Origin of the sequence: Massilia hydrophila, from assembly GCF_020208145.1 — a bacterium.
GTDB classification, from domain to species: domain Bacteria; phylum Pseudomonadota; class Gammaproteobacteria; order Burkholderiales; family Burkholderiaceae_D; genus Telluria; species Telluria hydrophila.
In genome coordinates this window covers 1-54,366 of sequence record NZ_JAHYBX010000007.1, presented here as the reverse complement: position 1 = coordinate 54,366, position 54,366 = coordinate 1, and the positions used below count along the sequence as shown (strand labels likewise).

The 54,366-nt window shown below is 65.2% G+C and carries 57 protein-coding genes and 2 tRNA genes (1 of these 59 only partly in view); 35 read left to right on the top strand and 24 right to left on the bottom strand.

The window, feature by feature from the left end; translation table 11 throughout:
• The 8 genes from LE190_RS16095 to LE190_RS16060 all read right to left on the bottom strand — a co-directional run.
• Positions 1–966, bottom strand: the 5' portion of a protein-coding gene (locus LE190_RS16095; protein WP_225239654.1) for a tyrosine-type recombinase/integrase. It extends 111 nt beyond the left edge of the window; 966 of the gene's 1,077 nt are visible here — the first part of the coding sequence; it begins with the start codon at positions 964–966; its stop codon lies beyond the left edge, outside the window.
• Positions 963–2,324, bottom strand: a complete 1,362-nt coding sequence (gene dnaB / locus LE190_RS16090; RefSeq protein WP_225239653.1) for a replicative DNA helicase — start codon at positions 2,322–2,324, stop codon at positions 963–965. The genes LE190_RS16095 and dnaB overlap by 4 nt, the downstream gene beginning before the upstream one ends.
• Positions 2,317–3,123: a hypothetical protein gene (locus tag LE190_RS16085; RefSeq protein ID WP_225239652.1), complete on the bottom strand. Its 807-nt coding sequence runs from the start codon at positions 3,121–3,123 to the stop codon at positions 2,317–2,319. Before LE190_RS16085 ends, dnaB begins: the two co-directional genes overlap by 8 nt.
• Positions 3,116–3,403, bottom strand: a complete 288-nt coding sequence (locus tag LE190_RS16080) for a hypothetical protein (protein WP_225239651.1) — start codon at positions 3,401–3,403, stop codon at positions 3,116–3,118. Before LE190_RS16080 ends, LE190_RS16085 begins: the two co-directional genes overlap by 8 nt.
• Positions 3,400–3,840: a hypothetical protein gene (locus LE190_RS16075; RefSeq protein WP_225239650.1), complete on the bottom strand. Its 441-nt coding sequence runs from the start codon at positions 3,838–3,840 to the stop codon at positions 3,400–3,402. Before LE190_RS16075 ends, LE190_RS16080 begins: the two co-directional genes overlap by 4 nt.
• A gap of 208 nt (positions 3,841–4,048) precedes the next feature.
• Positions 4,049–4,270 carry a hypothetical protein gene (locus LE190_RS16070; RefSeq protein WP_225239649.1) on the bottom strand — a complete coding sequence of 74 codons (222 nt, stop codon included), beginning with the start codon at positions 4,268–4,270 and terminating at the stop codon, positions 4,049–4,051.
• A gap of 2 nt (positions 4,271–4,272) precedes the next feature.
• Entirely contained in the window at positions 4,273–4,716 is a 444-nt protein-coding gene (locus tag LE190_RS16065) for a phage regulatory CII family protein (protein WP_225239648.1), read from the bottom strand.
• A gap of 72 nt (positions 4,717–4,788) precedes the next feature.
• Positions 4,789–5,028, bottom strand: a complete 240-nt coding sequence (locus LE190_RS16060; protein WP_225239647.1) for a helix-turn-helix transcriptional regulator — start codon at positions 5,026–5,028, stop codon at positions 4,789–4,791.
• 82 nt (positions 5,029–5,110) lie between these two features.
• On the opposite strand from LE190_RS16060, the gene LE190_RS16055 reads away from it, so the two are divergent.
• From LE190_RS16055 to LE190_RS15990, 16 genes are all read left to right on the top strand, one after another.
• Positions 5,111–5,896, top strand: a complete 786-nt coding sequence (locus tag LE190_RS16055) for a LexA family transcriptional regulator (protein WP_225239646.1) — start codon at positions 5,111–5,113, stop codon at positions 5,894–5,896.
• Entirely contained in the window at positions 5,893–6,159 is a 267-nt protein-coding gene (locus LE190_RS16050; protein WP_225239645.1) for a hypothetical protein, read from the top strand. The genes LE190_RS16055 and LE190_RS16050 overlap by 4 nt, the downstream gene beginning before the upstream one ends.
• A gap of 66 nt (positions 6,160–6,225) precedes the next feature.
• Complete coding sequence (locus LE190_RS16045) at positions 6,226–6,660, top strand: hypothetical protein (RefSeq protein WP_225239644.1); 435 nt, start codon at positions 6,226–6,228, stop codon at positions 6,658–6,660.
• Positions 6,661–6,737: 77 nt separating this feature from the next.
• Positions 6,738–7,013 (top strand): hypothetical protein, encoded by a 276-nt coding sequence (locus LE190_RS16040; RefSeq protein ID WP_225239643.1) that lies wholly within the window; start codon positions 6,738–6,740, stop codon positions 7,011–7,013.
• A 498-nt stretch (positions 7,014–7,511) separates the two neighbouring features.
• Positions 7,512–7,949 carry a hypothetical protein gene (locus LE190_RS16035; protein WP_225239642.1) on the top strand — a complete coding sequence of 146 codons (438 nt, stop codon included), beginning with the start codon at positions 7,512–7,514 and terminating at the stop codon, positions 7,947–7,949.
• A gap of 78 nt (positions 7,950–8,027) precedes the next feature.
• The gene (locus tag LE190_RS22025) at positions 8,028–8,507 is read left to right on the top strand and encodes a surface-adhesin E family protein (protein ID WP_369598433.1); all 480 of its coding nucleotides are present in this window, start codon (positions 8,028–8,030) and stop codon (positions 8,505–8,507) included.
• 469 nt (positions 8,508–8,976) lie between these two features.
• Complete coding sequence (locus tag LE190_RS16030) at positions 8,977–9,303, top strand: hypothetical protein (protein WP_225239641.1); 327 nt, start codon at positions 8,977–8,979, stop codon at positions 9,301–9,303.
• Positions 9,300–9,431 (top strand): hypothetical protein, encoded by a 132-nt coding sequence (locus LE190_RS21830; protein ID WP_267875331.1) that lies wholly within the window; start codon positions 9,300–9,302, stop codon positions 9,429–9,431. Before LE190_RS16030 ends, LE190_RS21830 begins: the two co-directional genes overlap by 4 nt.
• 256 nt (positions 9,432–9,687) lie before the next feature.
• Positions 9,688–10,092: a hypothetical protein gene (locus LE190_RS16025; RefSeq protein WP_225239640.1), complete on the top strand. Its 405-nt coding sequence runs from the start codon at positions 9,688–9,690 to the stop codon at positions 10,090–10,092.
• Complete coding sequence (locus LE190_RS16020) at positions 10,089–10,292, top strand: DUF551 domain-containing protein (RefSeq protein ID WP_225239639.1); 204 nt, start codon at positions 10,089–10,091, stop codon at positions 10,290–10,292. The genes LE190_RS16025 and LE190_RS16020 overlap by 4 nt, the downstream gene beginning before the upstream one ends.
• Positions 10,289–10,486, top strand: a complete 198-nt coding sequence (locus LE190_RS16015) for a hypothetical protein (RefSeq protein WP_225239638.1) — start codon at positions 10,289–10,291, stop codon at positions 10,484–10,486. The genes LE190_RS16020 and LE190_RS16015 overlap by 4 nt, the downstream gene beginning before the upstream one ends.
• Positions 10,483–11,181: an HNH endonuclease family protein gene (locus LE190_RS16010; RefSeq protein WP_225239637.1), complete on the top strand. Its 699-nt coding sequence runs from the start codon at positions 10,483–10,485 to the stop codon at positions 11,179–11,181. Before LE190_RS16015 ends, LE190_RS16010 begins: the two co-directional genes overlap by 4 nt.
• Positions 11,159–11,407, top strand: coding sequence for a hypothetical protein (locus tag LE190_RS16005; protein ID WP_225239636.1), 249 nt, complete (start codon positions 11,159–11,161; stop codon positions 11,405–11,407). The genes LE190_RS16010 and LE190_RS16005 overlap by 23 nt, the downstream gene beginning before the upstream one ends.
• Positions 11,408–11,434: 27 nt before the next feature.
• The gene (locus LE190_RS16000; RefSeq protein ID WP_225239635.1) at positions 11,435–11,875 is read left to right on the top strand and encodes a hypothetical protein; all 441 of its coding nucleotides are present in this window, start codon (positions 11,435–11,437) and stop codon (positions 11,873–11,875) included.
• Complete coding sequence (locus tag LE190_RS15995; protein WP_225239634.1) at positions 11,872–12,114, top strand: DUF4224 domain-containing protein; 243 nt, start codon at positions 11,872–11,874, stop codon at positions 12,112–12,114. Before LE190_RS16000 ends, LE190_RS15995 begins: the two co-directional genes overlap by 4 nt.
• A gap of 26 nt (positions 12,115–12,140) precedes the next feature.
• Positions 12,141–13,211 (top strand): tyrosine-type recombinase/integrase, encoded by a 1,071-nt coding sequence (locus tag LE190_RS15990; protein WP_225239633.1) that lies wholly within the window; start codon positions 12,141–12,143, stop codon positions 13,209–13,211.
• Here the strand turns inward: LE190_RS15990 and LE190_RS15985 are convergent.
• From LE190_RS15985 to LE190_RS15965, 5 genes are all read right to left on the bottom strand, one after another.
• Positions 13,201–13,923, bottom strand: a complete 723-nt coding sequence (locus tag LE190_RS15985; protein WP_225239632.1) for a hypothetical protein — start codon at positions 13,921–13,923, stop codon at positions 13,201–13,203. The genes LE190_RS15990 and LE190_RS15985 overlap by 11 nt on opposite strands.
• Before the next feature lie 172 nt (positions 13,924–14,095).
• A tRNA-His gene (locus LE190_RS15980) sits at positions 14,096–14,171 on the bottom strand.
• Positions 14,172–14,252: 81 nt separating this feature from the next.
• Positions 14,253–15,122, bottom strand: coding sequence for a glutamate racemase (murI, locus tag LE190_RS15975; RefSeq protein ID WP_225239631.1), 870 nt, complete (start codon positions 15,120–15,122; stop codon positions 14,253–14,255).
• A 54-nt stretch (positions 15,123–15,176) separates the two neighbouring features.
• Entirely contained in the window at positions 15,177–16,712 is a 1,536-nt protein-coding gene (locus LE190_RS15970; RefSeq protein ID WP_225239630.1) for a fumarate hydratase, read from the bottom strand.
• A 33-nt stretch (positions 16,713–16,745) separates the two neighbouring features.
• On the bottom strand, positions 16,746–17,351 hold the full coding sequence (locus LE190_RS15965; protein ID WP_225239629.1) for a TIGR00645 family protein: 606 nt from the start codon (positions 17,349–17,351) through the stop codon (positions 16,746–16,748).
• Positions 17,352–17,562: 211 nt separating this feature from the next.
• On the opposite strand from LE190_RS15965, the gene acs reads away from it, so the two are divergent.
• Positions 17,563–19,557 (top strand): acetate--CoA ligase, encoded by a 1,995-nt coding sequence (gene acs / locus LE190_RS15960; RefSeq protein ID WP_225239628.1) that lies wholly within the window; start codon positions 17,563–17,565, stop codon positions 19,555–19,557.
• Between the two features lie 159 nt (positions 19,558–19,716).
• Here the strand turns inward: acs and LE190_RS15955 are convergent, their stop codons facing one another.
• The gene (locus LE190_RS15955) at positions 19,717–22,404 is read right to left on the bottom strand and encodes a polysaccharide deacetylase family protein (protein WP_225239627.1); all 2,688 of its coding nucleotides are present in this window, start codon (positions 22,402–22,404) and stop codon (positions 19,717–19,719) included.
• Between the two features lie 145 nt (positions 22,405–22,549).
• Entirely contained in the window at positions 22,550–22,915 is a 366-nt protein-coding gene (locus tag LE190_RS15950; protein WP_225239626.1) for a VOC family protein, read from the bottom strand.
• On the opposite strand from LE190_RS15950, the gene LE190_RS15945 reads away from it, so the two are divergent.
• The gene (locus LE190_RS15945; RefSeq protein WP_225239625.1) at positions 22,887–23,324 is read left to right on the top strand and encodes a MarR family transcriptional regulator; all 438 of its coding nucleotides are present in this window, start codon (positions 22,887–22,889) and stop codon (positions 23,322–23,324) included. The genes LE190_RS15950 and LE190_RS15945 overlap by 29 nt on opposite strands.
• Before the next feature lie 76 nt (positions 23,325–23,400).
• Positions 23,401–23,491: transfer RNA gene (locus LE190_RS15940), tRNA-Ser, on the top strand.
• A 182-nt stretch (positions 23,492–23,673) separates the two neighbouring features.
• On the opposite strand, the gene LE190_RS15935 is transcribed toward LE190_RS15940, so the two are convergent.
• Positions 23,674–24,285: a TetR/AcrR family transcriptional regulator gene (locus LE190_RS15935; RefSeq protein ID WP_225239783.1), complete on the bottom strand. Its 612-nt coding sequence runs from the start codon at positions 24,283–24,285 to the stop codon at positions 23,674–23,676.
• A gap of 107 nt (positions 24,286–24,392) precedes the next feature.
• Here LE190_RS15935 and LE190_RS15930 point away from each other — a divergent pair, with 107 nt between their 5' ends.
• The 7 genes from LE190_RS15930 (at position 24,393) to rfaD (ending at position 32,690) form a co-directional block, all read left to right on the top strand.
• A complete protein-coding gene (locus LE190_RS15930; protein WP_225239624.1) occupies positions 24,393–25,871 on the top strand; it encodes a 2OG-Fe(II) oxygenase in 1,479 nt (492 codons plus the stop codon).
• An 8-nt stretch (positions 25,872–25,879) separates the two neighbouring features.
• Positions 25,880–26,491, top strand: coding sequence for an N-methyl-D-aspartate receptor NMDAR2C subunit (locus LE190_RS15925; protein ID WP_225239623.1), 612 nt, complete (start codon positions 25,880–25,882; stop codon positions 26,489–26,491).
• Between the two features lie 280 nt (positions 26,492–26,771).
• The gene (locus LE190_RS15920; RefSeq protein WP_225239622.1) at positions 26,772–27,878 is read left to right on the top strand and encodes a hypothetical protein; all 1,107 of its coding nucleotides are present in this window, start codon (positions 26,772–26,774) and stop codon (positions 27,876–27,878) included.
• A 426-nt stretch (positions 27,879–28,304) separates the two neighbouring features.
• On the top strand, positions 28,305–28,910 hold the full coding sequence (locus LE190_RS15915; protein WP_225239621.1) for a PEP-CTERM sorting domain-containing protein: 606 nt from the start codon (positions 28,305–28,307) through the stop codon (positions 28,908–28,910).
• Between the two features lie 309 nt (positions 28,911–29,219).
• Positions 29,220–30,566 carry a chymotrypsin family serine protease gene (locus tag LE190_RS15910; protein WP_225239620.1) on the top strand — a complete coding sequence of 449 codons (1,347 nt, stop codon included), beginning with the start codon at positions 29,220–29,222 and terminating at the stop codon, positions 30,564–30,566.
• Between the two features lie 80 nt (positions 30,567–30,646).
• A complete protein-coding gene (gene waaF / locus LE190_RS15905) occupies positions 30,647–31,669 on the top strand; it encodes a lipopolysaccharide heptosyltransferase II (RefSeq protein ID WP_225239619.1) in 1,023 nt (340 codons plus the stop codon).
• Positions 31,670–31,688: 19 nt separating this feature from the next.
• Positions 31,689–32,690: an ADP-glyceromanno-heptose 6-epimerase gene (gene rfaD, locus LE190_RS15900; protein WP_225239618.1), complete on the top strand. Its 1,002-nt coding sequence runs from the start codon at positions 31,689–31,691 to the stop codon at positions 32,688–32,690.
• Positions 32,691–32,727: 37 nt separating this feature from the next.
• Here rfaD and LE190_RS15895 read toward each other — a convergent pair whose 3' ends face one another.
• The gene (locus LE190_RS15895; RefSeq protein ID WP_225239617.1) at positions 32,728–33,126 is read right to left on the bottom strand and encodes a putative quinol monooxygenase; all 399 of its coding nucleotides are present in this window, start codon (positions 33,124–33,126) and stop codon (positions 32,728–32,730) included.
• Between the two features lie 141 nt (positions 33,127–33,267).
• Here LE190_RS15895 and LE190_RS15890 point away from each other — a divergent pair, with 141 nt between their 5' ends.
• Entirely contained in the window at positions 33,268–34,920 is a 1,653-nt protein-coding gene (locus LE190_RS15890) for a M28 family peptidase (protein ID WP_225239616.1), read from the top strand.
• Between the two features lies 1 nt (position 34,921).
• On the opposite strand, the gene LE190_RS15885 is transcribed toward LE190_RS15890, so the two are convergent.
• Together LE190_RS15885 and LE190_RS15880 are read right to left on the bottom strand one after the other, a co-directional pair.
• On the bottom strand, positions 34,922–37,525 hold the full coding sequence (locus LE190_RS15885) for a hybrid sensor histidine kinase/response regulator (RefSeq protein ID WP_225239615.1): 2,604 nt from the start codon (positions 37,523–37,525) through the stop codon (positions 34,922–34,924).
• Between the two features lie 91 nt (positions 37,526–37,616).
• Positions 37,617–38,144, bottom strand: a complete 528-nt coding sequence (locus LE190_RS15880; protein WP_225239614.1) for a GNAT family N-acetyltransferase — start codon at positions 38,142–38,144, stop codon at positions 37,617–37,619.
• A 275-nt stretch (positions 38,145–38,419) separates the two neighbouring features.
• Between LE190_RS15880 and LE190_RS15875 the strand changes: the two genes are divergently transcribed.
• Together LE190_RS15875 and LE190_RS15870 are read left to right on the top strand one after the other, a co-directional pair.
• Complete coding sequence (locus tag LE190_RS15875) at positions 38,420–38,899, top strand: chemotaxis protein CheW (protein ID WP_225239613.1); 480 nt, start codon at positions 38,420–38,422, stop codon at positions 38,897–38,899.
• Between the two features lie 47 nt (positions 38,900–38,946).
• Positions 38,947–40,572: a methyl-accepting chemotaxis protein gene (locus LE190_RS15870; RefSeq protein WP_225239612.1), complete on the top strand. Its 1,626-nt coding sequence runs from the start codon at positions 38,947–38,949 to the stop codon at positions 40,570–40,572.
• A 10-nt stretch (positions 40,573–40,582) separates the two neighbouring features.
• On the opposite strand, the gene LE190_RS15865 is transcribed toward LE190_RS15870, so the two are convergent.
• Positions 40,583–41,602: a porin gene (locus LE190_RS15865; protein ID WP_225239611.1), complete on the bottom strand. Its 1,020-nt coding sequence runs from the start codon at positions 41,600–41,602 to the stop codon at positions 40,583–40,585.
• A 332-nt stretch (positions 41,603–41,934) separates the two neighbouring features.
• Between LE190_RS15865 and LE190_RS15860 the strand changes: the two genes are divergently transcribed.
• Positions 41,935–42,984, top strand: coding sequence for an aldose epimerase family protein (locus LE190_RS15860; RefSeq protein ID WP_225239610.1), 1,050 nt, complete (start codon positions 41,935–41,937; stop codon positions 42,982–42,984).
• 19 nt (positions 42,985–43,003) lie between these two features.
• Here LE190_RS15860 and LE190_RS15855 read toward each other — a convergent pair whose 3' ends face one another.
• Positions 43,004–44,407, bottom strand: coding sequence for a serine hydrolase domain-containing protein (locus LE190_RS15855; protein ID WP_225239609.1), 1,404 nt, complete (start codon positions 44,405–44,407; stop codon positions 43,004–43,006).
• 253 nt (positions 44,408–44,660) lie between these two features.
• Between LE190_RS15855 and LE190_RS15850 the strand changes: the two genes are divergently transcribed.
• Together LE190_RS15850 and LE190_RS15845 are read left to right on the top strand one after the other, a co-directional pair.
• Positions 44,661–47,336: a hybrid sensor histidine kinase/response regulator gene (locus tag LE190_RS15850; RefSeq protein ID WP_225239608.1), complete on the top strand. Its 2,676-nt coding sequence runs from the start codon at positions 44,661–44,663 to the stop codon at positions 47,334–47,336.
• 21 nt (positions 47,337–47,357) lie between these two features.
• Positions 47,358–48,050: a fumarylacetoacetate hydrolase family protein gene (locus LE190_RS15845; protein ID WP_225239607.1), complete on the top strand. Its 693-nt coding sequence runs from the start codon at positions 47,358–47,360 to the stop codon at positions 48,048–48,050.
• A gap of 7 nt (positions 48,051–48,057) precedes the next feature.
• Here the strand turns inward: LE190_RS15845 and LE190_RS15840 are convergent, their stop codons facing one another.
• Positions 48,058–48,852, bottom strand: a complete 795-nt coding sequence (locus LE190_RS15840) for a hypothetical protein (RefSeq protein WP_225239606.1) — start codon at positions 48,850–48,852, stop codon at positions 48,058–48,060.
• Positions 48,853–48,970: 118 nt separating this feature from the next.
• Between LE190_RS15840 and LE190_RS15835 the strand changes: the two genes are divergently transcribed.
• Complete coding sequence (locus LE190_RS15835; RefSeq protein ID WP_225239605.1) at positions 48,971–49,840, top strand: hypothetical protein; 870 nt, start codon at positions 48,971–48,973, stop codon at positions 49,838–49,840.
• Here LE190_RS15835 and LE190_RS15830 read toward each other — a convergent pair.
• Entirely contained in the window at positions 49,818–50,843 is a 1,026-nt protein-coding gene (locus LE190_RS15830) for an asparaginase (RefSeq protein ID WP_225239604.1), read from the bottom strand. The two genes, LE190_RS15835 and LE190_RS15830, sit on opposite strands and share 23 nt — an antisense overlap.
• 375 nt (positions 50,844–51,218) lie before the next feature.
• Between LE190_RS15830 and LE190_RS15825 the strand changes: the two genes are divergently transcribed.
• Positions 51,219–51,632, top strand: a complete 414-nt coding sequence (locus LE190_RS15825) for a hypothetical protein (protein WP_225239603.1) — start codon at positions 51,219–51,221, stop codon at positions 51,630–51,632.
• Here LE190_RS15825 and LE190_RS15820 read toward each other — a convergent pair.
• Positions 51,618–52,484, bottom strand: coding sequence for a pirin family protein (locus LE190_RS15820; protein WP_225239602.1), 867 nt, complete (start codon positions 52,482–52,484; stop codon positions 51,618–51,620). The two genes, LE190_RS15825 and LE190_RS15820, sit on opposite strands and share 15 nt — an antisense overlap.
• A gap of 110 nt (positions 52,485–52,594) precedes the next feature.
• Between LE190_RS15820 and LE190_RS15815 the strand changes: the two genes are divergently transcribed.
• Positions 52,595–54,163 carry a dipeptidase gene (locus tag LE190_RS15815; protein WP_225239601.1) on the top strand — a complete coding sequence of 523 codons (1,569 nt, stop codon included), beginning with the start codon at positions 52,595–52,597 and terminating at the stop codon, positions 54,161–54,163.
• The last annotated feature ends 203 nt before the right edge of the window (positions 54,164–54,366 follow it).

Here is a 54,366-nt window from a genome sequence, read left to right as displayed (position 1 = left end):
GAGGTTCTTCTCCAGGTAGCCCATCGTCGTGGTGTAGCTCTTGTGGCGCATGACCTTCTGGATGGTCTGGATCGGTACGCCAGCCTCGGACAGCAGGGTTGCGAACGTGCCGCGTAGGCGGTGAGGAGTGATCCCCTTCACTGAGCAGGCCACGTTTGCCTGGCGCATCGCTGAGCGGGCATATCCCGGCTTGAACTGCTGGCCATTCGGGTACCGGGCGATCAGGCCCTCTACAGCGCGCATGGGCGCCAGGTGCTCAGCCAGCCAGTCGGGCATCGGCACAGGCTCGGCCTCGCGGCCCTTGGTGATGCCCGGGGTGTAGGTGCTGCGCGCCCAGTCCACCCATTCCCAGCGCGCTGATGCGGCCTCTCCCTCGCGCAGGCCCAGGCCGAACATCAGCCGCACCGCGGTCCCAACGCCCGGGGCGCGTTTGCTCGCGTCATCGACAGCGGCGAACCAGGTCCTGGCCACGTCCATGGGCAGCACGGCGCGCGGGCGCTTCTGCACCTTGATCATGGCGACCTTCCAGGGCGACGCTGCCAGCACGCCGCGCTTGACCGCCCACATAGTCAGGAGCTTGAGGATCCGCAGCCAATGGTTGGCGGTGGCCGGCCGATGCTCCTTCAGGTGCTCGATGCGCGCCAGCTCGACGTCTTCCGTTGTGATGCTGCCGATCGGCTTGTCGCCAAGGTCGTACATGTGCAGGCGCCGGAACGTCTCGACACTGCGCAGGTGCGCCGCGCTGGCGGTCGGGCGGTGCACCACCAGCCAGGCGCCGGCCAGTTCATCCAGGGTCGGCACGGGCTGACCGCCATTCGCCCGAACGAGTGCCGCGTCGTACTCGCGCTGCGCAAGAGCCTCGGCCTTGGTGCGGTTCCTGAGGCGGGTGCTGCGCTGCACGCGCGCGCCGGCCACCTGGAAGCGGTAGTGCCACACCGCGCCGACCTTGAAGAGGTTCGCGCTCATAGGGCCTCCGCCAGGCCGCGCCGGCGCCGCTCGAGCGGGCGCTCCTGCGTGCGCGGCATCCAGCTGCGGTCCAGGGGGGCGAACCGGGTCTGCTCGCCGATGTAGCTGAGGGCGACGCGACCGGGGGCGCCTTGCCTGCACAGCGGCACGTCCACCTCGCAGATGCCGATTTCGGTGCTGTCCGGGTTGTAGACTTCGTCCCGGTAGAGCAGAACAACCGCGTCGGCATCCTGCTCGATCGAGCCCGAGTCACGCAGGTCCGATGGTTTCGGGCGCTTGTCGGGGCGCTCCTCGAGCTTGCGGTTCAGCTGCGACAGCAGGACCAGGCCCATGTCGAGTTCCTTGGCCAGGCCCTTCAGGCCGCGCGTGATGCCCTCGATCTGCGCGTTCCTGTTGTCGCCGTCGCCCTCCATCAGCTGCAGGTAGTCCACCACCAGCAGATCGAGGCCAGCACGGCGTTTGACCGCCTTGGCCTTCATGCGAACATCGAGCATGCGCAGACTGCCCTGGTCGTCCAGGAACAGGTTCAGCTCGTCAACCTTGATCGTGGCGTGGGTCAGGTTGCCCCAATCCTGGTCGGTCATCTTGGTCGGCTGCAACAGGTGCGGCAACGGAATCCGGCCCAGGTTGGCCAGGTTGCGGTCGTGCAGCTGGCTGCGCGGCATCTCCATCGACAGGTACAGGACGGAATGGTCGCGGGCCACGTTGCAGGCGACATTCATCGCCAGGGCGGTCTTGCCCATCTTCGGGCGAGCGGCCAGCACGATCAGCTCGCCGCGGCGGATGCCGCCGCTGAGGCGCTCGTCCAGCGCAGGGTAGCCGGTCGAGATCGCCTTCGTGCCGCCCTGCAGGCGCGCTTCGATTTCGCCGATATGCACGGCCATATCGGCGCCGGCGCGCACCGGCTCGAGCTTCACCCTGGATTCGGCCAGCTGCTCCAGGCGCGAGGAGGCCTGGTCGATCATCGCTCCCGACTCTTCCGGGCCATTCGCGGCCGAGTCAGCGATGTCGCGCCCGAGGTTGATGAGGCCGCGCTTGACGGACTTGTCGCGGACGATTGCCGCGTACCGGGCGATGTTGGCGGATGACGGCGTCGCCTGCTGCATCGAGTTCAGGTACTTGCCTGCATCCTGCACCTTGTGGCTCAGCGCGACCATCACCGAAATCACATCGCACTGCTTGCCGGCGACGATCTGGCGCATCAGCTCGCCGAAGATGATGCCGTGATCGGCAAGGTAGAAGTGCTCGGCGCGCAGGTCGCCAATGCGGTCGACTGCATCATTGTCGCGCAGCAGCGCGCCGATCACGGCCTGCTCGGCCTCGATGCTGTGCGGAGGAGCCTTGACTCCGTTACTCATATTTTCGCTCCCGTACCTTGGTGAAGTTGCTCGATTTGGTCAGCCACTCGAGGTCGGCCATGAACGGCCTGCCGCCCCCGGCCTGCTTGCCAACGAGGAAATCGCATGTCGCTACGTACTCGAAGAAGCGGCGCCAGTAGCCCAGGTTCTGCCTGGACTCGTCCTCGTTCCACCTTGCTCGTAACTGCGTAGCTCTGGCAGGTGTCCAATCCCGTACTCGCGGACACTGGGGTAAAACTTCGTGGTAGAGGGCGATGATGTCCTGGTGGGGGCAGATCGATTTCTCGACCTGGGCGACCGGGTTGCCAGCCCCGCTGGCGACATCTACCCCGTCAGGGGTAGAGGGTGTTAACTCTTCTCTTATCTCTTCTTCTCTTATCTGGCGTTCGGTTGCGTTCGGTTGCGTTCGCGTGCGTTCGCTTGCGGAAGAAATCGCGGCTTGCGCCTGCTTTTCTGCGGCTTTGCGCTCCCGGAACGATCGCCCGCGATCGGCAGAACCATCTTCTCGCTGTGGCTGACGTTTTTCCCACCCGGTGAGGCGGTCGTCATCGAGCACGCGACCCTGCATTGCCTCGCGAATGGCCGTGACCTGTTCGGTGTCGATGTCGAGCGCGGTTGCGATGTCCTCGTCGTTGAATCCTTCCGTTCGCCCGCGTTCGGTTGCGTTCGCAGCCAGCGTGAGCATGTGCATGTAGACGCCAAGCACGTCGCCTATCTTCTGCTTGGACACGCGGGCGATCGTGCGCCATTTCGGGTCGTTGACCATGTCGGTCCATACCCGGAACCAGGAATTAGCCATGACGCCTCGCTTTCAACAGGTCAAGCTGGCGTGGGTCGCTCTTGTCCAGCACGTAAATGATTGAGCGGCCGCCTGGCAGCTGGCCGTCGCAGTCGGGCTGCTCGTTGCGCACTGCGATCTCGGCGGCGCTCCAGCACACGGCGACCCGCTGGCCGGCGAAGAGGCAGCCTTGACAGTTGGCATACGCCGGCGCAGGGACAGCCTTGAAGCGGATTTCGTAGGGGTCGAGGGGAGCGGCGGTGTCGCCCTCCCAGTCTGGACTGAGGGTGTTCGTCGTCATGCGGCCACCAATGCAACGATGCAGCCAGCGAGGTGCTGCTCGCCCTGATCAACGCCGCATGCCGTACAGCGCGGCGCCCGACGCTTGGCAGGGCCGAACAGGTAGAAGTCGAGCATGTTGCGACCGTCGACGAGGGGGAATTCGGCATATCCCTGCGTCGCGCGCTCGGTGGCGTATAGGGGTTTCTGTGGACTGAGCGGCAGTCCGTCCTTCCCGAGGGCAGGCCCGTAGAACCAGGCATCTGCGAGTCCGTGCGTGTACTTGCGACGGTGGGCGTGGTTCGCCGCCTCGAGCTGCAGGAGGCGCTGGCTGATGGTTGAGCGGGAATGCCCCATGAGCGAAGCCATTTCCCGGCAGCTGGTAATGCCGGACTTCAGCAGGGCGGCGATCTCTTGGTCGAGCTGCTGCTTGGTGAGGCGGCGGGGGCCATGGCTCATAGTCCGGCCCTCCTGAATCGCGCCAAGCGGTCCGCAGCTAGTGCGCGCGCCACGCGCGCCTCCTGCTCGTTCAGGCGCGCGCAGGCGCTCTCGGCGCCGATCTTGGTGGAGGCGCATGCTACGGCGGTGAAAATGCGCGGCGCACCAGGGGTCGGGTATCCGACGAAAAACTGGCCCGACCGGTCTGGGCCGAAGGTGGAGTAGGCCGTCATGGTTCTACTACCTCCGCGACGACGACTTCCGCCTGCTGGCGAGTCAGCTTGTCGTACTTGGCCTGAGCGACCTCATCACGGCGCGCACGCCAGCCGGCCTGCCATTCGTCGATGGCAGGCGATCCAGGGTTCATGCCGTGCTCGTCGTGGCCCAGGCCTTTGTCGAAGGCTGCGGCGCCCTTGGTGCGGATCATGTCGCGGCTGATGATCTGTTCCATGATCAGCCCTTCTCGGCCATGCCGTTGAGGCGGGTCAGCAGGTCCATCATCGGGCGGATCGCGGTGAAGATGGCGGCCTCGATATGCTTGACCTCGCGCTGATCGATGCGACCGTCAGCCAGGGCGGTGTGCACCTGGGTGCCGACGGTGCCGAGCTTGGCCCAGATGTCCGTAACCGATTCCAGCACCGCAACATCGGAAGCAACGGGCTGGTCCAGCTTCGTGCAGATGAAGCCGTGTTCGCGCGCCAGAGCGTGCAGCACCTCGTAGTCGCCAGTGATGTCCATTGCGCGCGACGCGTCATCCATCGTCAGGACGTTAGTGGTCGAGTTCGGATTAGCCTTGTTGCGCAGCAGGCCAGCGGTGTAGCCCATGCGAACAGCCAGCGCCTCGCAGCCGCCAGGGGAGTTGTGCACGGTCTTGTAGAAGGCGTCTTTGTAGTTCATGTGGTAATCCTAAAATCAGATGAAGCGTGGAAACTTTGGCTGGACGACAATGCGAATATGGAAACTTCGAAATCACTTCACTTTGTCGAGTTGACGTCTGCGTGGAAGCGTCGGCAGCGGTCCATAGACGTCGTCGAAGGTGATCGCGTGGCCCAAGCCGTGCGCGTAAGTGATCAACCTTCGAGCTACATCAGGTGGAACCTGCTGCCCGCGCTCATAATTTGAGACGTTGCCTTGAGTGACGCCGATGCCGGCGGCCATCGCTTCTTGGGTGACGCCGAGGCGTGCCCGGAGGTTTTTGATCGTATTCATGACTACATATTAGTCGGACTAATCGAACCAGTCAACAGTCGGACTAATTGTGGAATATTAGTTTTACTTATATTCTCCGCGCATGCCAGCCCAACCCCTCACCACTGAGCAGCTTGAAGATGCTGCGCGCCTAAAGAAGCTATTCCTCAGCTGGCAACAGCAGCAGAGGGACGCCAGCGCGCCTGTATCCCAGGAGGCAGCTGCAGAGCGACTTGGCTTCAATCAGAGCGCACTGAGCCAATATCTGAACGGGAAAATTCCGTTGAACGTAGGAGCCGCCACAAAGTTTTCCGAGCTGCTGGGGCGATCCGTTGCGGAGTTCAGTCCGCGCCTTCATGACCAGTTGAAGGAATACGCCTCGTCCGTGATGCCTGAGGAGTCGGCTGCAAGCGATGCGGCGCCATTGCCGCCTGGCGCGCGGCGTGTGGTTGCCGATGATGCCGACGAGATGGTGGAGATTCGCAAGGTCCGACTTAAGTTGCGGGCCGGTGTTTCGCGGTTTGAGGCCGAGCCGATCGATGGCGATGGCGATCCGCTCAAGGTGTCTCGCGCGGAGCTGGAGCGGCAGGGGCTTAACCCTGACAAGCTTATCGGAATTGAGGTGCGCGGCATGAGTATGGAGCCGCTGATGTTCGAAGGCGATACGGTCGTTATCGACCCGACTGACAAGAAGTTGGTCAGCCGCGAGTTGTACGCACTGAACTTCGATGGTGACTGCTGCGTTAAGCAGATGCTCCACAAGGCCGGCGCTTGGTATCTCCATTCGATCAACAGCGACCATAAGCCGGTACGCGCGGAGAGTGGTCAGTGTGACGTGATAGGCCGCGTGGTCTACCAGCCGGGGCGGCCACTGAAAGGCCGGCTGTGAAGTACGCTGTTGCGACCTGGATCGCGCCGCTGATCATTGTCGAGGTCGACCCGAGCGACTTTGATGGCCCGCACGCCGTCGAGCTTGAAAAGGCGCTAGCTGACCACTTTCGTGGCGCGAGCTTTGCGCTGATTACTCCGGATATCGAACCCGATAGCGGCATTCGTGCGCGCGGCTTATCCGTCCCTCATGATGTGCTAACCGATCAGCGCCTGGTTTGGCATGACCTGGTTTTGCCAGGCGAGCCGGAGCTACCGTTCTAGCAACAATTGGTGAGTCTTTTACCTTAACTCAGCAGGTAGACTCGAGGTGCGAAACGGCACGCTTAGATGCCGGACAAGGGGCGCAATATGAGAATTACCAGGATCGTCGCCGCACTAGGATTTGGGGCTTTAGTGCTGCCTGCATTTGCGGTGGAATCGCCCGAAGAACTTCGTTTCTCTGCAAGGGCGTTTCAATGTCAGTCGTTGGAGTTTGCCGAGATTGATGCAATGCCAGCCATCGAGCTGCAGGGAGCTTTCTGCAGCTATGACCTTGGGGCAAAGCGCTCATCCAAAAGGATGGCAGAGGCAAAGGAAAAGTACCAGGGCAACCACGTTGTGATCAGTGGCCTCTTGTCTGATCATATCCGCACTCTCGGGCAATGCACTGCTGGCATGGAGAAGGTATCCGATACCTTACGACGGAAGCACGCGGCGAAACCCGCTGATTGCGCCAAGATGCACGCAGAGCTGGAAGCGCGGATGGATGCCGCGAAGCGCTGACGTGCCCGCCCGCGCCTCGATCTGCCGTAGGATGACAGTCAATGCGCCACGGTGCGCCAAGATGCAAAGGGGGTGAAATGAAAAAGCTGATTCTGCTGGGTGCGGCCGTGCTGACTGGTTGCGCGAGTAATTCGGGTGTGGTTGCTATGGGGCCGGATACTTACTTCGTCTCGCGCCAGGCCGCAACCGGCTTCTCTGGGCAGGGCACGTTGAAGGCCGAGGCGATGGCTGAGGCGGGTGCGTTCTGCACCAAGAAGGGCAAGACGGCTGAGGTCACTAGTCAGCAGGATGCAAAGCCGCCATTCATTCTGGGGAATTATCCCAAGACTGAGATCACGTTCCGTTGCGTATAAACGGAGGGCCGTACGCCTCGATCCGCCGCAGAATATTAATTACAGGCTATGGACACAATAATTTCATTTTTTATTGAAGTCGGGAAATGGATCTTCGCTTTGTCGATAATTGCAACAGCCTTAGCATGTGCAATCAGCAAGACTGCACGCGGCGTAGTCGTCCTTCTCTTTGTCGTCGCATTTGCAATCAAAGCATTTTTCTTCAGCGCACCCGATAGCCCCTCACCCTCAGGCACCACTGCAAGTGCAGTCTCAAACCCTGCTCGACCTAGCGACTCCGGACGGGGATCTGCAACAGCCACATTGCAGAATTATCGATTTAAAGGCGACTCGGTTTCCATAACGTGCTCAGGGCCTACTGGGCAGGTGACCTGCAAACCAGCTCGGTAGCGGCAAAGGTGGAGCTGATAGTTCGCGCCTCGACTGCCGCAGGATGATGATTAAGCGAAACGGCACGCTCAGATGTCGGTATCAATTTCCAATACCTAGGGGGAATGCATGAAAGCTATAGGGATCGTTATTCTGGTGGCAGGGCTTGCGCTTGGCGCGTTCGCAATAAGTATGGACGTAAGTGTCCACGTTCCACCTCAGGACTTCGGGTATGGAATCCGTACTCCAGCTGCGGACGTCGCGAACGTCGACAAGATGGCCCAGCGTCAAAACTTCCTGATCTTCTCGGGTGTGCTGGCCGTGGTCGGCGCGATCCTGACCGGCTTTGCATCCATGCGCCCCACTGCGCCGGCGTCGGAGCCTGTTCAGCTGCGTGAGGACGAGGGCCTACTCGATTTTCTTAACGAAATCGACGCCTATCCAGGCACCCGAACTGCGAAAGCTCCTGTCGAAACAGCTGCCGTTTCCATCTGCCCGAAGTGCCGAAGCATGGTCAGCGACGACGATGCCGAGTGCAGACGATGTGGGGACGCCCTTCAAGCTTGAAGCTCGCGTCTCGATCTGCCGCGGGATGATGATTGATGGTGCTACGGCATAGTCGCAATATCGAATTGAAAGTATAAAATGAGAAAATTTATCTCTCTGTTAGTATTGATTTCCACTCCAGTATTGGCGGTCGCATCGGATTGGCAGCCCGTGAGTAGCGGGGACGGGAGCCTCACATTCGTAGACTTCGATTCTATCTCCATTTCAGGAGCGTACCGCAAAGCTTGGATAAAGAGTGATTATCTTGAGATGCAAGAAACTGATTCTTATCCAAAAAAGAGCTATCAATCAGGGAAGTTTCTCTATTACTTCGATTGTAAAAAGAGAATGGTTGGGGCGACTCATGAAATCTTATACTCCAGTCTTTCGGGTAGTAGCGTTGCGTCAAGCCAATCGACACGGTTTAGTCCAAATATACTGCATGATGTAGCACCGGATAGCTGGGGAGAGGCGTATCTCAATACAGTTTGTGGCACCGCAAGCTATCGAGCCAAGATCAAAGCGGCCAATAAGGAAATTTACGGAGCGGAGAAGCCATATCCGAGGCGGGAGAGTTGAAAAAGAGTAAGTACTGTCTTGCCTTTATACGAGTTCAAGAGATTTGTAGTGTTGTGATTACAGCGAAACTAAGCTCGGTCGGGCATCGATCTAAAGCAGGGTATTTAGGCCATGTCGTGTTAAACGATGCTGAACAGCATAATGAAAACAATAATTTTTATGTTCGCCATGCTGTTATCTGACTGCGTACTTGAAGATGACAACACAAACCTATCTACGGTGACAGCGAGTTACCAATGATAGTTTCCTACTCGAGAACTAGCAGCCTTGGAAATACCGCGCCCAAGCGCCAGCCACGGCCCAGCCGCTGGCGAAGTAGAGCACTGATCAAGGTCAACGCCCCAGCCCGCCATGCGCGGGCTTTTCTTTAGTGATATTTATCAGTCCGACTGTTGACATTGCTAATTAGTCGGACTAATATAAACCCATCGCAACCGAGCTCATCCCGAGCCGCCGACTGGAGAACGACATGGCCCTCTATGACCCAAAACTGCAACACCAGGCTGAACTCGACAAGCTGACCCGCGAGAAGGCCTTCATGATCCAGGCTGCGATCAAGGCCGGCCACCCGCTCAACACCAAGGACATGCTCGGGCACCTGAGCACGTACCTGGGCGACAGCCAGGCGCTGGCGGAGCTGATGCAGCAGACGCTCAAGGGTCGCAATGCTTTTCGCGAGCTGCTCGACAAGCTTGCCCTGGAAATCGGCGGGCAACAGGCTACTGCTGATCTTGCGCCGCGCAGCCGCCGCGGCGCCCCGCATGCCGGCGCACGTTCCGCTGCAGGTGCCGCATGAAATTTCTCATCACTGTCCGCAACGCCACCGGCGCGCGCACCTACCCGGCCATCGGCAACCGTGACGCCCTGATGGACGCAGCCTACGCCGACGGCGCGCTGTCCGTGACCATCCTGGTGCAGCCATGAGCCGCCGCTGCTGCGACGGCGCGTGCTACCAGGGCAGGACTTGCCCGCTGCGCACCGTGCGCTACCCGACCCGCCGCAACCTGTTGAGCCGCGCCGCTGAAGCTGTGAGTGGCTTGTGCGAAACGTACCCATGGCTTCCGATGGCTGCCGCGCTGGGGGCTGTCGTCATTGCCAACATCTGACGGAATCTGCCCATGAACAATGCAGAAACGACCACGCGGCTCAACATTTTAGCAATCCGAGGGGAGTCCTGATTATGGCGCGCGGACCACTCCATCGCGGGTCGCTACGGCCCAAGGAAGAGCAGCTGGCCGCGCGCGCCGCGGCCGTGGCGAAGATCACCGAGCTGCTGCAGGAAGGCCCGATGACTGCCGGCGAGTTGCTCGCTGTCGTCGGCGGGCTGCGGCCAACCTTCTCCAACTGGATGAGCCACATGCACAAGAAGCTGCGCCTGATCCGGATGACCGGCGAATACCGGAACCGGGGCGAGATTTGGGAGCTGGGCGCCGATCCGGCGCTGTCGGATCCCGATGACGAGCTGGACAACCTGATCGCGCCGAAGCAGGGCATTCACCCGGCGACACAGATCGGCATTCCGCGAGATCCGCTGGTGGCCGCGCTGTTCGGGCCAGCGGCGAATGCGCACCGGGAGGCGGCATGAGCGCGCTGGCCTGGACGGACGTGGCGGCCGCGCTGCCGGACGACGACACCTTGGTGCTGTTGGCGACCGATGACCGCGAGGTGTGGCCAGGCTACCGCGACGGCGACATCTGGCGGTCTACCGATGCGATGCCCGTGTCGGAGCGCGTCACCCACTGGATGCACTTGCCGCCGGCGCCGATTGCAGGAGCAGCGGCATGAAGCTCCAGGTGAAGGATTCCGGCGCCTGGCGCAACGTGCTGCACTTCGACGCCAGCCGCGCCGCTGAAGTCGAGGAGGCCGCGGCTGCGCTGCTACGCGCGGCGGGCGGCCTGCGCACCAGCATGCGAATCGCCGACGGCGACCTGATGATGGCGTACTGCGAGCAGCCGGCCTGCACCTGGAGGGCAGCATGACCAAGTCGCGCGGCATCAATCGTCCCAAGGCGGTGTGGACGGATGACCAGCTCGAGACGCTGCGCCGCCTCTATTCGAACTACAGGACAGAGGACATCGCTTTCCTGATCGGCCATACGCTGGATTCGGTCTACCGGAAGGCTAACAGCCTGGGCCTGAAGAAGACGGCCGAGTTTGTAGCCGCGCAGTCGGCACGCCAGCTGAATCGTCCGGATCATCCGGCGCGCGAGAGCCGCTTCCAGAAAGGGCTGGTGCCCTGGAATAAGGGCGTGAAAGGCGTAGCCGGCGTGCAGGAGGCCTGCCGCGCCACGCACTTCCGACCCGGGCAGCAGCCGCACAACACGCTGCCGATCGGTAGCACGAAGTTCGACAAGAGCGGCGTGCTATTGCAGAAGGTGAGCAACGCCCCGGGCAACGGCAGCAAGCGTTGGCGCGCCGTGCACGAGCTGGTGTGGGTACGCGAGAACGGGCCGGTACCGCCGAGGCACATCGTTGTATTCAAGCCTGGGATGAAGACCAACGTGCTCGAAGAGATCACGATCGACCGGGTGGAGTGCATCAGCCTGGCCGAAAACATGAAACGGAACACGCGGCATAACCTGCCGCCCGAGCTAAACCAGATCGTGCAGTTGAAGGCGGTCCTAACCCGACAGATCAACAAGAGGATGAAACATGGCCAAGAAGAACATCGATGACCTGCGCGAGCTGCTGTTCGAAACCATCGAGGGCGTGAAGAGCGGCAAGCTCGACATCGACCGCGCGAAGATGATCGGGGACTTGTCGCAGGTGATGGTGAACTCGGCGAAGGTCGAGGTCGAGTATGCGCGGGCGACTGGACAGAAGGGTAGCGGCTTTCTAGAGAAGCAGGAAGAGCTGCCGGCTGGGATCACTGGGATCCGTCAGCACCGGCTGATGGGCTGAGATTTGGACAACCGACGAGGACAAGACATGAACCAGACCCCACCCGAACTGCTCGCCCCGCACAAGGCCGCCCTGGTGGCCGCCGCGCGAGACGCAATGCGCACCATCCGCCAGGCCGGCGCCGCCGGCGCGCGCTTCGAAATCCCCGGCGCCGCGCCGCTGTGCCTGATCGTGATCGGCGAGGAAGCCGAGATCGGCAAGCTGCTGCGCGAGCCGGCGAGCGAACCGATGCCGGGCGGTCGCCGTGCTGGCGATGAGCCGGCGCCGGCTCTGACCTTCGACGACATCGAGCCTGGCGCGGACGGCCCGCTGGTGGTTGACTCGAACGACCTGGTGATGATCCGCCGCTGGCTGAAGGCTGCTGCGGAGGCAGGCAAGCCGGTCACGCTGTCGGGCCAAGCCGCGGCGGCGCTGTATTACGCGATGGATACCGGCAAGCCGATGGAGCCGGATCGAAAGGAGGAATGATGATGAGCCGTTACCTGACCGCCGACGAGCTGGCTGACCTGATCGGCTGCGCGCCGACCAGCTTCGCCTGCATGCGCCGCTACCTGACGCGCAACAACTGGCCGTTCGAGCCGAACCTGCGTGGGTTCCCCCAGGTGAGCAGGGAGTACCATGACGCGCGAATGGCGGGCAGTACGCCCGCTGGCGCGAGCACCGACCAGGGCGAAGAGCCCGATTTCAGTATGTTCGAGGCAGCATGATAGGCAGAAGGAAATCCCCGGACGGCATGCCGTTCCGCCTGTACGAGCGCATCGGCGCGCGCACCGTGAGCTACGGCTACAAGCTGCCGGATGGCTCCTGGGCGTTCAGGCTGTCGGCCCCGGTGGGTGACGCCGTGGCGCGCACGCGGATCCGCGCGGAAGCGATCGACCGGGCCAATGTGCTGAACGGCGCGCCGGTCGAGGGCGGCGCCACCGAAGCACTGTTCCGGCGCTACTTCGCCTGGCAGCAGGGCCTACCGGCGTCCAGCGAGGACCGCAAGGCCGACAGCACGCTCAGGGAAAACGAGAAGCACGAAGCGCCGCGGCTGATCAAGGTGTTCGGCAAGATGAAGCCCGCGGTGATCAAACCAGTGCACATCTACAAGTACCTGGACCTCCGGGCCGCCGAGGGCGCGCCGGCGAAGGCGAACAAGGAAATCGCTCTGCTATCAGCGGTGCTGGAGTTCGGGCGCCGCAAGGGCGAGCTCGAGACGAACCCCTGCCGCGACATCAAGTACAACAAGACGCGGCCGGACACGCGCTACGTGACGCCGGCGGAACTCGACCTGGTGATGCGCACAGCGCGCGAGCGCGGCGGCATGTACCTGGTGGGCGCGCTGTGCCTGCGCGCGGCCTACCTGACCGTCAGCCGTCCGGACGAGATGCGCAAGATCACGCGACAGGCAATCACTGAGCTGGGCATGGAAATGCCGGTAGGGAAGCGGAAAAAGGGGCGGGCCGAGCGGTTCAAGCTGATCGAGTGGTCGGACGAGCTGCGTGCGGTGATCAAGGAAGCGCTGTCCCTGCAGCGCACCACCAGCCTCTACGTTTTCGGGAATAGCGACGGCCAGCCCTACACGACCAGCGGCTGGAACACGAACCTGCGCCGGCTGATGGTGCACGCTGAGAAGAAGGCGAACGAGGAGGACGTCCCGTTCCAGCGCTTCACGCTGAAGGACATGCGGCCGGCGGCCGTAACCGACCGGGTAGAGGAGGGAGACGAGAAGATTACAAACGCTACCGGACACAGCAGTGATCGCATGGTGCGTCAGGTGTACGACAGGCGAAAAACGAAGTCGGCCCGGGCTACCGAGTAGCAGCTGGCCGAGCAGTGAGATGCTCCATCAGTTCGTGTGCAGCTTGGGCTAATTCTTCGACAGCAACATGTAGATACATAGCACGCTGGATAAAGCCTGGCTGCTCTGCCTGCTGGATGTTCAATCGACTTTCCACCGCAGCTCTGTGCAATTCCGCCTCGCTGTTTTGCCTTAAAGCGTCGATCTCAGCCGTCAATTTAAGGACCTTTATCCGGGTAGGGCCCCCTTCGATCATCGCAATTCGATAACGCTCTTCGACGGCCTTGGTCTTCTCCTTGAGTTCCGGAAAGTACAGAGTCGCCAGCATAACGAATTCGTTTATCGGACAAATATCGACAGGCGGCTCCCCGCTCAAGGCCTGCTTACTATCATTGCTTGTCCAGTCCGAGATTGCATAGGCGGCGACGATGAGTTGCTCAAGCTTTAAGCGCTTCAACGTGTTTCTTTCCCTCTGAATCCAATCGCCTTGTGCCAGTGACAGCTCAACAGATTTTGTGGCTGCAGTAGCTTCTTTCAACTGCCTGAGGATTTCAGTCGTTTCAGCCTTTGTAGCAGATACCTCGCCACGCTTCGTAAAGCGTGCTTTGAAGAAAGGACTGAGGGTGGCACCGATGAACGAAAAAAACACCAGTACCAAGTAATATGGCCAGCTGCTGATAACGGTTTGCTTAACAATCTCTTGAGCCAGTTGTTGCAATACTACGTCGTTCATCTGCCGCTTTCGTCATCGAAATTATTTAGTCCCCTTGCAGAGGGTGTAGGGCAGGGGGATGCTGTAGCGACTACGTTGAAAAAGATCTTCCAAAATTTGGAATCCATCTTCCAAAAAGACAAAAGGGTTACAAGCCTGAAGCGTGTAACCCTTTGTTTTACTACTGAATTCTTGGGGTGGCTGATGGGACTCGAACCCACGACAACAGGAATCACAATCCTGGACTCTACCAACTGAGCTACAGCCACCATTGTCTTGCTACATCTACTTTGTCTCGCTGTTTCCGAGACAGAACAAGATTATACAAAGGTCTTCAGGAACTGGCAAATTTAAATGTGCGTGCCCAGCGGATTCGACAGGGTGGCCCCGACCGCGACCTCGCGAACCGGTACCTCCTGGCCCAGCAGGCTGGCAAAGGCGGCTGCCAGTGCCGCGCCGCTGGCGCTGGTGAAGCCCTCCAGGCGCGCGGGTTCGTGGCCCGCGCCACGCAGCAGGTTCGCGGCCTCGAGCAGCCGCGCCAGCTGGCGCGCCACGGCCTCGCCAGTATCGATCAGCACCACCTCCCTGGCGGCATGTCGGTGGAGTACCCGTTCGATCGATGCCTGCACCAGCGGATAGTGGGTGCAGCCGAGCACCAGCGTGTCGGCGCCTTCCGCCAGCAGCGGGGCGATATAGCGTTCCAGCATCGCGTCGAGCACAGGCGCGCCGGGGTCGCCGAACTCGATCTGGTCGGCCAGGCCGACGCAGGCTTGCAGCAGGAAGCGCGCGCCGGTGGCTGCGGCCACCTGGTCGCGCAGCAGCAGGAATTTCTCTCCGCGGAGGGTGCGCTCGGTGGCCAGCACGCCAACCGTGCCATTGCGGGTGCTTGCCGCGCCGGGCTTCAGGCCCGGTTCGACACCGACGATCGGCATTGCGGAATAGCGCTCGCGCAGGACGCGCACGGCGGCGACAGTGGCGGTATTGCAGGCCACAACCAGGGCTTTGACGCCGCGGCTTGCCAGGAACGCGGCGATGTCAAGGACGCGCTGGACGACGACGTGTTCCGGCTTGTCGCCGTAGGGGGCAAAGGCGGAGTCGGCGAAATAGAGGAGATGTTCGTTCGGCAGCTGCGCCTGGATGTGACGCAGCACCGACAGGCCGCCGACGCCCGAGTCGAAGATGCCGACCGGGGCGTCGTGGTGATCGTTGGATAAGATCATGTAGCGGCGCGAAGGGAAGTTGAACGCGTGGGCGGGAGACCCGCCCACCCTACGTTAAGCCGTTGCGACCGGAATGCCCTTCAGCGACTCGATCTTGGCCGACCATTCCTTCGGACCGGTGGTGTGCACCGAGGTGCCGGTGGAGTCCACGGCGACGGTGACAGGCATGTCGGTCACGTCGAATTCGTAGATCGCTTCCATGCCCAGGTCCTCGAAACCGACCACCTTGGCCGACTTGATCGCCTTCGAGACCAGGTAGGCCGAGCCGCCGACTGCCATCAGGTAGGCCGACTTGTGCTTCTGGATCGATTCGATCGCCGCCGGACCGCGTTCGGCCTTGCCGATCATCGAGATCAGGCCGGTCTTCTCCAGCATCATGTCGGTGAACTTGTCCATGCGGGTCGCGGTGGTCGGGCCTGCCGGGCCGACGACTTCGTCGCCCACCGGGTCGACCGGGCCCACGTAATAGATCACGCGGTTGGTGAAGTCCACCGGCAGTGTTTCACCTTTGGCGAGCATGTCCTGGATGCGCTTGTGCGCGGCGTCGCGGCCGGTCAGCATCTTGCCATTCAGGAGCAGGGTCTGGCCCGGCTTCCAGGACGCGACTTCTTCCTTGCTCAGGGTGTTCAGGTCGACACGCTTGGACTTTTCGGTGTCAGGCAGCCAGTTCACGTCCGGCCAGGTGGACAGCGCCGGCGGTTCGATGTAGGCCGGGCCCGAGCCGTCCAGCACGAAGTGCGCATGGCGGGTGGCAGCGCAGTTCGGGATCATCGCCACCGGCTTCGAGGCCGCGTGGGTCGGGTACATGTTGATCTTCACGTCCAGCACGGTGGTCAGGCCGCCCAGGCCCTGGGCACCAATGCCCAGCGCGTTGATCTTGTCGCACAGTTCGATGCGCAGCTCTTCCAGCTTGGTTTGCGGGCCGCGCTGCTTGAGCTCGTACATGTCGATGTCTTCCATCAGCGACTCTTTCGCCATCAGCATCGCCTTCTCGGCGGTGCCGCCGATGCCGATGCCCAGCATGCCCGGCGGGCACCAGCCGGCGCCCATCAGCGGCACGGTCTTGATGACCCAGTCGACCAGCGAGTCGGACGGATTCAGCATCACGAACTTGGTCTTGTTCTCCGAGCCGCCGCCCTTGGCCGCCAGCTTCACGTCGACAGTGTCGCCTTCGACCAGCTCCATGTGGACGACGGCCGGGGTGTTGTCCTTGGTGTTCTTGCGCTCGAAGTGAGGGTCGGCCACGATCGAGGCGCGCAGCTTGTTGTCTTCGAACGCGTAGGCGCGGCGCACGCCTTCGTTGACGGCGTCGGTGACGGTGCCAGTGAAACCTTCGAAGCGCACGCCCATGCCGATCTTGAGGAACACGTTGACGATGCCGGTGTCCTGGCAGATCGGGCGCTTGCCTTCCGCGCACATGCGCGAGTTGGTCAGGATCTGGGCGATGGCGTCCTTCGCGGCCGGACTTTGCTCGGTCTCATACGCGCGCGCCAGGTGCTGGATATAGTCGGCCGGATGGTAGTAGCTGATGTACTGCAGGGCTGCCGCGACCGATTCGATGAGGTCGCTCTGGGTGATAACGGTTGCCATGGATTTCTCGATCAGGGGGAATGAATGTGCGATTCAGTGCTTCGAATGGGTGGTCATGACGATGCGGTCGGTATAGGCGATGGCCATGGCCGACAGCAGGAAGGCGCAGTGGATGATGGTCTGCCACATCATCGTGTCTGTATTCGGGTAGTTGGCCGCGTTGATGAAGGTCTTCAGCAGGTGGATCGACGAGATGCCGATGATTGCCATCGCCAGTTTCGTCTTGAGTACCGAGGCGTTCACGTGGGACAGCCATTCGGGCTGGTCCGGGTGGCCTTCGAGGTGCATGCGCGAGACGAAGGTTTCGTAGCCGCCGACGATGACCATGATGAGTAGGTTCGAGATCATGACCACGTCGATCAGCCCCAGCACCACCAGCATGATGGTGGTTTCGGTCAGCTTGCCCGGGCGCGGCGCGCCAGGCACGGTGACGGCATCGAGGATGTGCTGCAGCGACGCGGCGTTGCCCATCGCGGCACCGATCAGGTCCTTCAGCTCGACCCAGAAATGGAAGACATAGACGCATTGCGCCAGAATCAGGCCGAGGTACAGCGGCAGCTGCAGCCAGCGGCTGGCAAAGATCAGGTTGTTCAGAGGACTGAGTTTCTTTGCTTCGGACGGGGGAATCAACTGCGCCATCGGGGGCCGGCTCCTGGATGCGGGTAAATTACAGCCGAGCATTCTACACCTGCCGGCGCGTCCTTGCGGGTTCCTTCTCCGCTTTGCAGCCAGCTTGGTAGAATGCCATGCAAAACAGGGCGCCCTGCCGGGACCCAGTGTAAGGGCTCAGTAAGCGAGCACCCCTAAGGTGTCTGGTAAAACTGACTACACTACGATGGAGGAGACAAGAATGGCCGAGAACGAGAGCAATCAAGAATTCACGCTGCAGGAAAACCGCGTGTTCCCGCCACCTGCCGGCTTCGCCGGCCAGGCCGCGATCTCCGGCATGGAAGCCTACGAAAAGCTGTGCGCCGAGGCGGCCAGCGACTACGAAGGCTTCTGGGCCCGCCTGGCGCGTGAACACATCGACTGGCACAAACCATTCACCAGCACCCTGGACGAATCGAACGTGCCTTTCTACAAGTGGTTCGCCGACGGCCAGCTGAACGCATCCTACAACTGCCTCGACCGCAACCTTGCCAACGGCAATGCCGACAAGACCGCGATCATCTTCGAGGCCGACGATGGCAGCGTCACCCGCGCCACCTACCGCGAGCTGCACGCCCGCGTTTGCCAGTTCGCCAACGGCCTCAAGTCGCGCGGCATCAAGAAGGGCGACCGGGTCATCATCTACATGTCGATGTCGATCGAAGGCGTGGCCGCGATGCAGGCCTGCGCCCGCATCGGCGCCACCCACTCGGTGGTGTTCGGCGGCTTCTCGGCGAAGTCGCTGCAGGAACGCATCATCGACGCCGGCGCCGTGGCCATCATCACGGCCGACGAGCAGCGCCGCGGCGGCAAGTCGCTGCCGCTGAAAGCCATCGTCGACGAGGCGCTGGCGCTGGGCGGCTGCGACAGCATCCGTGATGTCATCGTCTACCGGCGTACCGGCGGCGAGGTCGCCTTCAAGGAAGGGCGCGACACCTGGCTGCACGACCTGGTCGACGGCCAGGGCACGGAATGCGAGCCGGAGTGGGTCGATGCCGAACACCCGCTGTTCATCCTCTACACCTCGGGCTCGACCGGCACGCCGAAAGGTGTCCAGCACTCGACCGGCGGCTACCTGCTGTGGGCCGCGCTGACGATGAAATGGACCTTCGACATCAAGCCGAACGACGTGTTCTGGTGCACCGCCGACATCGGCTGGGTTACCGGCCACACCTACATCGCTTACGGTCCGCTGGCCGTGGGCGCGACCCAGGTGGTGTTCGAGGGCGTACCGACCTTCCCGCACGCGGGCCGCTTCTGGGAAACCATCGGCAAGCACAAGGTCTCGATCTTCTACACCGCGCCGACCGCGATCCGTTCCCTGATCAAGGCCTCGGACGTGGATCCGAAGGTGCACCCGAAGAACTTCGACCTGTCCAGCCTGCGCCTGCTGGGATCGGTCGGCGAGCCGATCAACCCCGAAGCGTGGATGTGGTACTACCGCAACGTCGGCCAGGAACGCTGCCCGATCGTCGACACCTTCTGGCAGACCGAGACCGGCGGCCACATGATCACCCCGCTGCCGGGCGCGACCCCGCTGGTGCCGGGCTCCTGCACGCTGCCGCTGCCGGGCATCATGACCGCGATCGTGGACGAATCCGGCGCCGACGTGCCGAACGGGCAGGGCGGCATCCTGGTCGTAAAGCGTCCGTGGCCCTCGATGATCCGCACCATCTGGAACAACCCGGACCGCTTCCGCAGCAGCTACTTCCCGGACGAACTGGGCGGCAAGTACTACCTGGCCGGCGACGGCGCGGTGCGCAACAAGGACACGGCTTACTTCACGATCACGGGCCGTATCGACGACGTGCTGAACGTGTCGGGCCACCGGATGGGCACGATGGAAATCGAATCGGCCCTGGTAGCCCACCCGATGGTGGCGGAAGCGGCGGTGGTCGGCAAGCCGGACGACACCACCGGCGAGGCGATCTGCGCCTTCGTCGTGCTCAAGCAGGCCCGTCCGAGCGGCGAGGAGGCGAAGAAGCTGGCGGCCGAGCTGCGCAACTGGGTGGCCAAGGAGATCGGTCCGATCGCCAAGCCGAAGGAAATCCGCTTCGGCGACAACCTGCCCAAGACCCGCTCCGGCAAGATCATGCGCCGCCTGCTGCGCGTGCTGGCCAAGGGCGAAGCGATTACCCAGGACGTGTCGACGCTGGAAAACCCGGCGATCCTGGAGCAGCTGAAAGAAACCGCCTGAGCCCGCGCCATCTTGGTAAAAAGCCCGCTTCTCGTACAGAAGCGGGCTTTTTTATTGTAGGGTGGGCGGATTTTCCGCCCACGCGGTGATCGGTGGTGCCGATGCTGCCGTGGTAGTACCGGCGATCGTTGACCGCGTGGGCGGGAAGACCCGCCCACCCTACATTTTTCCTAGTTGCTCCTTTGCGTAGGAAGCGCCCGATCCGGACGGCGCCAGCTCCAGGTAGGTCTTGTACGCCCCCTTCGCCTTGTCCCTGTCCCCGCCGCGCGCATAGGCATCGCCCAGGTTCATGTAGGCGATCGCCCTCGACGGGTCCATCTTCACCGCATTCTCGAACCAGCGCGCCGCTTCCGCATACCGCTCCTGCTTGTAGAACACGAAGCCGAGGTTGTTCGCCGCCAGCGCGAAGTTCGGCCGCAGCCTGAGCGCCTCGGTGAACTGCGCTTCCGCCTGCGCATACTGTTTTTCCTTGTACAGCAGCAGGCCCTGGTCGTTGGCGCGCTGCGCCTTCTGCCGGTTCGATACCGGCACCGCGGCCGGCGCGCTGATGCGCGTTTCGCCGCCTTGTAGATCCTTGACTACCACCGAGGCGGCCGGTGCCGAGGCCTGCGCATCGAGCTTCGTGTTGAGTGCGATCGCATCGTTCGACAGCTGGGCGGTACCAGTATTCAGGAACTCGCTTTCCTCCGGCAGTTCGAACACGAATTCGCCGCCTTCCGAGCCCGGCAGGCTGCCGAAGGCCGGCGTCTGCTGCGACACGCTCGACACCGCCGGCGCCACGTAGGCCGCCAGCTCGGTGCCGGTGATCAGGCTGTCGCCGTTCAGGTCGGCCTTCCCGCTCAAGCCCTGCAGCAGTGTCCAGGTGAACACCGAGTGTCCGTTCGGGCCGCCGTCCGACACCAGCTGGTCGGTGCCGCCGGCGGTGAGCATCTGGCGGCCCAGGCGCTTCGCGTTGTCGCGCAGGAAGGAAGCGTTGGCCGCGCCGCGCGTCAGGCCCAGCCCGCTGTAGCAGGCGTCCATCACGAACAGCGCGTGCTTGGCCGGCAGGCTCTCGGCGATGTTCTGGATCTCGGTCATCGGAATCGCGTCCGTGGCCAGCCGGTCCGGATCGGCATCGACCGGCACGATGTAGCCGAGGTCGCGTCCCGAACTCAATTTGCGGGTGGCGCCGTGGCCGGCGAAGAACACGAAGATGCGGTCGTTCGGCTGCAGGTTGCCATGCGCCAGCCGCTCATGGAAGGCGGCCAGGATGCCGCTGCGGGTCGCCTGCTCGTTCTTCAGCGTGATCACGTGCTCCGGCGCGAACCCGAACTTCTGCACTAAGAGCTGCCCCACGCCCTCGGCATCGCGCACCGCATACTGCAACTGCGGCCATTTCTGGTACTTGTCGATGCCGACCACCAGTGCCCACGAATTGGCATAGCCGGTGGCCGCCGCGCGCGCCACCGGCGCGGGGGGCGCCGCGCCGGACACCTTGAAACGCTCGCCATCCCAGCCGGCGAACTGGTAGCCATCGGCCACCAGGCGGTCGAGGATGGCAGGGAGCGCCTTGACGGTGCGCTCGTGGATGTCGTGGAACAGGATGATGCCGCGGCCCTCCTTGTCGACACTGCGCAGCACGCGGTCGGCGATGGAAGAGGGCACCGGGTCGGCCCAGTCGAGCGAATCGATGTTCCACATCACCGAGGTCAGCTGGGCGCTCTCCAGCGCCTGCATGGCTTCGCGGTTGCGCGCGCCGTAGGGAAAGCGGAACAGGGCCGAGCGCTGCGGATCGACGGCCTTCAGCAGGGTATCGGTATTCAGGATCTCCGCACGCAGGCCTTCGCCCGACTGCTTGGACAGCTGGGCGTGCGAGAAGCTGTGGTTGGCCAGCACATAGCCGGACTGCTTCAGGCGCCGCATCACGTCCGCGCCGCCATTGAGCCTGGCCTTGCCCTGGGCGTCGAGCGAGCCGATGTTGCGGCCCACGCTGAAGAAGACCGCCGGCGCGTTGTACTGCTTGAGGATGGCGGCGATCTCCTCGCTGTAGCGGCGGTGCGGGCCGTCGTCGAAGGTCAGCACCACGGTTTTCTTCGGCAGCGTCTTGCCAAAGATTTCGCCCTTTTCGATTGCGGCTTGCGCCGCGGCAGCCGGCGCCGGGGGCTCCGATGGCTCCGGCCTGGCCGGGTAGGCGAGGATGACGCCGTATTCCTTGAGGATGTCGTCGCGCCGGTACAAGGTGTTCAGGTGGGCGACGTAGCTGTCCCATTTCTCGCGCTTGAGCGCGATCGCGCGCGATTCGAAGCGGCCGAACACGGCGCGGATTTCCTTCTCATAGTTGCGCTCGATTTCGGCGAGCGCGTCCAGGTCTTCCGAGATCCGCTTGTGCAGCTTGATCGCGGGCAGCGAGGAGTCCTTCGCCACCAGCGCCAGCAGCGACTGCATGGTTTCGCGGAAAGCCAGGCGGTCGGCGTCATACAGGCCTTCGCCTGATTCCACATAGTCGAGCAGGCTGCCGACGGCGTCGAAGCGCGTGGGCTTGCCGGAGGCGAGCAGGGTGGCCAGGGCCGCCTCGAGCTTGCCGATGCGTTCCTGGTTCTCGTGGAACAGCTGCTGGCCCACGCGCCTGGCCTGCTCGCGTCCCTCGGCGGACAGGGCGGCTTCGTCCTGGGTCAGGACGATGATCTTGCGGTGCGCGGCCAGTACCGTCCGCAGGTCGGCGCCGATGGCGCTGACATCGGGGGACTGGGCGGGAAGGGGAGCGCTGGCGGGCGCGGACGGGGAGCCCAGGCTGGCGATCCAGCTGCCAGCCGCAGCACCGGCCGCCGCGACGGCGAACACAACGTAGTACAGGACTTTGCGTTTCACGGCTTGGTGGAGTGCGAGAGTTAATTTGGGGCAACAATATCATCCCGCGGCCGTGGCCTGTTGAGGAAACCCTTGCGTCCACAGCCAAACAACGGCAATGCCGCCCTGGCGGCGGCATTTCTATGCAACAGGCGTGGAAGCTGTATCAGGAAGACGACAGCACGAAGGTATTGCCATCCGGGTCGCGGAATGCCGCATAGGCGCCCCAGGGCTGCACGGTGGGCGGCTCGATGAATTCGACGCCGCGCTGGCTCAGCTGGCGATAGGTGGCTTCCACGTTGTCGCAGGCGAAGGAGCCGTTGAAGAAGCTGCCGATACGGTCTTCCTGGCCGTCCGGCGTGAACAGCACCACGCGCGTGGCGGAGTGGGCGATGCGCAGCTCGATCCAGCGCTTGCCCGGACCCATCGGCTGGTCGGTCGCGATGTCGAAGCCGAGCCGTTCGGTGTAGAAGGCGAGGGCGCGGTCCTGGTCGGACACCGGGATGCTGACGAATTTCAGTTGGGTGATCATGGCGGGAAATCTTGTTGTTGTCGTGGCTGGCATTATGGTGGCAGACTCGCCGCCGAGCATATTTTTTACTACTATAGTATTCATGACTACCCGCCAGTATTCGGTCGATGCCTATGTGTTCGATGTGTTGATGCCGGATCTCGTCGGCCACGACCGCCGGCCGGCTGCTTTTGTGGTCTATCTTTATCTGCTCACCAGTGCGCAGGCGCTGGGGCGCGACCTGGTGCCGGCGAGCCTGCAGGCGATCGCGGTCCGGACCGGGCTGTCGAAGTCGGCGGTGCAGGTGGCGCTGCGCCACCTGAAGCGGCGCGGGCTGGTGGAGGATAGCGATGCCGGCACGCAGCTCAATCCGGTGCGCCGGGTGCTGCGGCCGTGGCGGCGGCGCTGGACGGCCGGGGCAAGTGCATGAGGGCTGTCCAACAGTCTTGTGCGGATGAGAATCCTTGCTATAATAGGCGGCTTCGTGGACACACGAGACCCCATCAGGAGAGATGGATGAGTGGTTTAAGTCGCACGCCTGGAAAGCGTGTATAGGTTCATAGCCTATCGGGGGTTCGAATCCCCCTCTCTCCGCCAAGACACCTAAGCCCCTGATTCATGGGGCTTTTTTTGTTGTATCGACTGAGCCACCTGGATCGTTCTGGGCTCGTTGGGTGGCGGTTCAGGGACAACTAGCCTCACCGACTTGTCGAGCTTTTCCATCTTCTCTGCAGACTTTGGTGTTGCACTTCGCGTACAAGACAAGCCTCGCAGTTTTGCTATCCGCTCAAGGCAGACGTCTCAACCCCCAGCATCGCATAGCGCATCGCCGCCTCCGCCGCATACCCCGTCGGCATGACTTCTCCCGCGGCGCAAGAGAGCTGGTAAGCCCCTTCCATCAGTGCCAACACGCCGGCGGCAAGTTTGCGCGCTTCCGCTTCCTGCCGTCCTTGCCCTCGCAGACAATCCGCCAACAGGCTCGTCAACAGATCGAGTTCAACAACGACGGCCCGCTGGAATGCCTCCCTCACCTCGGGCTGCCGCACTGCCTCGGCAGCGATCATGACCCAAGCCGCCACGATCTCCTGCGATGCGCCAGGTCCCAGGCCGAGCCGCGCCTCGATGTAGGCGCGCAGGCGCTCGCCAGGATCCTCCGCCGCGCCGGCCAGTTCCGCAAACCGCTGTTGGCCGTAGTCCGCCAGCGTCGTCACCAGCGAAACCAGAATGTCTTGCTTCTTTTTGAAATGATAGTGCAGCAGGCCTGGCGCCAGGCCTGCCTCGGCCGCAATTGCCTGTATCGTCGCCTTCTCGTACCCTTGCTTTGCCATGACGGTCTGCAGTGCACGCACGATCCCAGCCCTGCGGAACGCTGAATTGGATTTTCTCGCCATCAATCACGCTTTCTTGGTTAATCAACCAAATAATACTTGCTTGTCGGTCCGCTGTCGTCTTAAACTTGTTTCGTGATTTGGTTAGCCAACCAACTTAGGAGCGCACCTTGTCGACGACGCATGTTCTTCCATTGCCCGCTACTGCAGGCCGATGCCTCCTGGTCCCGAACTTCCTGACCCAAGCCGAGTGCCAGGAGCTGATCGCCCTGAGCGAATGCCGCGGCTATGTCACTGCCGAGACCGACTATCCGCCCTCCTATCGCAACAACCACCGGCACGTGAGTGATTCGAGCGACCTGGCGGCTCGCCTGAGCGAACGCCTGCGCGTTCACGTCCCAGCCACACTCATTGCGGATGGTCGGGAATGGTCCTTCGATGGCATCAATGAACGATTCCGCTTCTGCAGGTATCAAGCAGGGCAGCGCTTCAACGTGCACCAGGATGGCGTACACCATCGCGGTCCCGCTTGTCGCTCCCATCTCACCTTCCTCGTCTACCTGACGGATGGCACTGCGTTCGTGGGTGGAGACACCGTCTTTTATACCCAGGGGCCGGCCGGCCACGGCCATGGCGGCGCCCGGTGCGAACTGGGCCGGGTGCGGCCTCAAGCCGGAAGCCTGCTGCTGTTCGATCACGACATCTGGCACGCGGGGGACGAAGTCACCGCGGGCACCAAACATGTGCTGCGTAGCGACGTCCTGTATCGCGCATCGGTGGAAGACAGGCATGCGGTGGAACGACCTGAGCACGAAGGATACGTCTGGTCGCTCGCCGGGCTCGAATGCGGCTGGACAGCCAGTGGCGGGCGCGACGCGACCATCCGCATCTGGGATGCTGACGGCCAGGCAGTGCGCTACCTGCGCGGGCACGAACAGTCCGTGCTGGGCCTGGCGCCGCTGCCCGGCAAACGCCTGGCGTCGGTATCGCGCGACCGCTCGCTGCGCATCTGGGACTGGTCGAGGAACCTGTGCGGGGCCAGTGTGCTGGCACACGACACTGCGGTACTTGACGTGATCGCACTGCCTGACGGCACACTCGCCACCGGCGGTGCCGACGGCAACATCAAGCTATGGCGGCAGGACGGCAGCGCCATCGGTAGCCTGACGGGCAAGCAAGGCTGGATATGGCAACTGGCTGCCTGGGGAAGCAACGGCATCGCCAGCGTGGCCGAGGATGGGTGCGCCCACATCTGGGATGTCGCTTCCATGCGCTGTACCGATACGCTCGAAGGAGACACGCCGCTACGCACGCTACTGGTCGCAGAAGGCGCGATCTGGACCGGTGACATCGAGGGCCGGGTGGCGTGCTGGACGCTTGGTGCCGCCGGATGGAGAAAATCGTCGCAGTTCCAGATGCATCGCGCGGCCGTCCGACGCTTGCGTTATCTCGGCGATGGTTTGCTTGCCAGCTGCGGTGAAGACTGCGCAGTGCGCGTCTGGGACGCCGCCAGCGGCGGGCAGGTGTTCGAAGCGAGGCACAGGAACTTTGTCACCGACACGCTGCGCCGCGGCGATGCTCTCCTCAGCAGTTCGTACGACGGCCAGATCCTCGTTCACGACAGCTGCCTGTCCCCAACCACCTGGTGAGCAGGCCCGTGATCGATTTCAGAAAGCATTGGACCGAAGACTGGGCTCGGCTCAATCTGCCCGGCGCCGAAGTCTGGCTCGGTCGCGTGCTCGCCAGCCATGCGGCGCCTTCGCGCCACTACCATACGCTGCAGCACCTGGATGAATGCCTGGCGCTCTTCGATCAGGTGGCGCACCTGGCAGGGCTTCCCGGCGAAGTGGCCATCGCACTGTGGTTCCACGACGCGGTGTACGTTCCGCTGGCAACCGACAACGAAGCGCGCAGCGCGGCATGGGCAAGCGAGGCGCTACGAACCGCCGGAGCCCCTCCGGCAGTGATCGAACGAATCCAGGCGCTCGTCATGGCGACGGCCCATCATGACGCTGTAGCGGACGCCGACGCGCGTCTGGTCATCGACATCGACCTGGCAATCCTGGGTGCCGAGCCGGCGCGTTTCGCGCAGTACGAACAGCAGGTGCGTGCCGAATACGCCGCCGTGCCGGCACTTCCATACCGGCGCAAGCGCAATGAGATCCTGTCGCGTTTCCTGGCACGGCCCGTGATCTACGGCACGCCGGAAATGCATGGCCGGTTCGAGGCGCAGGCACGAATGAACCTGCGGCATGCCATCGGACAGTGAACTTCTGGTTCGTTTTGACGGCGACTTCCGATCCACATATTCCGCACTACCGGTCGAGCTCGCACTTGATGTAGACAACGAAGCTCGGCGGTTCCACAGGCTCTCGACTCGTACCACAGCCAGGAGTAGTACAAATCGACTACCCATTTGGTATTCCTGTACGGGCCAATCACGGACAAACCTACCTTGTGAGTAAGCTGCCCAAGGCTTAGCGTAAACCAGTCGAGCGAATTTGCCAGCGCAGCTTCGGTAGAGGTCAAAACAAGGGAAATGCCAGGTCTTGCACCGCCGTTCCTTTCAGTCGCCAAACAGTACCGCCGCTGAAGCCAGCAAGCCATTCCTGCTGTACGCCACTCCTATACCTCGTTTAAACAGCTTAGCGGCAGAGCTTCCGTTCTACCGAGTCTGGAAAGGTTTCGTCACGCCGCAGCGGCCAAAGATGGGGCTGACTATCCGGCGCTTTCATTTCCATCTAGGGAGAGTCAACATGCAAACAGCGATTCCAGCAAGCGTTAAAGAAAAGAGTGGCAAGCGCAGCGCAGTGCGCCGGTTTGGCCTGGCCGCAGCGGTCTTGCCTTTACTGTTTGCCATTCAGGCCGGGCCGGCACAGGCCCAGGCGAAGAATGGAACCACACTCGCGGCGTACAAGACAATCGACATCTGCGAAGTCAATCCCACTACCTGGCGTTATTCCGGCTTGATTGCGGTATGGAATAGCGGTGCCGTCGATACCCAGGGCCTGCAAATCATCGACACGATCCAGAGCAAGGTCGGAACCAACTGGATTAGCCAATATAACGTGCCGGTCGGGGTGTATGCCGAGATTCCGGCGGGAACTACCCTGGAAACCGCCACGGTCTTTCCCTACAGTGTCGATCTTGGTGCTTTATCGGGGACGATTCGGAATGTCGCGAACGTCACGATCACGAACCATTCCGGTTCCCTGGGAACAAAAAAGGGTCCTGAAACAAAGGCCACGTTTACCGGCACGGTCGAGCCTTGCAAGGCGGGCTCGGGCTGCGCCTATACGCAGGGCTACTGGAAGAGCAAGCCCAACGTTGTATGGCCTCAGCCATACACGCGTAGCGCTGATTTCTACCTGAGCGCTCAGAGCTGGCAAAAGGTGCTCGAGAACTCGGGAAACACCGCTCCCGGTTATTACCAGCTAGCCCATCAGTTCATCGCAGCAACGCTGAATGTGGCGAATGGCGCATCCGTTCCAAGCGGGATCAAGGATACCCTGGTGCTTGCCGAGAATTGGCTCGGCACGAATACGCCTGCGGCGTGTGCCGCCAAGGGCAGCTGCGGAGAGCAGAAAGACTGGGGCGCCGTACTGGACCAATATAACAACGGCAAGTATGCCGGTGGTCCGCCGCACTGCGAATGATCGTTTTCGTTTGACGGCGCCAGGCATGCATCCTGGCCGGCTGTGATAGCGGTACAAGAACATTCCACCGCCGTCTGCTTGCGCAATGGTTTCTGCATTCGACCGGGCCAGTCCCGGTCTTTTTCTTGCCGCCCTGACGGCATCAATTTTGTGCAGGCCAATAGCGGCATCCCGGCAATAAGCCCCAGGAAATGGAGCGCCACTTCATGCGCATCACCTTATGCCTTTCTCTTTTAGCAAAATACGCTCGGCAGCGGTATCGGAGACCGTTCTTTACCACCGAAGCGCTTCCAAACTGTCGAGTTTCTTTACAGTGGTGCATCACACCAACTCCGTGTTTTATCTCAAGTTATTGTTTGTATTAGGAAATTTTATTTGGGCACAAAAATTGCTTATAATCTAGAAAAATTTATTATAGGGATCGCCATGAAAAAGCTCGTCTTGCTTGCCCTGCTGACCGCCGCCAGCGTTGCCCATGCCACACCCAGTTTCATGCCGGTCGGCCCCCAAGCCAATGTAGCTGTCTCGACAGTCCTGGCGGGAGGCTGGAGCCAATGCTACGTGGGGAGTTTCTCGACGCCGATCGGCGTCAATGGTGAACAGGTATTGAGCGCCTGCCAGGGCGGCAAGCTGATGATGGCCGGCCGTGCCACCGGCAGCGACACGCTGCTGATACTGGCGGCGGCCGATCGTGCCGACACGATCTTCAATACGGGCTTCATGAACACGAGTACCACCCATGTCGCCAACGGGTCCCAGTGGTACTACGCGCCGAATTATTCATGGGGATTCACGGCGCTCGACGATACCGTGTACAAGTTCGAATGCGATATGTCGAGCAGCCCCACCAGCATGTGCCTGCATACGATGGCAAACGTCGGCGGCTACCGGATCAACGATATCCTCACCTTCGGCGATAATTACGAAAAGATCTTTTTCGTTTCAAAGGAGATCCCCGAGCCGGCATCGCTTGCCCTGTTCGGCCTGGCAGGCGCAGGGCTGATGGCGGCACGGCGCCGCCGTCGCGCCTGATCGATACCCCTGCCTGGCAAACCCGGCCAGGCAGCACAGGTTCTGCTTTCCCTACCCGCCATTGCGATTGCGCGGGATGGCGCTCCCGGACGACGTACATCTCCGGCACCGCCATTCCTGCGGCTTTTGCGCGTCCATTCGCATATCCCATGGGGTTTGTCCAGATTTCTGCCCCAATTTGGCAGCAATGCCACGCATGCCGGCCGCATGGCCAAATAATCTGTGACTCCTCCATGAAACGGTGCTAGATTGACATTTTTTCGGGGAAAGCCATTCCCCCAGCGTTACTTTCGGAGGGAGAGAGCGACGATGGACGACATGACGTTCGAGCAGATGAAGCAGGCCAAGGAATACTTCCACGCCACCGCGATGACCATCCCGGGGGTACACGGCACCAGCATCGGCATCAAGCGCGTCAGGGGTGCGCCGACCGGCCGCCTGGCGATCTGCGTGCACCTTGGCCGCAAGCGCGCGCTGGACGTGATCGCGCCCGAACACCAGATACCCCTCGAGATCGACGGCTTCCCGACCGACGTGATCGAGCATGCGCCCATCATCCGCTGCGAAGCCAAGTCCGAACGGCGCGCCATGTACGAGGACAACAGCAAATACCGCCCGCTCGTTGGCGGCACCAAGCTCAGCGCCGGATTCTCCTTCGGCACCCTGGGCTGCATCGTGGCCAAGCCGGACGGCAGCCGCTACGCATTGTCCGCCGCCCACGTGCTGGGCGAGGTCGGCACCACCGTGTACCAGCCGGCCAAGGTGAAATGCGACGAGATCGGCGCCACCGCCGAGTCCCTGGACTGCTCGCAGATGGACGCCGCCATCGCCAGCCTCGATTACTACCAGGACGCCGGCCTGGCCCGCATCCGCGAGATCGGCGCCATCAGCGGCACCGGCGAGGTCGGCAAGGACCAGCTGCCATACCCGGTCGCCAAGCGCGGCGCCTCCACGGGCCTGAGTTTCGGCAGCGTGGTCGCCATCTGTTACAGCGGGCTGGCGGCCAACCTGGAGCAGTTCCAGGACATGCTGTTCATCGACGGCAGGGACGAGGCCTTCATCGACCACGGCGATTCCGGCGCTGCCGTCGTGCATCCGATCGACGAGGACAACAACCTGGTGCTCGGCCTGCTGTGGGGCAAGGCGCCGGACACCAACCGCGTCGGCGTGGCCACGCCCATCGACCGCATCACCGCCGCGCTGGGCGTGCGGGTACTGACCAGGGACGACCCGGTGCGTCCCTCCGGCGAAACCCTGCTGGGCCGCTTCGAAGCCTTCCTCGGCGAGACCGAGCGCGGCAAGGCCTACTGGGACGCTTATGCGCACAACCGCATCTACTTCCGCCACATCTTCCACCAGGTGCCGCGCCTGGCCGCCACCTGGCGCAAGATGCCGGTAGCCGAGATGATCGAGGCCCTGCGCCGGGCCATGCAGGACCCGGACACCGTGATCCCGATGTACATCGGCAGCCGCGAGACCGAGGACGTGATGTGGGACCTGTACGAGGCGCTCGGCAGCTACCTGCAGAAGAACCACCAGGGCATGCTGCAGCAGCAGGCCGCGTCCTTCTGCCGCCTGGTGTGCGGCAACATCGGCAACAGCTGGCGCAATGCGCTGCACGGGATCGCGCTGCAGGACGTGCACCTGAACGACTGACGCCGGCGGCCAGCCCATGGGCGGCGGTTGCTATAATCGCGGATTACCGATCAACGCGATTTGCCGTCCACGAGAGTCCCATGTTGCGCACGCTTGTCATTTCTCCCAACTGGATCGGCGACGCCGTCATGGCGCAGCCGCTGCTGCACCGCCTGCGCGAGCGCCATCCCGAGCGTCCGATCGACGTGCTGGCGCCCGGCTGGGTGGCGCCGGTGTGGCGCGCGATGCGCGAAGTCGACACCGTGATCGAATCGCCCTTCAAGCATGGCGCCCTGCAGTGGAAGGAGCGCAAGGCCTTCGCGAAGATGCTCAGGGCGCGCGGCTATGCCGATTCCTACGTGCTGCCCAATACGCTCAAATTCGCCCTGATTCCCTGGCTGGCTGGCATCAAGCGCCGCGTCGGCTACAAGGGCGAGATGCGCTATGGCCTGGTCAACGTGATGCACCACGACGACAAGGCGGCGCCGCGGCCGATGGTGCCGTTCTATGCCGCGCTGGCCGACGCCCCGGTGCGCCAGCTGCCGCCCGCCGGCAAGGCGCTCGAACCGAGCATGCAGGTGGCGCCGGAACAGGCCGATGCCGCCATCGCCCGCCTCGCTCTGCCGGCCGGCGCCTATGTCGCGTTTGCCCCGGGCGCCGAGTTCGGCCCGGCCAAGCGCTGGCCCGCGGCCTACTTTGCCGAACTCGCGCAGACCATCCGCGCCCGGCGGCCGGATGCGCAGATCCTGCTGATGGGCTCACCCAAGGACCGCGCCGTGTGCGACGAGATCACCGCCGTCGTGCCGCAGGCGCACAACCTGGCCGGCGCCACCTCGCTGGACGAGGCGATCGCGCTGATCTCGCGCGCGGCGGCGCTGGTCACCAACGACTCCGGCCTGATGCACATCGGCGCCGCGCTCGGGCGGCCCGTGGTGGCGATCTACGGCCCGACCGACCCGCGCCACACGCCGCCACATTCGGCGCTGGCCAAGGTATTGTGGCTGCATATCGAATGTTCGCCCTGCCAGCAGCGCGAGTGCCCGCTGGGCCACCAGAACTGCATGAAACAGATCCTGCCCGCCGATGTGTGGCAACCGCTGCAGCCGATGCTGGCCGCGGCCTGAACGAAAGAAGAGGTAGAAAATGATACTGGTTACTGGCGCAGCAGGCTTCATCGGAGCCAACCTGGTGCACGCACTGTCGCGGCGCAAGCCGTTCAGCGTGTTCGCGGTCGACAACATGTCGCGGCCGGAAAAATTCCACAACATCGTCGACGCCGAAGTGGCGGACTTCGCCGACAAGGAAGACTTCCTGGTGCGCCTGAAGGCCGGCGAATTCGACGGCAAGTTCAGCGCCGTGCTGCACCAGGGCGCCTGCTCCAACACCATGGAGACCGACGGGCGCTACATGATGCGCAATAACTACGACTATACCGTCGCCCTGTTCGCGTTCTGCCAGCGCGAGCGCATTCCCTTCATTTACGCGTCCTCGGCCGCGGTGTACGGCGGCGGCAGCGTGTTCAAGGAAGAGCGCCAGTACGAGCGGCCGCTGAACGTCTACGGCTACTCGAAGTTCCTGTTCGACCAGTACCTGCGCCGCCACTGGCAGCAGCACGGCATGCAGCACGGCAGCCAGGTGGTGGGGCTGCGCTACTTCAACGTGTACGGGCCGCTGGAAGGGCACAAGGGCACGATGGCCTCGGTGCCGTTCCACCAGTTCCACCAGTTCCAGAAAGAGGGCAAGGTCAAGCTGTTCGGCGCCAACGAGGGCTACGAGGCCGGGACCCAGATGCGCGACTTCGTCTATGTGGAAGACGTGGTCAAGGTCAACCTGTTCTTCCTGGATCACCCGGAGCAGCGCGGCATTTTCAACCTCGGCACCGGCCGCGCCCAGCCCTTCAACGACCTGGCGGTGGCCACCGTCAACGCGCTCGCCAACGAAGGCAAGGCGCCGCTCTCGCTCGCGCAGGTAGTCGAGCAGGGCCTGCTCGACTACCTGCCTTTCCCCGACAAGCTGAAAGGCAAATACCAGAGCTTCACCCAGGCCGACATCGGCGTCCTGCGTGCGGCCGGCTATACCGAACCCTTCACCGACGTGGCCAGCGGGGTCGCCAGGTACATGGCCTACCTGAAGGCGGCAGGCTGAGCGATCTATCGGATTTGCTTCAACGAGCCTGTAGGGCTCAGGCGCTGCGTCCGGCCATGGTGCCGTGTCCGCCCACCGGCTCGGTCTCGAAGCGTTCGCCGAAGCCGGCGATCAGTGGCCGGCCCTTGGCGATCGCGGCGCGCACCGCGGGCAGCGACAGCGAGGCCTGGTGGCTGGCCTGGTCGATCCAGGTCTCGGTGATCCAGATCGCATCCGCATCCTGCTTGTCCTTGGCGATGCCGTAGCTGACGCAGCCGGGCATGGCGGTCGTGCCTTCCAGCAGGATGGCGATGAGGGCGTCGCGCTGGCCCGGCTGGGCGCGCATTTTTCCGATCAGGCCGTACATGGGCGAGGTTTCCTTGTTGGGTGGGATGGCCTGGGCGGCCAGGGGCAGGGCGGCCAGGGCGGCAAGGGTGGTGCGGCGGGAAATCGTCATGGCCGGTCCTGTCGAAAATGCACCAGTATAGGCGCGCGCGGCGCACGGCTGCAACGGCGGCCTGCACCGATATGCATGGCGCGTGCCGGCTGCGTTAAGATGGTAGTTTGCCAAGCTGGCGACTCCCGAACGGATATCCCGATGCGACCACTTTCCCTGGCCCTGGCGCATGCCGCAGCCCTGACCCTGTCCTCGTCCGCTTTCGCACAGGCGCCGCGCCTGGCCGAGCCGGTGCTGCGCGGCCACCTGGCCTTCCTTGCCGACGACCTGCTGGAAGGCCGCGGCACCGGCCAGCGCGGCGGCGCGCTGGCGGTGCGCTACCTGGAGACCCAGGCCGCGATCGCCGGCCTGCAGCCCGCGTATCCGGGCGCGGCCGATGGCGGCTACCGCCAGAAGGTCGAGATCGAAGGCAGCCGGCTGCTGCCCGGCAGCGCGGTCAGCTTCGAGGTGGGCGGCCAGCGCCTGGCGCCGGAAACCGGCAAGGACATCGTGTTCGGCACCGCCAGCGGGCGCCCCGACCTGGCCTTCGACGCGCCGCTGCTGTTCGTCGGCTACGGCGTCGCCGCGCCGGAAGAACACTGGGACGACTACAAGGGTGTGGACGTGAAGGGCCGGATGCTGGTCATGATGGTCAACGATCCCCAGCCCACCGCGCAGGAGCCGCAGCGCTTCGGCGGCAAGGCCTATACCTGGTACGGGCGCTGGATGTACAAGTTCGAAGAGGCGGCGCGGCGCGGCGCGGCCGGCGTGCTGCTGATCCATACGCTGCCTTCCGCGTCCTACCCGTGGAGCGTGCCGGCCAACGGTTTTTCGCGCGAGCGCTTCCACCTGGCCGGCGGCGGTAACGGGGTCGAGGGCTGGCTGCACGAGGACATGGCGCGCCGGCTGTTCGCGGCGGCCGGCTTCGAGCTCGACGTGCTGCGCGCCCAGGCCGAGCGGCGCGACTTCCGCCCGGTGGACCTGAAGGCCAGGGCCCGGGTGGCGCTGAAATCGGCGATCCGCACCGTGGAGCAGTACAACGTGGTCGGCATCGTGCCCGGCACCGATCCGAAGCTGAAGCGGCAGGCGGTGGTGTATTCGGCGCACTGGGACCACCTTGGCATCGACGAAGCCCCGCCCGCCGGCGGTGCGACCGATGCGCGCAAGGACCGCATCTATAACGGCGCCGTCGACAATGCGTCCGGCGCCGCGGCGCTGCTGGCGATGGCGGCCGAGGCGGCCAAGCGCCCGGCGCTGCGCACCCAGGTGTTCCTGTGGCCGGCGGCCGAGGAGCAGGGCCTGCTGGGCAGTGCCGCCTATGTCAGGAACCCGGTGCTGCCGCTGGCCGATACGGCGGCCGACCTGAACCTCGACAGCCTGAATTTCGTCGGCCTGACGCGCGACATCGGCGTGCCCGGCGCCGAGCGCAGCACCCTCGTCGAGACCGCGGCGGTGGTGGCGCGCAACATGGGCCTCAAGCTGGCGCCACGCATTCCCGACCTGTCCGGCGCCTACTTCCGCGCCGACCACTTCAACTTCGCCAAGGCAGGGGTGCCGGCCTTCAACGTCGGCTCGGCCGTGTTCTCGGGCGACGGCCACTTCGAGTTCGCGCACGACCATGCCGCCTCGAGCGAGAAGATGGTGGGCTTCAAGCGCGACTACCACCAGGTGAGCGACGAGTACCGCGCCAGCTGGGACCTGGCCGGCATGCTGCAGCAGGCCCAGTTCACCTTCAACCTCGGCTACGCGGTGGCCAACGCCGACGCCATGCCGCGCTGGAAGCAGGGCGACCCGTTCGGTAGCGTGAAGCGCTAGCCTATTCGCCGGCCGGGGCCGCGGCTGCGGCTGCTGCGTCGGCCAGGATCCGGTCCAGGTTCGCCATGTCCACCGGCTTGACCAGGTGGTGGTCGAAGCCGGCCTGCGCGCTGTTGCGGCGGTCCTGGTCCTGGCCATAGCCGGTCACCGCCACCAGGACCGCGCCGGCGGTGGCGGGCTCGCCCCGCAGGCGGCGCGCCAGTTCGTAGCCATCCATGCCGGGCAGGCCGATGTCGAGCAGGCAGACGTCGGGTGCGAACGCGGCCGCCTGCGCCAGCGCCTCGCGCGGGCCGTGCTCCACCCGCAGTTCGTGGCCATGCGCGGCCACCGCTAGCGCCAGCATGCGCGCGGCGTCGACGTTGTCGTCCACCACGAGTACTTTCAGGTGCGCGCCGGCGCGCGCCGCGCTTGTGCTGTCCGCGGCGGGCGCGGGAGCGCCATCCGTGTCCGCGCAGCGCGGCAGGCGCAGCGTGAAGCTGGTGCCCAGGCCCTGGCCGGCGCTCGACACCGTCACGCTGCCGCCATGCAGTTCGATCAGGCTGCGCACCAGCGCCAGGCCGATGCCCAGGCCGCCCAGCGCGCGGTCGGGCGTGCGCTCGCCCTGCACGAACATGTCGAAAGCGCGCGCCTGTTCCGCCGGCAGCATGCCGATGCCGTTGTCGCGCACTTCCACCAGTACCTGCTCATCCTTGTCGGCAAGCGCGACCGATACCGACAGGCTGCCGCCACGCGCGGTGAACTTGGCGGCGTTGTGCAGCAGGTTGCCGACCACCTGCACCAGGCGCTTGCGGTCGCCCAGCACCCAGCAGGGCTGGGGCAGGGGCCGCAGCGCCAGCGCGTGGCCTTTCTCGCGCACCAGCGCCTGCACCTGCTCCGCCGCTTCCTGCACCACGGCGTTGATGTCGACCCGTTCGCGCGCCAGCGTCACCAGCCCGCGCGTGACGCGCGACACGTCGAGCAGGTCGTCCACCAGGCCGGCCATGTGACGCGCCTGGCGCGCGATGATGGCGCTGATCTGGCGCGTGCGCGCCGCATCCAGCCCTTCCTGCCCCAGCAGCTGGGCGCCGGAGGCGATCGGCGCCAGCGGGTTGCGCAGTTCGTGCGCCAGCATCGCCAGGAATTCGTTCTTGCGCTGGTCGGCCTGGCGCAGCGCCTCCTCGGCGCGTACGCGCTCGGTGATGTCCTGCATGGTGCCGCGCAGTGCCTGCGCCTGTCCGTCCGGGCCGCGCACGCATTCGGCGCGGAAGTCGAGCCAGATGTGGTGGCCGTCCGCGTGCAGGGCCTCCAGCTGCAGCTTGCCGCTGCCGCCGCCGCGTACCAGTTCGCTGCTCAGGCGCTGGACCTCTTGCCAGGATTCCTCGGTCAGCAGGGTGCCACGCTGCTCCGGGAATGGCGGTACCGGCCGCCCGAAGATGTGCGGCACCGAGGCCGAGACCTCCACCGTGTCGCTGTCCAGCCGGCGTTCCCAGGTGCCGAAGCGGGCCAGCACGTGGGTTTCGCGCAGCGCCGATTCCTTGGCCGCCAGCTCGCGCGAACGCTCGGCCAGCAGCGCTGCGGCGTCGCGGATCGCGGCCGCCACTTCGGCCGCCTCGCGCACATGCACCTCGGCCAGCGGCGGCGGCAGCTCGCCCCGGCCGAGCGCCTCGGCATGGCCGCTCAGGGCCTGCACCGAGCGCGCCAGGCGCCCGCCGATCAGCCAGGCCAGGCACAGGCCGATCACGAACAGGGCCGCCGCCACGCCGGTCATCAGCGCCAGCTGGTCGAGCAGCTCGGCGCGCAGGCTGGCGCGCGGGATACCGATCGCCACGCCCCAGCCGGTGAGGGACGAGCGCGAAAAGGTGGTCAGGAGCGGCTTGCCTTCGCGCGAGCGCGAATCGACGGTGCCTTCCGGCTGGCGCATGAAGGCATTGCGCAGCAGCGGGTTGACCGGATGGCCGACCGTCTGGTTGCGGTTCATGTTGCGGTAGAAGATGGTGCCATGGCGGTCGAACAGCGACGCCACCGCGCCTTCCGGTACCGACTGCGGCGACAGGATGCCGCTGAAATAGTCGGTACCGATCCCGATGCTCAGCACGTAGGGCACCTCGGTGCCGACCCGTACCGGCACGTCCACGCTCACCGCCGGCCGCTGGCGCACGGCACCGACGAAGACGTCCGACACCGACGGCCGGCCGCTGGCGAACACCCGCGCCAGCTGGGCCGAGTATTCGCGCGGCAGCGGCGCGCCGTATTCGCGCGCGGTATTGACCAGCTGCTGGCCGCTGCGGTCGCGCAGCACCATGATCATGTCGGCGCCCGCCGGCGCCAGCGAGAGCGCCTCGCGCGCCTGGGCATGGACGCGCGCGAAGTCGCCGGCGTCGAGCGCGTCGATGGTGGACAGCGTCTGGGCGATGGACTGCGCCTGCAGCAGCTGGTTGTCGGCGCTGCGCACCAGGGCGCGCACCGTCTGCAGGGTGTTGCGCTCGATCTGGGCGCGCGCCTTCTGGTACTGGTGGACGAACAGCAGCGAGGCGCCGACCACGCCCGGCAGCAGGGTGGCCAATACCAGCCACAGCAGGTATGCGCGCAGGGGCCGGCGTGGTGTCGGGGCGGGACTGTCGGTCACGTTGGCAGCAGGGAAAGTATCGAGCCTTCGATTCTACGTGACATTCGGTCCCGGCGGTCGGCGCCGCAACTGGACGGTGCCGCCGCGCTCCCTAGCGGCCGCGCGGGAACAGCGTCTTGTACCAGATCGCGGTCGGGCGCCACTGGCCGTGCGGATCGCAGGCATAGTCGGGCAGTTCGCCCACGCGGATATACCCGGCCTTGCCGTACAGTGCCTCGGCGTTCGAGCCAGCTTCGGTATCGAGGAACAGCAGCCCGCGCCGCAGCGCCAGCGCCTCGTGTTCGGCCGCGGCCAGCAGCGCGCTGCCGATCCCGCGCCGGCGCATGCCGCTCCCGACCAGCATCTTCTGCAGCTCGGCGCGGTTGCTGCCGTTCGGCTTCTGGCACAGGTCGAGCTGGACGGTGCCGGCCAGGACCCCGTCGCACTCGGCCACCAGCAGCACCCGGCTGCCCGCGGCCACGTCCTGTTCGACGGCGTTCCAGTAGCGCTCGGTCTGCGCCGGGTCGAGCGTGGCCAGGAAGCCGAGCGAGTGGCCCTCGGCCACGGCCTCGCACAGCAGGCCCGCCAGTTGCGGTCGTAGTGCGCGGATGGCGCGGGCATCGGGGCGATGGACGATCATTTCAGGGTCTCCATATCAAGCGCAAAGGACGGGATGATGCGTGGAGTGACGCAGGAAGCGTGCCAAGCCGCCAGACGGCACGAACGGTCGTGCACTAAGTTTTCGTAAGAACAAATAACCGGGACAATGGCGTTGCATACACGCCATACGCTGCACCGTTTTGGTGGGTTTACTGCACCGTTTTGTCCATTCGCCATCGAATTTGCACCAGAAATTTCGTAATGTGTCTTGCGATCGGGCAATAGTGTCCGAGTTTGAACACACGAGCGAGACCAATGGATAACAGTACGCCCACGCGCGACAAGGAAGTCTTGTCCTTCCGCCTGGCCCAGGAAGAATACGCGATCAGCATTCTCAAGGTGCAGGAAATCCGCGGCTATGAAAATCCCACGCTGCTGCCCGGCGCGCCGCCCTGCATCAAGGGAATCGTCAACCTGCGCGGCGCGATCGTGCCGATCGTCGACATGCGCATCCTGTTCCGCCTGGGCGAGCCTACCTACGACCAGTTCACGGTCGTGATCGTCCTGAACATCCGGCAGCACGTGATCGGCATGGTGGTCGACAGCGTCTCCGATGTAGTGACCCTGCTGGACGAGCAGATCCGCCCCGCGCCCGAGATGGGCGCCAGCGCAGACGGCGACGCGATCACCGGCCTCGGCACCGTGGGGGAACGCATGCTGATCCTGCTCGACATCGACAAGCTGATGAGCTCCGAACAGCTCGGCCTGATCAAGGCCATGGACCAAGCTGCCTGAACGAACTTACCCACCGCCGGACCGTCCCGGCAATGAAGGAAATTGACATGAACCTTGCAAACCTGAATATCGGCAAGCGCCTCACTCTCGGCTTCGGCATCGTTTGCCTCATGCTCGCCGGTATGATCGTCACCAGTAACATGATGCTGGCGCGGGTCAGTGCCGGCACCGACGAAATCGTGAACAACCGCATGCCGCGCATCGAGGCGACCGGCAGGCTGCTTGGCGAGCTGGACAGCACCGCGATCGCGCTGCGCGACATCCTGATCACCGAGGAACACGGCATGCGCCAGAAGCAGGCCGCGCAAGTGCTCGCCGCACGCCAGGAAACCGCCCGCCTGCTGGACGACCTCGACAAGACACTGAAGCATCCGCGCGCGCGCGTCCTGCTGGCCGAGCTGCACAAGCAGACCGAGCGCTATGCGGCAGGCCAGCAGCACTTGATCAAGCTGAGCAATGACGGCTTGCAGGAAGAAGCGCGCCAGTACCTGGCCGAACAGCTGCGTCCCTTGCTGCTGGAAATGAAGCAGACCGTGCGCGAGCAGGCCGCGCTGCAGAAGCAGCTCGCGACGCAGAAGGCGGGCGAGGCCCAGCGTACCTACACCGACACGTCGCGCCTGATGTGGGGTATCGGCGCGTTCGCCGCGCTGCTGGCGTCCGCCATCGCCTGGTGGATTACCGGCTCGATCACCCGTCCGGTGCGGCGCGCGCTGGAGGTGGCGAATACCGTCGCAGCCGGCGACCTCGGCAGCCAGATCGACGTCAGCAGCCGCGACGAACTCGGCCAGCTGCTGCAGGCGCTGAAGACCATGAACGCGAACCTGGCACGCACCGTCGGCACCGTGCGCACCGGTACCGACACCATCGGCGTGGCCGCGGCCGAGGTCGCCGCCGGCAGCCAGGACCTGTCGAGCCGCACCGAGCAGCAGGCTTCCTCGCTGGAAGAGACCGCATCGTCGATGGAAGAGCTGACCTCGACCGTGAGGCAGAACGCCGACAACGCGCGCCAGGCCAATGTGCTGGCGGAAGCGGCATCCCAGGTGGCGCTGCGCGGCGGCCAGGTCATCGGCCAGGTGGTCGGTACCATGGGCGAGATCGACGCCTCGGCTGGCAAGATCAACGACATCATTGGCGTGATCGACGGCATCGCTTTCCAGACCAATATCCTGGCGCTGAACGCGGCGGTGGAAGCGGCCCGTGCCGGCGAGCAGGGCCGCGGCTTCGCCGTGGTGGCGAGCGAGGTGCGCAACCTGGCGCAGCGCTCGGCCGCGGCGGCGCGGGAAATCAAGGACCTGATCAAGGATTCTTCCGGCAAGGTGGAACTGGGCAGCAAGCTCGTGGCCGAGGCCGGCTCGACGATGGAGGACATCGTCGAAAGCGTGCGGCGCGTCACCGAGATCATGGGCGAGATCAGCTCTGCCAGCCAGCAGCAGACGGCTGGCATCGAACAGATCAACCAGGCCGTGCTCGAGATGGATCAGGTAACCCAGCAGAACGCGGCGCTGGTGGAAGAAGCGGCGGCGGCGGCCGAGGCAATGAAGGAACAGGCCGCCGTGCTGCATGCGGCGATGGCGGTCTTCAGCCTCGGCGACGCGGGAGAAGGCCAGGCGCAGGGCAGGCCGCGCCTGGCGCAGCCTGCACCGCGCCAGGCGCTGGCCGCGCTGCCGGCCTGAGCGGCAAGGCTTAGAACGAGTGGCGCACGCCCAGGTTGAACACCGAGGGATCGGCGCCCAGGGCGGTGGTCGGCGGCACCACGCTGCCGCCTGGCGAGACCAGGCCAAAGGTCGCGCTGCCGTTGTTGCGCAGGTGGGCGTAGGAGGTGTACACGCTGGTGCGCTTGGACAGGGCATAGCTGTAGGCGAGCGAGATGCCATTGCCCCGTGCGCCGTTTTCCAGCCGCTGCTGGTGGCCCGTGAGGTGGAACTTGTTCGGCCCCGCGGTGTAGCTGCCGCCCACGCTCAGGTACTTGAAGTCGTTGTTGCCGCCGGTCGGGTCGGCTTCCATGTAGACCGCACGCAGGTCGACCGCGCCGAAGTTGTAGCCCGCGCCGATCGTGTATTCCTTGTCGTCGCCGGTGGCCAGGCGCTCGGTCTGCTGGTAGCCGGCGCCCAGGTACAGGGGGCCGTTCTTGTACTCGGCGGCGACGCCGACCAGGCTGCCCGACGGGTCGTTGGTCTGGCGCTCGCCGGCGCTGTAGGCGGCCAGCACGGCAAAGCCGCTCAGGTCGTTGCTCCGGTAGTTCACCGAGTTCGACAGGCGGCGCGTCAGGCGGCCGGCGCCGAAACCGGTCAGGGCCGAACCGTAGTAGGCGTGGCCGAGCGGGTCGGCCGACTGGGCCACCGCAGCGACCGGGCTGTATTCGCGGCCAATGGTGACGGTGCCGAAGGAACCCTGCAGGCCGACCACGGCGCGGCGCTGGAACAGGCCGGCCGCATCCTGCGCGCCGGTGTCGATGGCATAGCCGGCCTCGATGTTGAACAGCGCCTTCAGGCCATTGCCCAGGTCCTCGGTACCACGAAAGCCGATGCGGCTGGTGGCCTGGGTGCCGGAGCTGATCACGGTGCGGCTGTCTTCGCCGGGAGCATCCGTATCCTCGATGCCGATCGACGCGTCGGCGATGCCATAGATCTGCACGCTTGTCTGCGCATGGGCTGCCAGCGGCAGGGCGGTTAACAGGGCGATGGCCAGGCTCTTCATTTTCATTGCTGCTCTCCAGTAGTGGAAGTGGTTTTCGAATGCCGTCTTGATGTTATTGAAAATTTACTGTTGCAAAAATCTCAGCTTACCAATGCCCGAATCATGTTGCCACTATTGATTGGTTCTTTCCTTATTCTGTTTCTAGAAAGCATGTGCTACGTGGCCAAAATGCCGCACGATCCAGCGCAAACTCAGGCGCTTAGGGCGTAAGCGTGTTGTAAATGGGTAACGGAATCAATAAAAAGCGGCGCGCCAGGCATCCGTCCGGGGGCCGTGCGCGGCTCCTGGGTACCCCATGCTAGGATCGGCCCTCATCGCCACTGCAAGGAGCGGACAACGTGCGCACCAGTATCACCCAGGCACCTTTCGGCCAGCTGACAGACGGCACGCCCATCACCCAGTTCACCCTGACGAACGCGCATGGCCTGCTGGCACGCATCATCGATTTCGGCGGGATCGTCACCGAGCTGCACGCACCGGACCGCGAAGGCCGGCTGGCAGACATCGTGCTCGGCTTCGACACGCTGGCTCCCTACCAGGGCGACAGCCCGTATTTCGGCGCCCTGATCGGCCGCTTCGGCAACCGCATCGCGCGTGGCCGCTTCACGCTCGACGGCCGCGAATACGTCCTGCCCACCAACGACGGCAACAACCACCTGCACGGCGGCGCGCCGGGCTTCGACCGGCGCAAGTGGGACGCCACGGTGGATGGCGACAGCCTGCGCCTGGCCTACACCAGTCCTGACGGCGAACAGGGCTACCCCGGCCGGCTCGACGCCACCGTCGTCTACCGGCTCACGGACGACAACGAACTGGTGGTGCGTTTTCACGCCGTGTGCGACCGGGCCACCCCGGTCAACCTCACCCAGCACAGCTATTTCAACCTGGCCGGGCAGGGCAGCATCCTCGAACACCTGCTCGCCATCGAGGCGGACGCCTTCGTCACCATCGATGCCGGGTCGATCCCGACCGGCGCGCTGGCGCCGGTGGCCGGCACGCCCTTCGATTTCCGCAGTCCACAGGCGATCGGCGCGCGCATCGGCGCGGACGATGTCCAGCTGCGCAACGGGCAGGGCTACGACCACTGCTTCGCGCTCGCCAGGCCGCGGGGAGCGGGCATGATGCGCGCGGCGCGGGTGGTGGAGCCGGTCTCGGGCCGGGTGCTGGAGCTGTACACGGAGGAGCCGGGCGTGCAGTTCTACAGCGGGAACTTCCTCGACGGCAGCCTGCGCGGCAAGGGACGCACCTATGGCCACCGCAGCGGCTTCTGCCTGGAGCCACAGCATTTTCCCGATTCGCCCAACCAGTCCCAGTTCCCGGACGTGATCCTGCGCCCGGGCCAGGAATACGCCACCGAGTCGCGCTTCCGGATGTCGGTGGCGCGCTGAGCACTGGCTGGGTGGGCCGCTATTCGAGCCCGATGGCCAGCCGCTCGATCAGGCCATTTTGCCCTTCGTGCAGCGTCAGCAGCACCGTCTCGTTCTCGAACAGGAAGCGGTAGCGCCCCTGCCTGCCGCCGCCTTCCGCGCTGCGCCCCAGCAGCTCGACCGTGCGTAGCGCGCCGAAGTCACGGAACTCGGTGGCGATCTGGGCCACCCATTGCGGCGAGTAGCGTCCACGCTCCTGCGGCGACAGGCCGTCCGGCACCTGGCTGGCGATCAGCTGTTCGATCGCCTTGCGGGCGCGCGCGCTGCGGGCCGGTTCGGTGTCGGCGATCGCCGCCGCGCGCACCGGCGCCAGCGCCGGCAGGTAGTGGGCGGCGACCAGGTCGGCCACCTTGCCCTGGCGCGCGGCGGCCGAGTTGGCCAGCACGATCACGCTCAGCCGGTCGTCCGGATAGCGCACCAGGGCGGCCTTGAAGCCCTGCCAGGCGCCGCCATGCTCCACCTTGCGGTGGCCATTCTGGGTGCCGACGTACCAGCCCAGTCCATACGGCCCGCTGCTGCCGTCGTTCAGCCGCGACAGCGTCCAGCTGGCCTGTTTCATGCGGGCGTCGAGGATGGTCTCGCCGTCCAGCGCCATGTCCCAGCGCGCCAGGTCGCGCGCGCTCAGGTGCAGGGCGCCGTCCGCGGTGCGGTTCAGGCTGGGCGCGACCCAGCGCTGGTTCTGCAGCTTGCCGTCGACGCGTTCGTAGCCGGCGGCGCGGCGCGGCACGATGTCGGCTTCGCTGATCACGGCCGCCCCCATGCCGAGCGGCGCGAAGATGCGCTCCTTCAGCTGCTCGCCCCAGAACTTGCCGCCGGCCCGGTTGCAGATGAAGCCGAGCAGGTGGTAGCCCGCGTTGCTGTAGGCGAAGCGCTCGCCCGGCGCGGACAGCAGCGGCAGCGCCGCTTCCAGCGCCAGCAGCTCGGCTTCGGTGTAATCCTTGCGCAGGTCGATCTGCGTGTACGGATCGCCCAGGCCCGAGGTGTGGGTGAGCAGGTGGCGGATGGTGATCCCGTCCCATGCCTTGGGTGCGTGGTCGAGGTAGCGCCCGATCGGGTCGTCGAGCCCGAGCTTGCCGTCCTTCTCGAGCAGCAGCACCAGGGCCGCGGTGAAGGTCTTGCCGACCGAGGCCGACTGGAACACGGTGTCGGGCGTGGCCGCCACCGCGTGCTCGACGTTCGCCAGCCCATAGCCTTTTTCGCGCACGATCCGGCCATCCTTGACCACCACCACCGCCATGCCTGGCACCTGGCGCCGCCGCATCTCGCGCTCGATGGCGTCGTCGAGCGGGTCGGCGTGGACGGCGCCGGCCAGCAGGCTCGCTGCGACGGTACACAGCAGCGTGAACGGACGACGGACGACGGTGGGTTTTTCCTGACTGTCCATATGCTACTCCAGTTGATTGGAGGCAAATAATAGGCCACGGCCGGTCTGCCGCGGCTCGATAAACGGCGATCCGGGCAATTCGATCCAGCCTGCATATCCTGGACAAGGGGCGATTCGTACCGGGCGCGGCCTTGCAAGATTGCTCGTTATAATCGCCCGATTAAAAAAAAGTTGGCGGCGCAACAACTATCTGCGGCGACAGGTTTCCCGTGCCTGCGACCGTCCGCCGCGCGGAAAGAACTGGGCAATCCTGATGAGCAACCATAGCAGCCTCCCCCTCCTGCCCAGCCCGGGCAGCGGACTTCCGTGGCCCTTCAAGCCGGATACCTGGGCCGAGGGCATGCAGGCGATCGCCGACCTGATCGTCGGCGCCCACTTCCCGATGGCCATCGCCTGGGGACCGGAACTGCGCCTGTTCTACAACGAAGCCTATGCCGACCTGCTGGGGGACAAGCACCCGGCAGCGATGGGCCAGCCCTATCCGCAGGTACGCCCGGAACTGTGGCCGCGCCTGCAGCCCCACGTGGCCCAGGTACTGGCCGGGCACACGGTGCACCTGGAAAACGTGCTGACCGACTTGCGCCGCAACGGCAAGCATGAACGCCGCTATTTTTCCGTGTCGATCACGCCGGTACGCCATGGCGGCACCATCGTCGGCGTCTATTTCGTGCTGTCCGATACCACCTCGCGCGTGCTGGCCGAGCACCGCCATGCCTTCCACCTGAAGCTCAGCGACACCCTGCGCGGCCTGGTCGACGCGGTGCGCACGATGGAAGCGGCGAGCCGGCTCACTGGAGAGTACCTGGGCGTGGGGCGGGTGGGCTATGGCGAGATCGACGCCGCCGGGCGCAGCGTCAGCGTGCACCGCGACTGGACCGACGGCAGCATCTCCAGCCTGGCCGGCGAATCGCGCGCACTGGACAGCTTCGGGCCGGCGATCATCGAACAGCTGCGCCTTGGACGTACGCTGCGCCTGGACGACATCGGCGCCGACACGCGTGCCGCACCCTACGCGGCCGGCTATGCCAGCATCGGGGCGCGCGCGATGCTCATTGTGCCGCTGCTCGAGGAGGGGCGGCTGGCGGCGATCTTCTACCTGCACGAGCAGCAGCCGCGCCACTGGGGCGACCATGAAGTGGCGCTGGCCGAGGACGTGGCGCGCCACACCTGCGAGGCGGTGCGGCGCGCGCGCGTGGAGGAATCGCTGCGCGACGAGAAGCGCGTGCTCGAGATGGTCAACCGCAGCGGCCAGGCCCTGGCCTCGACGCTCGACCTGGACACGCTGCTGCAGGCGATCACCGACGCCGCCACCGAGCTGGCCGGGGCGCGCGTGGGCGCCTTCTTCTACCGCGTCCAGGACGGGCAGGGCGCACGCCCGCAAGCGTACACGCTGTCGGGCACGGCGCCGGCCGGGCTGGCGCACTTCGCCAGCCTGCTGGGCCCGGGCTTCTGGAGCGAAGCGCCGGTGCGCAGCGAGGACATCACATGCGACCCGCGCCATGCGGCGCAGGCCGGCGCCGCGGGCGTGCGCAGCTATCTGGCGCTGCCGGTGGTCTCGCGCTCGGGCGCGGTACTGGGCGGGCTGTGCTTCGGCCATCCCGAGCCGGGCGTGTTCACCGAACGCACCGAACGCATCCTCGCCGGCGTCGCGGCCCAGGCCGCGGTGGCGATCGACAACGCGCGCCTGTACGAGGTGGCGCAGAAGTCGGCGCTGGAACGCGACGCCCTGCTGCAGAGCGAACGCGCGGCGCGCGTGCAGGCCGAGCGCCTGAGCCACACGAAGGACGAGTTCCTGGCCATGCTGGCGCACGAACTGCGCAATCCGCTCGCCCCGATCAGCAGTTCCGCCAGCCTGCTGTCGCTGCAGTTCAGGGACGAGCCGCGCATCCGCCAGGCCAGCACCATCATCAGCCGCCAGGTGCGCCACATGAGCCGCCTGATCGACGACCTGCTGGACGTCTCGCGCGTCACCCGCGGCCTGGTCAAGCTCAAGCTGGGCGTGGTCGACTTCCGCGACGTCGTCACCGGAGCGCTGGACCAGGCGCGCCCGCTGCTGGACGAGAAGGAGCAGCAGGTGGCGCTGGCACTGCCGCCGCTACCGGTCTGCGTGCGCGGCGACCAGACCCGCCTGGTGCAGAGCGTGGCGAATATCCTGAACAACGCCGCCAAGTACACCCAGAAGGGCGGCCGCATCGCACTCGAGCTCGGCATGGACGCCGGCAGCATGCGCCTCACGGTAAGCGACAACGGTTCCGGCATGCCGCCCGAGCTGCTGCCCAACGTGTTCGACCTGTTCACCCAGGGCGCACGCACGCTGGCGCGCTCGCAGGGCGGGCTGGGACTGGGCCTGACCCTGGTCAAGCGCCTGGTCGAGCTGCACGGCGGCGAGGTCGGCGCCCATAGCGATGGTGTCGGCCTGGGGAGCCGCTTCACGCTGGCGCTGCCCTGCGTCGAGGCGGCGCCCGGCAGCGCCGATGCCGACGATGCCGCGCCTGGGGCCGCGAGCGTGCCGGAAACGATGCCGGCACGGCCGCTGCGCCTGGTGCTGGTCGACGACAACGCCGACGCCGCCGACAGCTTGTGCACGCTGCTCGACGTGCAGGGCTACCACAGCGCGGTCGAGTATGATGCGCGCTCGGCCCTGCGCCGTGCACGCGCCGAGCGGCCGGATGCGATGCTGGTCGATATCGGCCTGCCCGACATCGACGGCTACCACCTGGCCGAGCAGCTGCGCGCCATGCCCGAGACCAGCCACACGGTGCTGGTCGCGATCACCGGCTACGGCCAGGCCAGCGACCGTGAACGGGCTCTCGCGGCCGGCTTCGCGCACCACCTGGTCAAGCCGGTGGACATGACCGCGCTGGTGCGCGTGCTGGAGGCGGTAGGCGCCGCCGCGGCGCGCGCGCAGGCGGCCGCCAGCCCGGTCTGAACCTGTCACGAAAGGATCCGCATGTCTGGCTTCGTCATTCCCGTTCCCGCCTTGCCCTCGCTGGCCGTGGCCGGCAGCGCCGACCGCTTTCCGCTGCGGCGCGTGTTCTGCGTCGGCCGCAACTACGGCGCCCACGCACGCGAGATGGGCAGCGATCCCGCACGCGAGCCGCCTTTCTTCTTCACCAAGCCGGCCGACGCCGTGGTGCCGGCCAGCGGCAGGCTGCCGTATCCACCCGCCACCCGCGAGCTGCACCACGAGGTCGAACTGATCGTGGCGCTCGGCGCCGGCGGCGCCGATATCGCGCCGCAGGAGGCGGTGGCGCTGGTGTGGGGCTATGGCGTCGGCCTGGACCTGACCCGGCGCGACCTGCAGGCGATCGCCAAGGATGCCGGCCGGCCCTGGGACATGGCGAAGGGCTTCGACGCCTCCGCGCCCTGCAGCCCGCTGGTCCCGGCGGCGCAGGCCGGCCATGCGCGCGACGCCCGCATCTGGCTCGAGGTGAACGGCACGCTGCGCCAGGAGGGGCGGCTGGACGAGATGATCTGGACCGTGCCGGAGATCGTCGCCCACCTGTCGCGGCTGGTGGCGCTGGCGCCCGGGGACCTGATCTTCACCGGCACGCCGGCCGGTGTCGCGGCCCTGGTACCGGGCGACCGCGTACGCGGCGGGGTAGAGGGGCTTGCGCAGTTCGCGCTGGAGATCGGCGGGTGATGCGCGGCTAGCCGCGACGTCCTGCCAGCAGGGCGTCCATCTGCGCCAGCAGTCCGGCGCGCGCCGCGTCGATCCGGGCGCCATCGGTCTTGCCCGACAGCGCGGCGCGCTCCTTGCGCCCAAGGAAATAGGCGACGCGCTCCGCATTCGCGCCCGAGGGATGGGGCAGCCCATGCAGCACGCGCCCGGCGCCGATCACGCCTTCTTCCACCAGCCAGTCCAGCGTCGCGCTGACGCTGGCGCCCATCGGGATGTACAGGGCGTCGGGTAGCTGGCGCGCCTCCTGCGCGAACCAGCGCAGCACCTGCTCGCGCAGGAAGGGCTGGCGCAGCGGCGCGGGCGTGCCGCTGTAGTTTTTCCCGTCCACGAACACCGGATGGCGCAGCACGGCGCTTACCTGCACCAGGCCGGCATCGGCATCGAACAGGGTGGCGCAGCTGGCGATGCCGAGCCAGTGCTGCACGCCGATCGCGTCCAGCAGGGCCACGAAGTTGGGGCGGATCGCGCCGCTGAAGGCGCCCGCCAGCCGCGCGGCGCGCAGCACGTCGGCGTCGTGCGCGCCGGCCGCCAGCGCGCGCTGCGCTTCGCGCATCGCGTTCTTCCACTGCGCGAAGCCGGGCGTGATGCCGGCCACGACGACGCGCGCCTGCGCATGCACCGATTCGAAGGGAATGTAGTGGGTGCTGTAGCGACCCGCGCGCGCCAGCAGGAAGGCCTCGGGAATCCGTTCCGGGGCCGTGACGGCGGACAGGTCGAGGCCGCGGATGGCGTCGCGGTAGCGGCTGAAGAGCGGTTCTGGCATGGGTGTGCGGTGTGCCGAAAGCCCCATGGTAGCGCAGCCAGGTTTAACGGGCGCGTGCGTGCGGCGCGGCGAAAACTGCTAGGCTAGTCCCTGCGCGGTAACGGAACAGGAGGCAGCAATGAGCCACGTGGCGCTGGTCACGGTACACGGCATGGGAGAAACCCCGCCCACCTATGCGGAGGGCGTGATGGCGCGCCTGCGCGGGCGGCTCGGCGCGCCGGCGGGGCAGGTGACGATGCGCTCGGTGTATTACCAGAAGATCCTGCAGGACAACCAGAACGCGATCTGGGCGCAAACCAATGCCCAGGCCACGCTGCGCTACCCGGACCTGCGCAAGTTCGTGCTGCACGGCTTCGGCGACGCGGCCGGGCTCGAGAACCGCAAGGAGCTTCCCGGCTCGGTCTACGAACTGGCCCAGGGCGAGATCGCGCGCACCCTGCTGTCGGTGCATGCCGTGCATCCGGGCATGCCGGTGGTGTTCCTGGCCCAGTCGCTCGGCTGCCAGGTCCTGTCCAGCTACATCTACGATGCCCAGAAAGCCGCGCAGGGCCGGCCGGTCAGCGCCGGCATCTGGCGCAACATCGGCGCCTGGGCCACCACCACGCTTGGCCGCCCGCTGACCGCGAGCGAGCAGGGCTTCATCGGCGCCGGCAGCTGCGCCGCCCTGGTCACTACCGGCTGCAACATCCCGGTGTTCGTCGCGGCGCACCTGCGCATGCACATCATTCCGATCGCCAGGCCCACGCCCGGCTTCAGGTGGATCAACTTCTACGATCCGGACGACGTGCTGGGCTGGCCGCTGCAGCCGCTGCCGGGCGGCTACCGCGAGCTGGTCGAGGACCGCGTCGTGAACGCGGGCAGCGGCGTGGCTGGCCTGCTGCTGCGCAGCTGGAACCCGCTGGCCCACGACGGCTACTGGGAAGACGCGGCCGTGCTGGACACGCTGGCGGCCCTGCTGCGTGGGCTCAGCCGGCCGGCGCCAGCCTGAACAGGGTCCGGATGTCGCCCGTCACGGTGCCGCGCGCATTGCGGATCGCCGGCTGGCGGAAGGCGTCGAGCCGGGTCCGGCGCGCATCGTCCAGCAGGCCGAGCTGCTCCAGCACGGCGTACACCGCCGGATGCAGGGCGCGGCTGTTGCCGTCGGCAATCTTGACCGCGATGCCCAGGCCGGCCGAGCGGATCCCGACCGCCTGCACGGCATCGGCGCCGATCTTCGCCACCCAGTCGCCGTCGCCAGCCGTCATCCAGGCCAGGTCGGTGCGCGCGGTGCCCGAGACCAGGTCCGGGCGCGCCGTCATGGCCTCGCACAGCATGCCCATCGCGTCGCCCAGTTGCGGATCGGCCCCGCCTTGCGCCAGGCGTGCATACAGGTGGGCCAGCGTGGCCAGCGGCAGCGCATAATTGGGCGCCGAGCAGCCGTCGATACCGCCGGGCATGCGCCCGGCCGCCAGGCCGGCCGTTTCGGCCAGCGTGGCGCGGATCGCCTGCTGCAGCGGATGGCCGGGCTCGACATAGCCCCGGGTCGGCGCGCCGTGCAGGCGGCACCAGGCCAGGAAGCCGCTGTGCTTGCCCGAGCAGTTGTGGTGCAGCGGCGTCCAGCTGCGTCCGGCCGGCACCGGCTGGCCGGTGAACTCGTAGAACAGCGGCGTGGCGCAGCCGCATTCGAGGTGGCTGGGGTCGAGGCCGATCTTGTCCAGGATCGAAGACACGCCGTCCAGGTGCATCGTCTCGCCCGAGTGGCTGGCGCACAGCAGCGCCAGTTCGTCGCGGCTCAGGCCGAAACGCGCGGGACCGTCCGACAGGATGAAGGGCAGGGCCTGGAAGGGCTTGAGCGCCGAGCGCGTGAAGATGACTTGCTGCGGATCGCCGGCCGCGTACAGCAGGCGGCCACGGGTGTCGACCACGGCGATCGAACCGGCGTGCACGTTCTCGACGGCGGGTTCGGCATCGGGGTAGCCACGGGTGGTGGCGACGAGGGGAATGGCTGGCATCGGTGCGTGCTGGAAAGGTGGGAAACAGCCCTACTGTACGACATCGGCGCACATCGGGACGCACGTTCCGTGGACCGGTGCTTCAGCCCGTTTCGCCCGTCAATCCAGGCCGTATGCGATATCTGCATGCCGTGCAGACGTCGGCGCAGGGCACGAATATGGTCCTCCCGTCTGGTCCGCGTTTTGGGCATTTCATGCGCCGATTTCGACGTTTCGGCGCTTTCGGCTTGAGCCGGTGCGCAGCATCGCTACACTCCTTTCATCGCCAGACAAACACGACAGACGCTGGCGAATCTGACCCACGTGGACCGCGCGGCGCGAGTATCGAAGCCGCACAGGTCCGGACCTCACATTCGACCTGAAAGGAAGTACATCATGCGCACCAAACTCCTGCTGGCAGCCGCCGCCTTCTTCACCCTGACCGCCGCCACCTCCGCCACCGCCGCCCCGGCCGCCCAGGGCGCCGACACCGAACGCGTCACCGTGGTCGGCGCGCAGCCGAAACAGGCACGGATGGAGCCCTTCATGTTCGACAACGTGCAGGGCCGCTACGACCTGGAAGATGGCCGCATGCTGACCGTCACCGGCAAGGTGTCCGGCCGCGAGCGCACCCTGTACGCCGACCTGGGCGATGGCCCGACCGAGATCATCCACGTCGGCAAGAACCGCTTCGTCGCGATGGGCAAGGACCTGCGCCTGTCCTTCGAACGCCCGAACAGCCGCCGCCTGCCGGACACTGTGCGCATCAGCAGCGGCACCAGCCACTACGTGGCGCTAGCCCAGCGCTGAACCGAAGCGCCCGGCCTGGTAGTCAAGGATGGCCTGCGAGATCTCTTCGCGGGTCGTCATCACGAACGGGCCATGCGCGACCACCGGTTCCCCGATCGGGTCGGCATGGCCGAACACCAGCAGCGCGTCTTCGCTGGCGCGGATCGCGACCGTGTCGCCGGTCTCGTCCAGCTCCACCAGGTGCATCGGCGAGACCAGGTCGGCGTGCATGCCCACCTGGACCACGCCGCGTGCCACGTAGAGGAACACGTTGCGCCCGGTCAGGCCGCCGAACACGATGCCGCCTCCCGCCCGCATCTGCACGGTGCTCATGAATACCCCGGTCAGCGAGTGCACCGGGCCGTGCCTGCCTTCCCATTCTCCCGCGATCAGGTTCAGCACCACCTTGCCTTCGTCCAGCGCCAGGGCCGGGATATCGGCGCGCTGCAGGCCGGTGTAGGCCGGCTCGCTCATCTTCAGGCGCGAGGGCAGGTTGACCCACAGCTGCAGAATCTCGACCGGGCCGCCGTGCTCGAGGAAGTCGCGCGGCGAGACTTCCGCATGCACGATGCCGCGCCCCGCCGTCATCCACTGCACGCCGCCGGCGTGGATCACGCTTTCGTGGCCGGCATTGTCGCGGTGCGCCAGCGAACCTTCCAGGATGAAGGTGACGGTCTCGAAACCGCGGTGCGGATGCGGGCCGAAGGGCAGGCCGCGGTTGTGCGGCGGATAGGTCTGGGGGCCGTGGTGGTTCAGGAACAGGAAGGGATCGATCTGCTCGACCAGGCGGCCGGGCAGGGGACGCTGGGTGATCAGGTCGCCGATATCGTCGCGTAGCGCGGGGTGCAGGCGGTGGACGCGTCTAGCGCTCATGGCGGGTACTCCAAACGATGCGATGGGCACCCACGATACCCCGAAGGCCGTCCGCCGGGCGCACGGCGCTGTGCTAGACTCTTTGCGCTTTTGCAAACGGAGACGGCAACATGATTCGACCGACACTGCTGGCCAGCCTGATGCTGGTTTCCTGCGCCCTGGCGCCACCTGTCGCATCGGCGGCACCGGCGGCTCCGGCCGCGGCCGCGGCAGCGACCAGCGCGGTTCCCAGCCCCGCCGCGGTCAAGGTCGCCAGGCATGCGGTGAGCGCCTACCGCAAGGACATCGTCGATACCCTCGCCAGGCTGGTCAGCTACAACACGGTGGCCGACCCGGCCGTTCCGTCCGACCGCAACCCGGTCCACATCGCCTTCAAGGCTGCCCTGAAGGCGGAAGCGCAGCGTCTTGGCCTCGATTACACCGACCATGGCTGGACCGTGATCATCGGTCTTGGCCAGTCCAGCGAGCGGGTCGGCGTGATCACCCATGGCGACGTGCAGCCGGTCGACCCGGGCAAGTGGAAGAAGTCGCCCTTCGTGCTGGACCGCAGCAGCGAGCCCGGCAAGCTGCTGGCGCGTGGCGCCGAGGACGACAAGGGTCCGATCGCCACCGCCCTGTATGCGATGAAGGCGATCCGCGACCAGGGCCTGCCGCTGTCGAAGCGCATCGAACTGTACGTGTACATGGGCGAGGAATCCGACTGGGGACCGCTGGTGGAATTCCTCAAGACCCATCAGCCGCCCCAGGTCAACATCACGCTCGACGCCGAGTACCCGGCGGTGACGGCCGAGAAAGGCTATGGTACGGTGGCGGTGACGGTGCCGCGCGCGGGCGCGGCCACGCCGCCCGCCGGCGAAGCCTACGTCGCCGAGTTCGGCGGCGGCTTCTTCGGCAGCCAGATCCCGGAAGACGCCAGCGCCCTCATCGCCAATGCCACGCCGGAACTGGAGCAGGCGATCCGGGCACGCGGCGCCGCCCAGCAGGGCATGCAGTACAGCTTCAGCTGGCAGGAAGGGGACGCTTCGCGCAGCCTGGCGATCAAGGCCAAGGGAGTCTCGGCCCACTCGTCCAAGCCGGAAGACGGCGTGAATGCGGTGAGCATGCTGGCCGACGCGCTGGCGGTGCGGCCCTGGGCCGACACCACGGCCGGCGCGGTGGTGAACTTCCTCAACGAGATGGTCGGCACCGGCATCTATGGCGAGAAGTTTGGCCGCATCGCCTACCGCGACAGCTTCATGGGACCGATGAGCTTTGCGCCAACCGTCATCCGCCAGGGACAGGACGGGATCGAGGTGTCGATCAACATGCGCCGTCCGCAGGGCAAGAGCAGCGAGCAGCTGACGGCCGAAGTGCAGGACGCGCTGGCGCAGTGGCAGGCGCGCCGGCTGCCGCTGGCCAAGGTCACGGTCAAGATCGGCGAACCCTGGGTGCAGAAGAGCGCACCACAGCTGCCGGTCTTGATGAAGGTGTTTTCCTATTTCACCGGCATCAAGGATCCACAGCCGGTGGCGGTTGGCGGCGGCACCAATTCGCGCCTGTTCCCGGGAGCGGTCAGCTTCGGCCCGGCCATGCCGGGCAAGGTGTACACCGGCCACTCGGAGCACGAGTTCATTACCGAGAAGCAGTTGCTGCTGAACCTGCAGATGTACACGGCGGTGCTGGTCGAACTGGCCAGGTAAGCAAGCTGGCACGATGGTCCGGCCAAGGCCAGGCTCACGATGCCGCTTGCCCACGCCACCAACCCCGCGCAGCGGGGTTAATGAGATGGTCACCCTCCACCCTACAAGTTACTAAGCTTGTAGGGTGTTTTCATTTTGGACGGAGGCCATCATGCAAGACGTTATGCTTATCGGCATCGACCTGGGCAAGCACAGCTTTCATG

Excerpts from the sequence above, each read along its gene's own strand:
- LE190_RS15830 (WP_225239604.1), bottom strand. The coding sequence starts at position 50,843 with ATGCCAGCCATTCCCCTCGTCGCCACCACCCGTGGCTACCCCGATGCC.
- LE190_RS16000 (WP_225239635.1), top strand. The coding sequence starts at position 11,435 with ATGAACCAGACCCCACCCGAACTGCTCGCCCCGCACAAGGCCGCCCTG.
- LE190_RS16015 (WP_225239638.1), top strand. The coding sequence starts at position 10,289 with ATGAAGCTCCAGGTGAAGGATTCCGGCGCCTGGCGCAACGTGCTGCAC.
- LE190_RS15840 (WP_225239606.1), bottom strand. The coding sequence starts at position 48,852 with ATGCCAGAACCGCTCTTCAGCCGCTACCGCGACGCCATCCGCGGCCTC.
- LE190_RS15910 (WP_225239620.1), top strand. The coding sequence starts at position 29,220 with ATGGACGACATGACGTTCGAGCAGATGAAGCAGGCCAAGGAATACTTC.
- LE190_RS16020 (WP_225239639.1), top strand. The coding sequence starts at position 10,089 with ATGAGCGCGCTGGCCTGGACGGACGTGGCGGCCGCGCTGCCGGACGAC.
- LE190_RS15875 (WP_225239613.1), top strand. The coding sequence starts at position 38,420 with ATGGATAACAGTACGCCCACGCGCGACAAGGAAGTCTTGTCCTTCCGC.
- murI (WP_225239631.1), bottom strand. The coding sequence starts at position 15,122 with ATGATCTTATCCAACGATCACCACGACGCCCCGGTCGGCATCTTCGAC.
- dnaB (WP_225239653.1), bottom strand. The coding sequence starts at position 2,324 with ATGAGTAACGGAGTCAAGGCTCCTCCGCACAGCATCGAGGCCGAGCAG.
- LE190_RS15965 (WP_225239629.1), bottom strand. The coding sequence starts at position 17,351 with ATGGCGCAGTTGATTCCCCCGTCCGAAGCAAAGAAACTCAGTCCTCTG.
- LE190_RS15870 (WP_225239612.1), top strand. The coding sequence starts at position 38,947 with ATGAACCTTGCAAACCTGAATATCGGCAAGCGCCTCACTCTCGGCTTC.
- LE190_RS16030 (WP_225239641.1), top strand. The coding sequence starts at position 8,977 with ATGGCCCTCTATGACCCAAAACTGCAACACCAGGCTGAACTCGACAAG.
- LE190_RS15865 (WP_225239611.1), bottom strand. The coding sequence starts at position 41,602 with ATGAAAATGAAGAGCCTGGCCATCGCCCTGTTAACCGCCCTGCCGCTG.
- LE190_RS16085 (WP_225239652.1), bottom strand. The coding sequence starts at position 3,123 with ATGGCTAATTCCTGGTTCCGGGTATGGACCGACATGGTCAACGACCCG.
- LE190_RS16075 (WP_225239650.1), bottom strand. The coding sequence starts at position 3,840 with ATGAGCCATGGCCCCCGCCGCCTCACCAAGCAGCAGCTCGACCAAGAG.
- waaF (WP_225239619.1), top strand. The coding sequence starts at position 30,647 with ATGTTGCGCACGCTTGTCATTTCTCCCAACTGGATCGGCGACGCCGTC.
- LE190_RS16025 (WP_225239640.1), top strand. The coding sequence starts at position 9,688 with ATGGCGCGCGGACCACTCCATCGCGGGTCGCTACGGCCCAAGGAAGAG.
- LE190_RS16005 (WP_225239636.1), top strand. The coding sequence starts at position 11,159 with ATGGCCAAGAAGAACATCGATGACCTGCGCGAGCTGCTGTTCGAAACC.
- LE190_RS15915 (WP_225239621.1), top strand. The coding sequence starts at position 28,305 with ATGAAAAAGCTCGTCTTGCTTGCCCTGCTGACCGCCGCCAGCGTTGCC.
- rfaD (WP_225239618.1), top strand. The coding sequence starts at position 31,689 with ATGATACTGGTTACTGGCGCAGCAGGCTTCATCGGAGCCAACCTGGTG.
- LE190_RS16055 (WP_225239646.1), top strand. The coding sequence starts at position 5,111 with ATGCCAGCCCAACCCCTCACCACTGAGCAGCTTGAAGATGCTGCGCGC.
- LE190_RS15825 (WP_225239603.1), top strand. The coding sequence starts at position 51,219 with ATGCGCACCAAACTCCTGCTGGCAGCCGCCGCCTTCTTCACCCTGACC.
- LE190_RS15935 (WP_225239783.1), bottom strand. The coding sequence starts at position 24,285 with ATGGCGAGAAAATCCAATTCAGCGTTCCGCAGGGCTGGGATCGTGCGT.
- LE190_RS15835 (WP_225239605.1), top strand. The coding sequence starts at position 48,971 with ATGAGCCACGTGGCGCTGGTCACGGTACACGGCATGGGAGAAACCCCG.
- LE190_RS16035 (WP_225239642.1), top strand. The coding sequence starts at position 7,512 with ATGAAAGCTATAGGGATCGTTATTCTGGTGGCAGGGCTTGCGCTTGGC.
- LE190_RS15970 (WP_225239630.1), bottom strand. The coding sequence starts at position 16,712 with ATGGCAACCGTTATCACCCAGAGCGACCTCATCGAATCGGTCGCGGCA.
- LE190_RS15895 (WP_225239617.1), bottom strand. The coding sequence starts at position 33,126 with ATGACGATTTCCCGCCGCACCACCCTTGCCGCCCTGGCCGCCCTGCCC.
- LE190_RS15995 (WP_225239634.1), top strand. The coding sequence starts at position 11,872 with ATGATGATGAGCCGTTACCTGACCGCCGACGAGCTGGCTGACCTGATC.
- LE190_RS15855 (WP_225239609.1), bottom strand. The coding sequence starts at position 44,407 with ATGGACAGTCAGGAAAAACCCACCGTCGTCCGTCGTCCGTTCACGCTG.
- LE190_RS15850 (WP_225239608.1), top strand. The coding sequence starts at position 44,661 with ATGAGCAACCATAGCAGCCTCCCCCTCCTGCCCAGCCCGGGCAGCGGA.
- LE190_RS15950 (WP_225239626.1), bottom strand. The coding sequence starts at position 22,915 with ATGATCACCCAACTGAAATTCGTCAGCATCCCGGTGTCCGACCAGGAC.
- LE190_RS16070 (WP_225239649.1), bottom strand. The coding sequence starts at position 4,270 with ATGGAACAGATCATCAGCCGCGACATGATCCGCACCAAGGGCGCCGCA.
- LE190_RS15845 (WP_225239607.1), top strand. The coding sequence starts at position 47,358 with ATGTCTGGCTTCGTCATTCCCGTTCCCGCCTTGCCCTCGCTGGCCGTG.
- LE190_RS15990 (WP_225239633.1), top strand. The coding sequence starts at position 12,141 with ATGCCGTTCCGCCTGTACGAGCGCATCGGCGCGCGCACCGTGAGCTAC.
- LE190_RS21830 (WP_267875331.1), top strand. The coding sequence starts at position 9,300 with ATGAAATTTCTCATCACTGTCCGCAACGCCACCGGCGCGCGCACCTAC.
- LE190_RS16045 (WP_225239644.1), top strand. The coding sequence starts at position 6,226 with ATGCCGGACAAGGGGCGCAATATGAGAATTACCAGGATCGTCGCCGCA.
- acs (WP_225239628.1), top strand. The coding sequence starts at position 17,563 with ATGGCCGAGAACGAGAGCAATCAAGAATTCACGCTGCAGGAAAACCGC.
- LE190_RS15815 (WP_225239601.1), top strand. The coding sequence starts at position 52,595 with ATGATTCGACCGACACTGCTGGCCAGCCTGATGCTGGTTTCCTGCGCC.
- LE190_RS22025 (WP_369598433.1), top strand. The coding sequence starts at position 8,028 with ATGAGAAAATTTATCTCTCTGTTAGTATTGATTTCCACTCCAGTATTG.
- LE190_RS15890 (WP_225239616.1), top strand. The coding sequence starts at position 33,268 with ATGCGACCACTTTCCCTGGCCCTGGCGCATGCCGCAGCCCTGACCCTG.
- LE190_RS16040 (WP_225239643.1), top strand. The coding sequence starts at position 6,738 with ATGAAAAAGCTGATTCTGCTGGGTGCGGCCGTGCTGACTGGTTGCGCG.
- LE190_RS15945 (WP_225239625.1), top strand. The coding sequence starts at position 22,887 with ATGCTGACGAATTTCAGTTGGGTGATCATGGCGGGAAATCTTGTTGTT.
- LE190_RS16080 (WP_225239651.1), bottom strand. The coding sequence starts at position 3,403 with ATGACGACGAACACCCTCAGTCCAGACTGGGAGGGCGACACCGCCGCT.
- LE190_RS15880 (WP_225239614.1), bottom strand. The coding sequence starts at position 38,144 with ATGATCGTCCATCGCCCCGATGCCCGCGCCATCCGCGCACTACGACCG.
- LE190_RS16060 (WP_225239647.1), bottom strand. The coding sequence starts at position 5,028 with ATGAATACGATCAAAAACCTCCGGGCACGCCTCGGCGTCACCCAAGAA.
- LE190_RS15820 (WP_225239602.1), bottom strand. The coding sequence starts at position 52,484 with ATGAGCGCTAGACGCGTCCACCGCCTGCACCCCGCGCTACGCGACGAT.
- LE190_RS15985 (WP_225239632.1), bottom strand. The coding sequence starts at position 13,923 with ATGAACGACGTAGTATTGCAACAACTGGCTCAAGAGATTGTTAAGCAA.
- LE190_RS16010 (WP_225239637.1), top strand. The coding sequence starts at position 10,483 with ATGACCAAGTCGCGCGGCATCAATCGTCCCAAGGCGGTGTGGACGGAT.
- LE190_RS16065 (WP_225239648.1), bottom strand. The coding sequence starts at position 4,716 with ATGAACTACAAAGACGCCTTCTACAAGACCGTGCACAACTCCCCTGGC.